This window comes from Saccharopolyspora shandongensis (genome assembly GCF_900106995.1).
In the GTDB taxonomy this organism is placed as follows: domain Bacteria; phylum Actinomycetota; class Actinomycetes; order Mycobacteriales; family Pseudonocardiaceae; genus Saccharopolyspora; species Saccharopolyspora shandongensis.
The window spans coordinates 57,672-114,799 of record NZ_FNOK01000027.1; the positions used below are offsets into that span (position 1 = coordinate 57,672).

A 57,128-nucleotide genomic window follows, 5' to 3' on the forward strand; every position below is an offset into this window, starting at 1 on the left:
ACCTGGGTGGTGTGGCAGGCGAGCACCCGACCGGTCGTCGAGCAGGTGGCGGAGTTGATCTCGGGCCGCGCGAGTCGCCGGGTGGAGTGATCGAGCTGTCCTACGCCGACAACGTGGAGGGCCTCAGCTGGGGGCCGCGCCTGACCTGGTTCACGACTTCAGGTGCTCGGCGAAGAAGTCCTCGATCCGCCGCCAGGCGTCGGCGGCGGATTCCGGGTGCGGGCCGGCTCCGGAGATCCGCAGGAGCGGACGCATGATCCGCGGCGCGTTCTCCGCGTCGTTGAGGAACGAATGGCCCGCCTCCGGGTATTCCTTGACGTCGTGCGGGATTCCGGCCCGTTCGAGGGCCGCGTCGAGCTTCGCCGCGGCGCCCTTCAGCATCCCGTCGCGGCCGCCGTAGCTGCCGACGACCGGGCAGGCCTCGGCGAGCGCGCGGTCGATGTCCTTGGGCAGCTGGCCGTAGTTCGCCGAGGCCGCGTCGTAGATGCCGCGGCCCGCGGCGACCAGCGCGAAGGAGCCGCCCATGCAGAAGCCGATGAGCCCGACCTTGCCGGTGCAGTCCGGCCGGTCGGCCAGCTCGGTGCGGGCCGCCTCCAGGTCGGCGTAGGCGCGGCCGCGACCGGACAGCGCCGCGCGCATGGTCGGGACCAGGCAGCGCCGGGTGCCGCCGTCGGTGAACAGGTCCGGCAGCAGCGCCAGGTAGCCCGCCTCGGCCATCCGCTCGGTCTGCCGCAGCATGACGTCGTCGACGCCGAACGCCTCGTGGACGACCACCACGCCGGGCCACGGGCCGGGCCCGGCCGGCTTCGCGAGGTGACCGGTCAGCTTCCGGGAGCCGCCGAGGGCGGTGCTGCGCGGGGTCAGGTCGATGACGGTGGGTGCGGGCACGGAGTCCTCCCGGAATCTGCGTTGCGCTGGCTGATCAACACGACGATACGGCGGATCCGGCCACGGGTGACGCGCGTCGCACTCCGATCTCCGGCGTCCCGGCACATCCGGTTGGCATGCTGATGTTGTCCCGAGATCCCCGACCGGAGGGAAACATGAGCACCGAACCCGACCGTCCCAGCAACGAGGCCGAGACGGGGAGGCACAGCCACGCCGCGCCGGAAGGCGCCGGGGTGCACCCGCTGATCGACCTGTCCCGCGATCCGCGCCCGGGCGTGCCCGACCACGCCAAGCCGGACGAGGACTGACCAACACACGAGGGGGGCACGCGATCGCGGCCGATCCCGCGGTCGCCGCCCTGGTCTCACCGCCCCCGGGCGGCCCGCGACCAGGCGTCGAGCAGCCGGCGTGCCGAGCCGCCGATCGGTCCGACCGCATCGGCCAGCACCGCCGGGTCCGGGAGTTCGGCACCGTCCACTGCGGACACACGTAGCCATGCCACCAAAACTGGCACCCGTGTCAACGAGCCGCACCACGCTTATCCCACCTGCCGGACCGGCGCGCGATCACCTTGCGGAGATCGGTCCATTGTGGTCGTCCGAATGCGCCTAGCGGCCCGGCCGCTAATCGGTAGGATCCGGATCATGCACAGCACTGGTCGGCTGCTCGCCGTGAGCGACTTGCACGTGGCGTTCCCGGACAACCGGGCGATCGTGGCGGAGCTCCGGCCGGAATCCCCGGACGACTGGCTGATCGTGGCCGGTGACGTCGGCGAGTTCGCCGCCGACATCGAGTGGGCGCTGCGGCTGCTCCGCGAGCGCTTCGCCACCGTGATCTGGGTGCCGGGCAACCACGACCTGTGGACCCACCCGAAGGACCCGCTGCAGCTGCGCGGCGAGCAGCGGTACCGGCACCTCGTCGAGCTGTGCCGCGGCCTGGGCGTGCTGACCCCGGAAGACCCGTACCCGGTATGGACCGGCGACGGCGGCCCGGCCCGGATCGTGCCGATGTTCCTGCTCTACGACTACTCGTTCCGGCCGCCCGGGGCGAAGAACAAGGCCGAGGGGCTCGAACAGGCCCACGCCAAGGGCGTCGTGTGCAGCGACGAATACCTGCTGCACCCGGACCCGCACCCGAGCCTGGACGCCTGGTGCCTGGCCAGGGTCGCTGAGACCGAGCGCCGGCTGGCCGAGCTGGACGACGGGCTGCCCACCGTCTTGGTCAACCACTACCCGCTGGTGCGGGAGCCGACGGACGTGCTGCACTACCCCGAGTTCGCGCAGTGGTGCGGCACCGAGCTCACCGCGGACTGGCACCGCCGCCACCGCGCGTCGTGCGTCGTCTACGGGCACCTGCACATCCCGCGGATCACCCGGCACGACGACGTGCCGTTCCACGAGGTCTCCATCGGCTACCCGCGGGAATGGCGCCGCCACGGCCACCCGCACGGCCTGCTCCGCCAGGTGCTCCCGGCGGAGGCGCGGTCTTGATCGGCGAGATCCTCCCGGGCGCGGCCCGCTTCGCGGAGGCCTTCGACGATCGCGTCGACGTCGAGCTGTTCCCCGAGGAAGCGGCCGTCATCAGCCGCGCCGTCGCCAAGCGCCGCACCGAGTTCGCCACGGTCCGGCACTGCGCGCGCGAGGCGCTCGCCGCGCTGGGGCATCCGCCGAGCCCGATCATCCCGGGCGAACGCGGCGCGCCGGGCTGGCCCGGCGGCGTGGTCGGCAGCATGACCCACTGCGCCGGATACCGGGCGGCCGTGGTGGCGCGCGCCGCGGACCTCGCGTCGATCGGCGTCGACGCGGAGCCTGACGAGCCGCTGCCGGACGGCGTTCTCGAAGCCATCGCCCGCCCCGAGGAACTGGAACTCCTGCGGCACTTGCCTTCGGGTCCGCACTGGGACAGGTTGCTGTTCAGCGCCAAGGAATCCGTGTACAAGACGTGGTTCCCGCTCACCCGGACCTGGCTGGACTTCACGGAGGCGTCCATCGAGCTGCACCCGGACGGCGGTACCTTCCGCGCCCGGCTGCTCGCCGAAAGCCCGGGCCCGCCGCTGCGGGAGTTCCACGGGCGCTGGCTGGCCGCCGGCGGCCTGGTCGTCACCGCGATCGCCCACACCGGGTGAGCGGCGGGATCTGCTCGTGCAGCGCCGCTGCGCGGCGGCTCGCTGGCGGCGTCGACATCAATCGTGGTCGGTGGCCTGCTTGGCGATCGCGCGGAGTCCGGTGACGAGGTCGTCGGGGGTCGGAGCGTTGTCCGGGTCCAGCAACCACTGGATCACCACACCGACCTGCATCGCGTAGTAGAGCGCCCCCACTGTCCTGGCCTGCTCCTCGTCAACGGTGTTCTCGTCGACCGCGTCGAACATGGCGACGTTACCGGTCCGCGCTGATCCCTTCGACCGTGCGCCGCCAGACGTCGGCGAAGCGTTCCAGGTAGGTCTGCTCCGGAGTGGCATCACCAAGAGCGCTCGATCGGTGGATCGAGGCATCGGCGTGCACGCACCAGAATGCGCAGCATGGAGTCCTACGACGTGGTCATCGTCGGCGCCGGGTTCAGCGGGCTGACCGCCGCACGCGAGCTGTCGCGGCGCGGCCGCTCGGTGGCGGTGCTCGAAGCGCGCGACCGCATCGGCGGTCGAACCTGGACCGACGACCGACTCGGCCGCCGCCTGGAAATGGGCGGCACCTGGGTGCACTGGCTGCAGCCGCACACGTGGAGCGAGATCACCCGCTACGGCCAGGCCGTCGAGCCGAGCCCGAGCTCGGAGGAGGTGTACTGGATCGCCGGCGGCGCGGTGCACCGGGGCAGTCCCGCGGAGTTCGACGCGCTGATCGAGCGTGGCATGGACCGGCTCGCTGCGGACAGCCGCACCTGGTTTCCGCTCCCCTACGAGCCGCTGCTGCGCGAGGACCTGGACCGCATCGACCACCGGTCGGTCGCCGACTACTTCGGCGGGCTCGACCTCCCGCCCGCCGAGCGCGAGGTGACCACCGGCGTCTGGGCGGAGCATTTCAACGGCCCCGCCGCGGTTTCCGGGCTCAGCCAGGCCATGCGGTGGTGCGCGGCGGCGTCGGGCGACTGGCGGCTGCTGCACGAGGCGACCTCGGGACACCGGCTCGTCGAGGGCACCGCCTCACTGGCGGCGGCGATGGCGGCCGACAGCGATGCCGACGTCCGGCTCGGCACGGTGGTCACCGCCATCGACCAGGACGACAGCGGCGCGACGATCACCACGACCGACGGCACCCGGCTCGCGGCCCGGCGGGTGATCTGCACGCTGCCGCTGAACGTGCTGGCCACCATCGACTTCCGGCCCGCGCTCGCGGCGGCCAAGCTGGCGGCGAGCGCCGAGCACACCGCGTCGCAGGGGCTGAAGACGTGGATCCGGGTGCGCGGCGAGGTCGCGCCGTTCACCGGCTACGCGCCGGACGACCACGACCTCACCTTCGTCCGCCCCGAGTACGCGGTCGACGGCGACACCGTCCTCGTCGCCTTCGGCACCCGCGCCCACGACCTCGACCCCACCGACAAGGCGGGCGTCGCCCGCGCGCTCGCCGCGTGGCGGCCGGACCTGGAGGTCGTCGACGTCGCCGGGCACAACTGGATGACCGACGAGTTCTCCCGGGAAACCTGGCCCATGCAACGCCCGGGCCAGCTCACGAAGTACCTGGCCGCCCTGCAACGGCCGCACGGCGCGATCCACTTCGCGGGCTCCGACCTCGCCACCGGCTGGGCGGGCTTCATCGACGGCGCGGTGGAATCCGGCATCCGGGCGGCCCGGCAGGTCACCGCCGCGCTGCGCGGCTCGTGAGTCACCGGTCAGGTCCGCGGCAGCGGGATGTGCGCGCGCTGGCGGCCTTGCGGGCCGTGCTCGACGAAGTCGGCGGCGAAGCGCATGCCCTCCTGGTACGCCTCGACCCGCGCGCGGCCGATCTCGGCCTCGATCTGCTCTGGATGCAGTTCGTCGGCCAGTGAACGCACCTCGGCGAGCCGCCGGCTGGTCTCGTCGTCCATACCAGTACCGCCCTTCCTCGTCGGGTCCCCCAGATCCTCTCGGCTTCCGGCGACTTCTGCACGATCGAGTGGCGGCGGGCGCCCGGATCGGCCGCGCACTATGGCCTCCGTCACGGCCCCGGCGGCGAATTCGGCAGTAACCGCGATGATCATCCGTCGTTGACCCGGTAGTGCAGGCGCGATCAACGTCGATCGCCCCGAACCCGGCGTTGGCGAGCTTTGCACGTGGAGAGGAACTTCATGAGCGCAGCGGAAGTCGAGCTTGTGGAGCAGGTGGTGGACACGGCGCGCTACCCGCTGTCGGACCCGGCGAGCGTCGCCTGGCGGGAAGCCGTCCACCGGGCCCGGCACGACCTGCGGGAAGACGGCTGCAGCGTGCTGCCCGATTTCATCCGCCCGTCGCGGCAGGAGGAGCTGCGGCGGGAAGGCGCGAGGATCGCGCCGCTGGCGCACTACGACGTCGAGGTCGTCAACGCCTACAACATCGACACGAACACCGAGCTGCCGGCGAATCACCCGGCCCGCACCACGATGACGCGCGGCAACGCGTTCGTGGCCCGCGACCAGATCCCACCGCACTCGATCATCCACCGGCTCTACACCAGCTCGCTGTTCAAGCGCTTCATCGCCGAGTGCGTCGAGCTGCCCGCCGTCCACGAGCTGGCCGATCCGCTGGCCGGGCTCTGCCTCAACGTGGTGCGGCCCGGCATGGACCACCCGTGGCACTTCGACACCAACGAGTTCGCGGTCAGCATGCTCACCCAGGAGCCGGAGGCGGGCGGGATCTTCGAGTACTGCGCGAACATCCGGTCCGCCATCTCGGAGAACTTCGCCGACGTCCGTGCGGTGCTGGCCGGGGACGGCGAGCAGCTGATCCAGCGGCTCGCGCTGCGCCCCGGCGATCTCCAGCTGTTCAAGGGCCGTTTCTCGCTGCACCGCGTGACCACCGTGCAAGGCCGCGAGCAGCGCCACTCCGCCATCTTCGCCTACAGCGAGCGGCCCGGCGTGATCGGCAGCGTCGCCCGGACCAAGCAGATCTTCGGCCGGGTCCTTCCGGCGCACCTGGCCGCCGAGGGCCGCGCGGTGCGGGGCGATCGGCTGCTGGACTGACGAGTCGACCCGTCGAGCCAGGAGGAGCACCGTCCGTGCAGTTCGATGCCACCGGCAAGGTTTCGCTCGAGCAGATCTACACCCGACCCGATCCGCGCGCCTACTTCACCACCTTGCGCGAACTCGATTACTGCATCCCGCAGCTGGCCAAGCCCTACTTCCTGAAGCTGGTGCAGGAATACCGCGAGGCGACCGGCATCGAGGTGCCGACCGTCCTGGATCTCGGCTGCTCCTACGGCGTCAATGCCGCCCTGCTGCGGTGCGACGCGACCATCGACGAGCTCTACGAGCACTACGGCAGCGACGAAGCCCGCGATGCCGACCGGGACCGGCTGCTGGCCCGCGACCGGGCATGGGTCCGCTCGCGCGGTCAGCTCGCCCGCACCCGGTTCGTCGGCCTGGACAGCTCGGAACCGGCGCTGTCGTACGCGCTCGCGGCCGGGTTCATCGACCACGCGGTGCACGCCGACCTGGAGGCCCACGACCCCACCGCCGCGCAACGCGAGCTGCTCGCCGAGGTGGACCTGGTCATCTCGACGGGGTGCGTCGGATACGTCGGCGAACGCACCCTCGGCCGGATCGCCGAGGCCGGAAGGCGGCCGTGGATGGCGCATTTCGTGCTGCGGATGTTCCCCTTCGACCCGATCGCGCGCCGACTGGCAGACTCGGGTTACGAAACCGTGCCGATGCCCGGCGTTTTCAAGCAGCGCCGGTTCATCTCCGAGCAGGAGCAGTCGTTGGTCCTGGACACGCTCTCGACCGCCGGGGTCGAGCCGCGCGGCATGGAGGCCGACGGCTGGTTCTACGCCGAGCTCCACCTCTCCCAGCCGCGAGAACACCGAGCGACCCAGCGAAGTCGAGGATGACATTGAACAGCAGTGAGACGTGGTCGACCAGCACCTTCGGCAACGAGGACCGGCTGCCCCGGGTGCCGCTGCCGACCCTGGCGGAAAGCTGCGAGCGATTCGTCGAGTGGTGCGCCCCGCTGCTCGGCGAGGACGAGCTGGCCGCCACCGAGGCAGCGGTGCGGGCGTTCCAGAGCCCGGGCAGCCCGGCCCACGCCCTGCAGGCGGCGCTCGAACGCTACGACGCCGAGGAAGGCGTGCGCAGCTGGCTCGACACCTTCTGGCCGTACCGGTACCTGGGCCGCCGCGACCGGATCGCGCTGAACGCGAACTTCTTCTTCCTGTTCCGGGAATCGGCGCAGGAGCAGGTCGAGCGGGCGGCCGGCCTCATCGCCGCGGCGGTCGACTACAAGCAGCTGCTCGACGCGGAGGCCATCCCGCCGGTCGTCCAACGTGGACAGCCGCATTCGATGGAGCAGCAGAAGTTCCTGTTCTCCACCACCCGGATCCCCGGCGAGGTGCAGGACTCGGTGCGCGCGCCGTACTCCGCGGAGTGGCCCGGACCGTCCGATGCCCGCCACATCGCGGTGTTCTACCGCGGCAACCTGTTCCGCATGCAGGTGCTGAGCGCGGAGGGCCGGCCGCACACGCCGGACGATCTCGCGGCGGGCCTGCACGAGATCATGAAGTCCGGCGCGGCGCGGGCCGAGACGGACACCTCCGTCGGTCACCTCACCACCAAGGCGCGAGCGGAATGGGCCGCCAGCCGGGAAGCGCTGCTGGCCGATCCGGGCAACGCCGCGGCGCTGGATGCGATCGAAACCGCGCTGTTCTGCCTGTGCCTCGAGGACTTCACGCCCGAGAACACGCTGGACGCCTGCGACCACCTGCTCCACGGCGACAGCGGCAACCGGTGGTTCGACAAGGCCGTGTCGCTGATCGTCTTCGCCGACGGCACCGCCGGCATCAACGTGGAGCACTGCGGCCTGGACGGCACCACGATCCTCGACTTCGTCGACACCCTGCTCCAGCACGAGCCGGAAGAGGGGCGCGCGGCACAGGGCCTCCCAGCAGTGGATCCGATCGAGTTCGTGCTCGACGCCGACCTGCGTGCCGACGTCCGGGCCGCGGCCGGGGCGTTCAAGGAGTACGCCGACAACACCGCGACCACCACGCTGTCGTTCGAGGACTTCGGGGCGAACCGGGCCAAGCAGCTGGGCATGTCGCCCGACGCGTTCGTGCAGATGGCCTACCAGCTGGCCCACAAGCGCTCCAAGGGCTTGACCGGTGCCACCTACGAGTCCATCGCCACCCGCCAGTTCCAGAACGGGCGCACCGAGGCCATGCGCGTCGTGACGCCCGAGGTGGTGCGGTTCGTCGCGACGATGGACGATCCCGACGCGGACGCGGAGACGCGCCAGGCGGCGTTCCGCGCCGCAGCGGAGAAGCACGTGGCGCGGGCGAAGGAGTGCCAGGCGGGACAGGCGCCCGAGCAACACCTGTGGGAGCTGCAGCTCATCCAGCGGCGACGCGGCGCGGAGCTGGGCGCGACCGAGCAGCTCGACCTGTACGAGACGCCGGGCTGGCTGAAGATGCGCGACGACTACCTGAGCACGAGCTCCGCACCGTCGACGAACATCCGGTACTTCGGTTTCGGTTCGACCAGCAGCCAGTGCATCGGCGTCGCGTACGTGCTGCTCCCGGATCGCTTCAACCTCTACCTGAGCACGCCGGAGCAGGTGGCCGACGAGATGCACTCCTTCGCCGAGCACCTCACCCGGGCGGTCCGCGAACTCCAGGAGCTCCTCGCCGCCTAGGCGAGCATCCCGGGCAGGACCAGAAAGGCGCAGGTGACAACCGGGCCCACCGGGCGACCTACGCCGAGAGTTGTTGGGCGATGCGGAAAGCCGTGTCGCGCACCTGCCGCCCGACGGTCGCGCAGCGGTTACGCCCGGCCGATGATCGTCGGGCGGCGCAACTCGTGCCCGGCGGGCTTGATCCACCCGGCCTCGTGCAGCGTGGCATGGACATGATCCACCTCTTGACGCGATGTCCGGCGCATCGTAGCGTCCAGATCCACCCGGTCCACATTACGGATCGACGGACCACATAGTGGACCGATTGAACCCGGAGGTCGCTCCATGACGCACGCGCCGCTGACCGGGATCCGAGTGACCACGCGATGAACAACCCCAACCCCGGCAAGCTCGATCTGCACACCGCCGAGCACATCGCCTGGATCACGATCGACAACCCGGGCAAGCGCAACGCGATGAACGCGAGTATGTGGCGGCAGGTCCCCGACCTGCTGGGCGAGATCGCGGGCGATCCGGCCGTCCGAGTCGTCGTGCTCACCGGCGTGGGCGACGCGTTCTGCGCCGGCGCGGACATCTCGGAACTGCACGAGATCGAGCGCCGGGAGGAGAGCATCACGGCGGCCGCGGAGCAGGCGCTGCTGACCTGCCCGCTGCCGACGATCGCGCTGATCAACGGGCTGTGCATCGGCGGCGGCTGCCAGCTCGCGGCGGCCTGCGACATCCGCATCGCGGGCACCGGTGCCACCTTCGGCATCACCCCGGCCAAGCTCGGCATCGTCTACCCGGCCTCCAGCATCGCCCGGCTCACCGAGCTCGTCGGGCCGGCGGCGGCGAAGCTCCTGCTGTTCTCGGCGGACTTCTTCGACGCCGCACGCGCGCTCCAGATGCGCCTCGTGGACGAGGTCACCGACGACGCCCGCGGCCGCGCGATCGCCCTCGCGACGACCATCGCCGGGCGCTCGCAACTGACGGTCCGGGCGTCCAAGGAGCTCGTCGACCTGGCCGCCCGGGGCGAGTCGGTGGCGGAACGCGCGCGGCACTGGCAGGACCGGTCCGCCGCGAGCGGCGAGGGCGCGGAAGGGATCGGCGCCTTCCTCCAGCGCCGCCCGCCGGACTTCCCGTACCGCGGTTGACCACAGTGGACACCAGCCGTTCCCGGACGGCGCGGGCGGGATCGCCGATGCGGCGGCCTGTAGGCTTCCCGCAGGTCGCCGCACGCGAAGGGAACGCACGATGCCCGTTGGTACGAACGCCGAGACAATCTCCACACTGGTCGAGACCGCCCGCCGCGACTACCGCGAGCTGGTGGACGCCGGACTGTCGTTCGACCTGACCCGCGGCAAGCCCTCGCCCGAGCAGCTCGACCTGGCGGCCGGCCTGCAGGAGCTGCCCGGCGCCGGCCGGCACACCGCCGCGAACGGCACCGACTGCCGCAACTACGGCGGCCTGCAGGGCCTGCCGGAGATGCGGGCGCTGTTCGCGGACTTCCTGCAGGTTCCGGTGGAGCAGCTGCTGGCCGCGGGCAACTCCAGCCTTGAGCTGATGCACGACTGCCTGGTGCACGCGCTGCTGAGCGTCCTGCCGGGCGCCGAGTCGCGCTGGGCCGACCAGGAGCGCATCGCCTTCCTCTGCCCGGTTCCCGGCTACGACCGGCATTTCGCCCTCTGCGCCCGCTTCGGCATCGAGATGATCCCGGTCCCGATGACCGCCGACGGGCCCGACATGTCCGAAGTGGAGCGACTGGTCGGCGAGGACCCGGCGATCAAGGGCATCTGGTGCGTGCCGAAGTACAGCAACCCGGACGGCACCTGCTACTCGGACGAGACGGTGCGGCGGCTGGCCGAGATGAGCACCGCCGCCCCGGACTTCCGGATCTTCTGGGACAACGCCTACGCGGTGCACCACCTCACCGACGAGCGGGTGGAGATCGCCGATCTCCTCGGGGCCTGCGCCGAAGCCGGAAACCCGGACCGCGCCTTCGTCTTCGGCTCGACCTCCAAGATCACCTGGGCCGGGGCCGGTGTCGCGTTCTTCGGCTCCTCGCCGGCCAACCTCGACTGGCTGCTGGCCAACAACTCGAAGCGCTCGATCGGCCCGGACAAGGTCAACCAGCTCCGGCACGCGCTCTTCCTCAAGGACGCCGACGGGGTGCGCGCCCACATGGACCGCCACCGCGCACTGCTGCAGCCCAAGTTCGAGGCGGTGCTGGGCATCTTCGACGAGGAGCTCGGCGGCACGGGCCTGGCCGAGTGGACGTCCCCGAAGGGCGGGTACTTCATCACGCTGCGGGTGCCCGACGGCTGCGCCAAGGAGGTCGTGCGCCTGGCAGGTGAAGCCGGGATCGCGCTGACCCCGGCCGGTGCCACCCACCCGCACGGCGTCGATCCGGACGACGCCGTCATCCGGATCGCCCCCAGCTTCCCCGGGCTTCAGGAGCTGGCGCAGGCGATCCGCGGCCTGACCACCTGCGTCCGCCTCGCCGGCTACGAGAAGCGCCTGGCCGGCTAACGACCGGTGACCGCGGCGAACGCCTTCCGCAGGGTCGCGGGATCCGCGCTTCCTGGTGCGCGCCAGGCGATGAAACCGTCTGGCCGCACCAGCAGGGCGCCGTCGTGGTCCACGTTCGCCGAGGACGCCCAGTCCCCGTCGAGTCGCACGGCCTTCAGCCCGATCTCGCGCGCCGCCGCGGCCCAGTGGGCGCCGCCGGGACCGGTCAGCACCGCGAAGCGGGATTCGACCAGGTCCAAGGTGGACACGCTCGTCCCGTCCACCCAGCTGTGCGGCAGCCGCGAGCCGGGCGCGCCGTCGAGGCTCGCGGCGACGTCCTCGGTGGACGGCACGTCGACCACCGGGTCGATCACGGCCGAGGAGTCGTACCGGTAGGCCATCGTCACCACCGGCGAGTTCCACATCCCGACCGCGGCGCGCTCGGCGACGGCCGCCGGATCCCAGTGCAGGCGCGGGTTCTCCCAGCGCAGCCCCGCCTGCCGGGTCACCAGCTCGGCGACCGCGTGCCGTTCCTCGTGGTAGCTGTCCAGCAACCGGTCGCCCGCCTGCCCGGCCAGCACCATGCCCAGCTTCCACGCGAGGTTGTGCGCGTCCGCCAGCCCGGTGTTCAGGCCCATCGCCCCGAGCGGCGTGATGGCCCGCGCGGCATCGCCGACCAGGAACGCCCGGCCGGACCGGAACTCGTCCGCCATCCGCACCGTCGGCCGCCACGGCAGCGCACTGATGATCTCCACCGGCACGTCCGCGCCCAGCGCGACGCGGACCGCCTCGGCGCACCGCTGCGCGGAGAGGTCGCCGACCGCATCCAAGCCGACGTGCCGCACCCAGCGCTTCTCGCCGACGGACAGCAGCATTCCCGGGGCGTCCGGGTGGCGGATCTCCACCATCGTCGGCATCGAGCCGAAATGACCCACGAGGTCGGCGTCGAACAGGATGTTCACGTTCGTCTCGCCGATCTCGCCCGGGCCCGTGGTGGTGATCCCCAGCGCGTCGCGCACCGAGCTCCTCGCGCCGTCCGCGCCAACCAGGTAGCCGGCGCCGATCACCCGCCCGTCGGACAGCGTCGCCGACACACCGTCGGCGTCCTGCTCGACGCCGGTCACGGCCACGCCGAACTCGACGGTCGCCCCGCGTTCGCGGGCCGCCGGGATGAGCGCCGAGTCGAGCCGATCCTGCGGGTAGTGCCCGTGCGGCATCTCCGGCGAGGCGTCGGAGGAGATCGGCGGTTTCGCGTATCGCCGAGCCTGGCTGCGGTCGATCTCGGCGACCGTGCGCGCGTCCGCCTTCCACATCTCGGTCGAGCGGACGGCGACCTCGTCGATCGCGTCGCGCAGCCCGACCTCGCGGAAGAACTCCAGCGTCCGCGGGCTGATGCCGAGCGCGCGGGGATGGTTGGACGGCGCGGAGCGGCGCTCGACGACCAATGACGGCACGCCGTGGTGGCCGAGGAACACGGCCAAGGCCAGGCCGACGGTGCCGCCGCCTGCGATGAGAACCGGTACCCGGGACATGGGGCCTCCTCAAGCTTGGGAACACTGTGCCCATTTTGGGAACACTGTACCCGACGCGTACACTGTGCCCATGCCCGCCCGATCACAACAGCCCGCGACCCTGGTCTGGATGCGCGACCGGGAGCGCGGCAGCCGCCCGGCGCTCAGCGAGGAGAAGATCGTCCGCGCCGCGATCCGGCTGGCCGACGCCGAAGGCATCGACGCGCTGTCCATGCGGCGGATCGCGACCGAGATGGGCTCCGGCACCACCTCGCTGTACCGCCACATCACCAGCAAGGACGAGCTGATCGAGCTGATGGTCGACGCGGTGTACGGCGAGATGCCGCCACCGGACCCGCCCGGCGAGGACTGGCTCGCCGACCTCACCGAAGTCGCGCGGACGTTCCGCGCCGCGCTGCTGGAACACCCCTGGCTGGCGCAGCAGGCGTCGCGGCGTCCCGCTCTCGGCCCGAACGTCATCAGGCAGTCCGACCACGCGCTCGCCGTGGTGGGCCGGGCGACCGACGACGCGACGCAGGCGGCCGTGGTCGTCGCCTCGGTCAACACCTTCGTGCTCGGCTCGGTGGCCTCGGAGCTGGCCGAGCTGGAGGCGCAGCGCACGACGGGCATGACCGAGGACGAATGGCAGAACTCGGTCGGCGCCTACGTTCGGCAGGTGGTCGACTCCGGACGGTTCCCGCACTTCAGCCGCCGGATCCTGGACGCCGACGAACTCGAACCCGACGACCGCTTCGAGTTCGGCCTCGGCTGCCTGCTCGTCGGCATCGCCGCCGCGCTCGGCTGCCGGTGAACAGCGAGTTATCCGGGTCAGCCGAGGTCGGCGACCTCCCACAGGCCCAGCGCCTTGTCCGCGTACCGCCCGTCGCCTTCGACGCAGCCCTCGACGACCAGTTCCAGCGGGGCCGGGAAGCCGAAGGGCGCCAGCTGGAAGTTCAGCGGGCGCCAGTCCCCGGTCTCCGCGTCGACGTTCACCGCCAGCTCCGGGAACGTCGTGGTCAGCAGGTACCGCGCCCCGCTGCGCCGGATGTTGCGCAGCGCGGCCCGGATCTGGTCGAAGGTGAGGTGCACCAGGCAGTCCCGGCACAGCACGAGGTCCGCCGCGGGCAGCGGATCCGCGGTGAGGTCGAGGATCTCGAACCGGCGTTGCGCGCCGCCGTAGCGATCCCGGTTGCGCGCAACGAGTTCCGGCACGATGTCGGCGCCGAAGTAGGTTTCGACGCCCAGGTCGGTGGTGCTGAGCCAACCGAAATCCCCGCAGGGGACGTCCGCGACGGTGCGCACGCCGCGCCTGCGCAGCAGAGCGGGGATCTCGGCCCGAATGTGCTCGGTCGCGGCGTTCTCCGAACCGTTCCCGGAAACGGATTCGTCGCTCCCCCACAGGTTGTGCCGGTAGATGTAGCGGAACACCTCGCCGGTCTCCTGCTGGAGCAGGTTCTCGCGGTGCTTCCGGTAGTTGACGTTCGGCAGCAGCTCCGGACGCCCCCAGCCCATCGCGGACTCGCTCATCCTCGTCGTCCCTTCCACAGCTCCACGGCCGCCGCCGCGACGGCCCGGCACCCCGACCTTGGCACAGATCGCGGAGCGCGTCAGCCGCCGTACACGTCCTCCACGTAGCGCCCTTCGGCGATGAGGCCCTGCAACCAGGAGTCGGCGGTTTCCGCGTCGCTACCGGGGATTCGCTCGCGGTACACCGCGCGGAACGCGTCGCGCACGCCCGGCGCCATGCGGTTGCCGTCGCCGCAGACGTAGACCTTCGCCCCGGCCTGCAACAGGTTCCAGACCTCGTCGGCTTCCGCCGCGATGCGGTGCTGCACGAACCGGTGCCCGCCGACCGGCGCTTCGCTGAACACCGGGCGGACGGCGACCGCACCGGCCGACTCGGCGGCGGCGAGTTCCGCCGCGTGGAGGTAGTCGGCATCCGCCGCGTCGCAGCCGAAGTAGCACAGCGCGGGGGCGAGCCGTGCGCCGCCTGCGACGAGGCCGCGCCGGTCCGCGATCGCGCCCCGGAACGGCGCCAGGCCGGTGCCCGCGGCGATCATGACCACCGGCACGTCCGTGCCGATGCGGAACGCTTCGCGGCACGGCTGGACGCGCGCCAGGACGGTGTCGCCCGGCCGCACCGCGTTCAAGTATCCCGAGCCGGTGCCCCGGAACTCCCCTCGCCCGGAGCGCGCCGGCCCCTGCAGGAGGGAGACCATCAGATCGGCGTGGCGCGGGTCGGCCGCCGGCGAGGAGGAGATCGAGTAGTGCCGTGGCCGCATCGGCGGCAGCAGGTCCAGGAGCACCGGCCAGGTGAGGACTTCCCGCAGCGCCGGGTGGTCCTCGATCACGTCCAGGAGCGTGCGCTGGTCCGCGGCGTCGTCGGCGAGCGCCCGGAGGGCGGCCTGCTCCGGCGGGCACGGGTTGAGGTCGGCGAGGACGCCGAGCTGTTCCGCGGTGGGGCGGTCCTGCAGTTCCACGTGCCGGGTCAGGAGATCGCGCACGGCGATCGGCCGGTCGATCGGCAGGGTGTCGCGGCCGGGGCGGCCCGGGGTGATGTTGAGGACCGCGTCCGGGTCGACGCCCAGCGCCTCGGCGGCGCGTGCGACCAGCGCCGGGTCGTTGGCCGGGAGAACCGTCAGGTGGTCGGCGGTCCGGTAGTCGCACCCCTCGGGCAGGGCCACCCGGACGAAGCGCTTGACCCGCGGGTACGCCGGATCGGTGAGGGTGCCGACCTCGGTCACCACCATCTCGGCCACGCCGTGCCGGGCGGCGAGCGCGTCGAGCGGACCGCCGGTGATTTCCGAGACCGCGTAACCGGTTTCGGCCTGCGGCGCCGCTCCGGCGGTCGCGGGATCACCGTGCCGTGCCAGCAGCGCGCTTCGCAGCGATGCGGTGAACGCCCGCACCGCGCCGGTCAGATCGCCCGCGGCGTCCGCCGCCGCGCGCTCCACGATGCGGAGGCCGCCGAGCTCCGTGAGCCGGGCATCGAAACGCGTCGGAACATGCTGGTAGGTGGCCGCCCAGTTGCGGTCGCCGACGCCCAGCACCGCGAAGGCCACGCCCTCGGCCGCGCCGGGTTCGGCCTCGTCCAGCCAGCGCGCGAACGACGCCGCGTCGTCGGTCGGGTGGCCGTTGTAGGAGGCGGCGACGATGACGACCGCCCGGTCGGTGGGCAGGCCGCCCGCGTAGGCGTCCAGCGGCGCGACCTCGACCTCGCAGCCGAGGTCGGCACCGGCGTCGGCGAGCCGGCCGGCGAAGTCGCGGCAGGTGCCGTAGTTCGAGCCGTGCAGGAGGAGCAGCTCGGTGCCTGGCAGCACGCGGCTGGGCAGCCCGGTGCCGGCCGCCGGTTCGTCGGCCGCTCCGGGAGTGCCGATTGGCAGCGCCGCGCGATTCGCCGCCCGGTCCGCGGCGGTGCGCGGCAGGAGGGTCAGCGTCAGCCCTTCCGGTTTGAGCGTCAGCGTTTCCTTCACGTCGAGCCGGTAGCCGGCATGATCGACCAGCCGGTACCGGTGCACCAGCATCGCGAGCAGCATGGTGGCCTCGTGCAGGGCGAACTGCCGCCCGATGCACGCGCGCTCGCCGGTGCCGAACGGCTTGAACGCGTGCGGCGACCGGGCCGCCTCGGCCTCGGGGGTGAACCGCGCCGGGTCGAAGAGCTCGGGGTTGTCGCCCCACACCGGGTCGCGGTGCAGCACCGGCGTCAGCACCGCCACGGGTTCCCCGGCGCGCAGCGGAATCCGCCCGCCCAGCAAGGTGTCCTCGCGCGCCACCCGCCCGAAGGACGGAGCCGACGGCCACAGCCGCAGCGCCTCGTTGAGCACCTGGCGGGTGGCGGTCAGGCGGCCGACGTCCTCGAACGTCGGGTCCGGTTCGGCGTCGCCCCACAGCTCGTCCACCTCGCGCTGCACCACGTGCAGTGCCGTCGGGTGCTTGGCGAGGAAGTGCAGCGCGAACGACAGCGTGCCGGAGGTCGTCTCGTGCCCGGCGATGAGGAAGGTGATGATCTGGTTGCGGATGTTGGCGAGGTCCAGCGTGGTGCCGTCGGCGGGATGCGCCGCGCCGAGCATGAGCCCCAGGAGGTCGTCGGCCGACGTTTCGCCCGCGGCCGTACGGGCGCCGATGACGTCGTCGACCACGGACGCCAGGTACGCGGCGTCGGCCCGGAACGCCGCGTCCCGCTCGGCGTGATCGGCGCCGGGCGGCGCGGCCAGCCGCGACATGCTCCAGTCGAGGCAGCGCACCATGGAGCCGACGAACGGGTGCGGCTCGTCGCGGTCGAACGAGCCGAAGTCGAAACCGAAGCCGGCCAGCCCCATGGGACAGGAGTGGCGGGGCGGACCGCCGGGGCGCGCGCACCGGGATGATGCGGTGGCGTGGCGCAACCGGGCGGTGATCCTGCTGGACCACCTGCCGATGCCGGTCGCGGTGTGCGACACCGGAGGCGCGATCCTGCTGGCCAATCCCCTGATGGCCGCGGAGTGGGGCGCGCTGCCCAGCCAGTTGCGCGGCCGCAACGCGCTCGACTTCTTCCGCCCGCGCTCCAGCGATCAGCTGCACCCGGTCGTCGAGGCGCTACGGCGGCGCCGCCGATCCCGCTACCCGGTCGAGGTGCGCTGGTCCGCGCCGGGCGGGTCGGAGCGGCACGGCGAGATGACCGTCGACGTGGTCAGCGAGGCCCCAGACGCCGAGACCGCGTTGCTGTTTTTACTGAACGTCCTCGGCGATGTCACCGAGCCCGCCGAACGACCCGACACCGCCCTGGTCAGCCCGGTGGAGGCGCGGATCCTGGCGCTCGCGGCCGGCGGAGTGACCACCGCGCAGATCGCCAAGTCGGTCGGCCTGACCGCGGACGGGGTCAACTACCACCTTCAGCGCATGTCGCGCCGCTGGCGCGTGCCGAACCGGACTGCACTGGTCGCCCGCGCCTACGTGCTGGGCGTGCTGAAACTCGCTGCCTGGCCGCCAGAACCCGCCTGACCATCCACTTCGGACACGAGCAGGTCCGGCGCCGTTTCGTCGTGAAGTGTTCACCGGTTCGGCACTGATCCGGTGCCGGACCCGCCCCTAGTGTCACGGTGCCCGCCGGCAGGTCCAGCAAGCGCGGGCGCCACTTCTCATCGGAGGAGCAAAGCCGTGGAACGTCGCACCTTCCTGCGTGCCGCCGTCGCCGGTGGCACCACCATCGCGTTCGGGTTCAGCGTGACGCGCGAGGCCATCGCCTACCCGGCGCAGACCGGTCCAAACCCCTACGGCCCCCTGCAGGCGGCCGATGCCAACGGCATCCAGCTGCCGGCGAACTTCACCAGCCGCGTGATCGCCCGATCCACCCAGAAGGTCGCCGGAACCGGCCACACCTGGCACGGCGCCCCGGACGGCGGCGCCTGCTTCGCCGACGGAGCCGGGTGGATCTACGTCTCGAACGCCGAACTCGGCTCCGGCGCGGGCGGGGTGAGCGCCGTGCGGTTCGACGGCAACGCGAACATCACCGCCGCGTACCCCATCCTGGCCGGCACGAGGCAGAACTGCTCCGGCGGCGCCACCCCGTGGAACACGTGGTTGTCGTGCGAGGAAACCGACCTCGGGTACGTCTTCGAGACCGACCCGTGGGGCGCGAAGCCCGCCGTCCGGCGGGACGCGATGGGTCGGTTCAAGCACGAGGCCGCGGCGGCCGACCCGGATCGCCGGGTCGTCTACCTGACCGAGGACGAACCCGACGGCAACTTCTACCGGTTCGTGCCCACCACCTGGGGCGACCTGTCCACGGGCACCCTGCAGGTGCTGGTCGACAACCGCGGCGCGCTGTCCTGGGTGGACGTTCCCGACCCGGACGGCAGCCCCACCCGCACCCGCAGGCAGGTCGCCGGGGCCAAGGTGTTCAACGGCGGCGAGGGCGCCTACTACCGCAACGGCACGTGCTTCTTCACCACCAAGGGCGACAACCGCGTGTGGGCCTACGACGCGGTCAACAACGCCCTGGCCATCGCCTACGACGACAACCTGACCGGCAACCCGCCGCTGACCGGCGTGGACAACATCACCGGCGCCCCGGCCGGCGACCTCTACGTCGCCGAGGACGGCGGCAACATGGAGATCTGCATCATCACCCCCGACGACGTCGTCGCCCCGTTCCTCCGGGTCAACGGGCAGTCCGCCTCTGAGCTGTGCGGGGTCGCGTTCAACCCCGCGGGCAACCGCCTGTACTTCTCCTCGCAGCGCGGCGCCTCGGGCTCCAACAGCGGCGGCATCACTTACGAGGTGACCGGCCCGTTCCGCGGCTGAGCGCTCGACTTCAGGCCCGCGATCCCCGCCGGGGCTCGCGGGCCTTCTAGTTCGCCGCCCCGTACCAGCCCACCGAGGTCTGATCCACCTTTTCCAGCAGTTCCAGCAGGGTTCGCCGCTGCTCCGCGGTGAGCGGGGCGAACAGTTCGCCGGCCGCGCGGGCGCGGAGCTCGGTCAACCGCTTGCACATCTTGCGGCCTTCCGGGGTCAGCTCCAGCAGGGTGGAGCGGCGGTTGCCGGGATCGACCTCGCGCCGCAGCAGGCCCGCCTCTTCGAGGGCGTCGACGATCGGCGTCACCGCCCGCGGCACCACGTGCAGCCGCTCGGCCAGCTCCGCCATGCGAGGCGGCGTCTCGCACCTGCCCAGCACGAACAACGCACGCGCTTGTGCGGGCGTCAGCCCGAGATCCCCGGCGCCGCGCCGCTGCAGGACGTGCGCGGACTTGGCGAGCCGCAGGAACAGCGCGCCGAGACGTTCTTCCTCACCACCGGCATCCACCCGCTCAGCTTAACAGAGTGACAGTAATAGTGAACCATGGTAAATATGAAGATGTCTCTGCATTCGATCGCACTGGAGCCGCCTATGTCATCGCCCGAGGAATCCACTCCCCCGCCCGCCCGGCTCCGCCGCATCGGCCGCCTCTTCCGCCCGCATCGAGGCACGCTGCTGGTCGTCGCGCTGCTGGTCGCCGCGTCGTCCCTGGTCTCCGTCGCGTCGCCGTTCCTGCTGCGCGAGGTCCTCGACGTCGCCATCCCGCAGCAACGGCTCGGCCTGCTGACCGCGCTGGTGCTCGGCATGATCGGCGTGGCCGTCGCGACCAGCGTGTTCAACGTCGCGCAGACGTACCTGTCCACCAAGGTCGGGCAGAACGTGATGCACGGTCTGCGCTCGGCGGTCTACGCCCGGCTGCAACGCATGTCGCTGGCGTTCTTCACCCGCACCCGGACCGGCGAGATCCAGTCCCGCATCGCCAACGACATCGGCGGCATGCAGGCCACCGTCACGTCCACCGCCACCTCACTGGTCTCCAACCTCACCACCGTGGTGGCCACCGTGGTCGCGATGGTCGCGCTGGACTGGCGGCTGACGATCGCGTCGGTGGCCCTGCTGCCGGTGTTCGTGTTGGTGAGCCGCCGGATCGGCCGGGAACGCAAGGAGATCACCGCGAAGCGGCAGCGCCAGTTGGCGTCGATGTCCGCCGGCGTGCAGGAATCCCTGTCCGTCAGCGGCATCCTGCTGGGCCGCACGATGGGCCGGGCGAGGTCGCTCACCGACGCCTTCGTCGACGAGTCCGCCGCGTTGGCCCGGCTCGAGGTCAGCTCCAGCATGGCCGGCCGGTGGCGGATGTCGAGCATCCAGATCGTGATGACCGCGCTGCCCGCGCTGATCTACTGGGCGGCCGGCGTCACCAGCACCTTCGGCGTCCCGCTGATCACCCTGGGCACCCTGGTCGCCTTCGTCACCTTGCAGCAGGCCCTGTTCCGGCCGACGCTGTCGCTGCTGTCCACCGGCGTGGACGTGCAGAGCTCGCTGGCGCTGTTCGGCCGCATCTTCGAATACCTCGACCTGCCGATCGACATCGACGAACCGGAGCGGCCGGAGCGGCCGTCGCGGATCGAGGGCGAGGTGCGGTTCGCGGACGTGTCGTTCGCCTACTCGCCCGAGGTCACCGACGGAACCCTCACCGGGATCGACGTGACCGTGCCCGCCGGCACCAGCCTCGCGGTGGTCGGCGAAACCGGGTCCGGGAAGACGACGCTCAGCTACCTGGTGCCGCGCCTCTACGACGTCACCGGCGGACAGGTGCGCATCGACGGCGTCGACGTGCGCGAGCTCGGCTTCGACACGCTCGCCGATGCGGTCGGCGTGGTCTCCCAGGAGCCCTACCTGCTGCACGCCTCGGTGGCCGAGAACCTGCGCTTCGCCAAGCCCGACGCCACCGACGAGGAACTGGTCGCGGCCGCGAAGGCGGCGCAGATCCACGATCACGTGGCGGCGCTGCCGGACGGCTACGAAACCTTGGTCGGCGAGCGCGGATACCGGTTCTCCGGCGGGGAGAAGCAGCGGCTCGCGATCGCCCGCACGATCCTGCGCGACCCGCCGATCCTGATCCTCGACGAGGCCACCAGTGCCTTGGACACCCAGACCGAACGCGCGGTGCAGCAGGCCCTCGACGCGCTGTCCTCGGGCCGGACCACGATCACGATCGCGCACCGGTTGTCGACCGTGCGCGACGCGGACCAGATCGTGGTGCTCGACGGCGGGCGGATCGCGGAGCGCGGCACGCACGACGAACTGCTGGCCGCCGAGGGCCGGTACGCGGCCCTGGTCCGACGCGACGACCAGCTCCCCTCCGCCGCGTGAGCTCCGGAATCGCGTGGGGCGTTCACCATCCATCCGGCTGGCCGTGAGCGCGGAACGGGATCGTGGTCCCGTTCCGCGCTCACGGCATTCGGCCCGCGGACCGTCAGGAGATGCCCTCCATCGGCAGCCGGAGCCCGAGGCGGCCGCCGATCTGCGCGTTCCGCGTCCGGACGGCCTCCAGCTCCGCCGGCGTCAGCGCGCGCCGGTAGACGCGCACCTCGTCAACGGCGCCGCGGAAGCGGTTGGCGCCGTCCACGCGCTGTCCGATGTGGATTCCATTGACCCCGAACTCCTTGCCCTCGGTGACAGAACCCGGCGGCAGGTCGGCAGATCCGACTTCCCGGCCGTCGATGCGCAGCACGAACCGGCCGTCTGCCCGCTGGAGCGCCGCGTGGTGCCACTGGTCGTCGTTGTACGCGCCGGCGGACTGCACGGTGATGTTGAAGCGGTCCACCATGATCAGCGCCAGGATCCGTTTCGAACCGGGTTCCGCGCGCAGCCACAGCTGCGGCGTGGTGCCGCTGCCGGTCCGGTAGGCCCACAGCAGCGCGTGCGAGCCGGTGGTGTCCGCGTAGCGGAACCACGTCGTCAGGGTGAAGTCGCCGCCGCCGAGGTCGATCGACTCGTCGAAGGGCACCTCGACGCGGTCGTCCGCGCCGTCCAGGGCCAACGCGTTCCCGAACCGCCCGGGCACCAGCGCCGCGCCGCCGCGGACGAAGGCGGGGTTGCCGCGGCCGGAGTCATCGGGCGTGGTCGGACCGGGTGCGGGCGGTCCCGGAACGCCCGGCGGTGTGCCGTTCGGCGTCGCCAGGTACGCCTCGTTGAAGCGCGCCCACCGGATCGACTCGTACGGCGTGGCGACGCCGGCTTCGTAGTACAGCCCGATCTCGTCGCCGTCGAGCTTCACCATGTCCGAGTACGCCGACGGCCCCCACCAGAAGACCTTGCCCTGCTCCCAGGGCTGCCAGCTCCTCCCCTCGTCGTAGGACGAACGCACCGACATCGCCTCGCGCGCCACCGGATGCGCCGGCGCGGACAGCAGGATCCGGTCCTCGGCGTCGCCCTGGTCCCGGGCGTGCAGGCGCAGCGTCGACGCCTGCACGTCGGGCATGGCCAGGTCGATGGCCCGGAACGGCTTGTCGAACGTCGCTCCCCCGTCGCTGCTGATCGCGGCCGACCGATGGCCCGGATCGGTGCCGCGATCCCTGGCCAGCGCGTAGATCCGCCCATCAGTGAGCTCGACGACGGTCACCTCCTGCGCGATGACCGTCCCGTCGTCGACGGCCGCGGACGCGCCGATGTTCCAGGTCTGGCCGCTGTCGTCGCTGTAGAGCAGGTGCGTGCCGTAGACGTGCGGGCCCACGCCGTCGTTGATCTCGTGGCTGGCGCCGACGACCAGTCGCCCCGCGTGCGGGCCGCGGGTGAGCTGGATGCCGTGCATCGGGCCGGTGGCGTACCAGAAGTTCCACTCCGGGCGCTTGCCCTCGGTCATCTCGCGCGGCGCCGACCACGTGGCCCCGTCGTCGTCGCTGACCTGGACGAACGGATCGCGATCGCAGCCGTTCGGGCAGGGATCGGGCCCGTTGTGGTTGCTGACCAGCACGACGCGGCCGGTGCGCTGGTCGACGATCGGCACCGGATTGCCGTGCGTCGACCCGTCGCCGTCGGAGACCACCTGCAGCGGACCCCAGGTGCGGCCACCGTCGGTGGAGCGCCGCAGCACGATGTCGATGTCGCCGTCGTCGCCGCAGTCCGCGACCCGGCCCTCGGCGAAGGCGAGGACGTCGCCGTTCCCGGCCCGGACGACGGCCGGGATGCGGAAGCACGCGTAACCGAAGTCCTGCTTCGCGAACAGGACCTGCTCGTCGACGAAAGGTGCTGCCTGGTCCGGTTCGGCGGCCGCGCCGGCCAGCGATCCCGGCAGCATCGCGACCGACAGCAGGGCGCTCAACGCCGCGGCTCTCCACCGCCGCCGCGGCGGCCCTCCAGGTGCTATGCGCATGTCATGCCCTTCCAGCAGAGCGTACGAGGGAGGACATACTACGTCCTACGTGGAACCTCCGGAAGACTCGGCGGAGGGCTCCGCGAAACCGGCCGGAAACCTCTCGATCAACTGTTCTTGACCGCCGAACGCAGCCGACCGTAGCCTGCACTCCCAGACTTGACGTAGGACGTCCCATGTCCCGTCGCTCAAACCCGCCAGGAGGCAACGTGAGCCCCCACGTTTCCCGTAACTTCGTCAGTCGCCGCGACTTTCTGCGCTACAGCGGGATCCTGAGCGCGGCGGCGGCCGTCTCCGCCACCGTCGGCGCCTGCGGCGGTCCCGCGTCGACCACCTCGACCGGCGGCGACGACAAGGGCCTGATCACCGCCGTGATCGGCTACGGCAACGACCAGACCTGGGACCCGACCATGACCGCGTCGGCGTTCGCGATGGCCGGCAACAACCACGTCTACGAAGGACTGATCGACACCGACCCGGTCACCCGCGACCCGTACCCCGCGCTGGCGGCGGCCGCGCCCGCCGACCCCAACGCCACCACCTGGCGCTTCGCACTGCGCCAAGGCGCGAAGTGGCACGACGGGCAGCCGGTCACCGCGGACGACGTGGTGTTCACCTTCGAGCGCGTCCTCAACCCGAGCACCCTGGCGTACTCGTTCTTCGCCGCGTGGCTGCAGGAGGTCCGCAAGGTCGACGACGGCACAGTGGAACTGGTGCTGAAGTTCCCGTTCCCGGATGGGATCCAGCGACTCACGATCGCGAAGATCATGCCGAAGCACGTCTACGGCGCCCCGGGCGGCTGGGATGCGGCCAAGAGCGGCAAGGCCATCGGCTCCGGCCCATACAAGCTGGTCGAGCACAACCCGAAGGCCAACACCAGGTTCGAGGCGTTCGCCGACTACAACGGCCCGCGCAAGCCCGCGGTGCAGAAGATGAACTGGCTGTCCATCGTGGACGCCTCCGCCCGGGTCGCGAAGATCTCCGGCGGCAGCGCCGAAGCGCAGGTCGCCGAGAACATCCCCTACGCCAACATCGACCAGCTGCGCCAGGGCGGGCTGCGGGTCGAAGGCGGCAAGGGCATGAACCACCTGTTCCTGATGTTCAACACCGGTCAGAAGCCGTTCGACGACAAGCGGGTCCGGCAGGCCCTGTTCCACGCCATCGACACCCGCAAGATGATCGACGTCGCGCTCAAGGGCCACGGCACCCCGGCCACCAGCTTCCTCAACGAGCAGAACCCGGGCTACGCCAAGGCGAAGACCGTCTACGACTACGACCCCGACCGGGCGCGGGCGCTGCTCGCCGAGGCCGGGGTGAGCGGGCTGACCATCACGCTGATGGCGGTGAACGTCAGCTGGCTCGCCGACTGCCTGCCCACCATCGCCAACTCCTGGGAGGCGATCGGCGTCAAGACCGAGCTGCAGCCGCAGGACACCAGCGCGCTGTTCACCAAGATGGACCAGTCGCAGTCCTACCAGGTCGTCGCGGCGGCGTCGAACCCGAACCAGTTCGGCCTCGACCCGGACCTGATCCTGCGCTACAACTACACGGCCGGCGGCACCTGGATGAAGTACACCAAGTGGGACTCCAGCCCCGAGGCCAAGGCGCTGTTCGCGGCGATGGACCAGGCGATCCGGGAACCCGACCCGGCCCGGCGGCAGCAACTCGTCCACGACTACCTCGACATGGTGGCCGACCAGGCGGTCCTCTACCCGGTGGTGCACAACGAGCTCGTGACGGCCTGGAACCCGCAGAAGCTCGAAGGCGTCCAGCCGCAGCCCTACCCCGGCATGAACCTGTTGCAAGCAAAGCGAATCTGAGCGGAGTTCCACGTGGTCGTGATCGCGAGGATGCTGCTGCGGCGCATCCTCATCCTGATCCCGCTGCTGCTGGGCGTGATCCTGTTCGTCTTCATCATCATGCGCTTCTCCAACAACAAGCCGGAGTACGCGTACTTCCAGGGCGCCAACCCGACGCCCGAGCAGATCCACCAGTTCCAGCTGGAGAACGGCCTGCTCGACCCGCTGCCCGTGCGCTACGTGCGGTTCGTCGCCGACCTGGCGCAGGGCGATATGGGCACCAGCGTGCTGACCAAGGCGCCGGTGCTCGAGCAGGTGGCCACCGCGCTGCCGCTGACGATGCAGCTGACGTTCCTGGGGCTGCTCATCGCGATCGTGCTGGCGCTGGTGTTCGGCGTCGTCGCCGCGCTGTTCCGGGACCGCTGGCCCGACCAGCTGATCCGGATCGTGTCGCTGGTCGGCGTCGCGGCCCCGGCTTTCTGGATCGCGCTGCTGTCGATCCAGTGGCTCGCCGTCGACCGCGGCTGGTTCCCGACCGGCGGCTACGTCAACCCGGGCGACTTCTTCACCGGCTGGCTGTTGTCCATGACGCTGCCGGCGATCTCGCTGTCGCTGCCGGTGGCCGCGCAGCTGACCCGGATCATCCGCACCGCCGTGGTGGAGGAGCTGGACAAGGACTACGTCCGCACCGCGATCGGCAACGGCCTGCCGCCGATCGTCGTGGTCGGCCGCAACGTCCTGCGCAACGCGCTGATCAACCCGCTGACCGTGCTCGGCCTGCGGGTCGGCTACCTGCTCGGCGGCGCGGTGGTCATCGAGACCATCTACTCGCTGCCCGGCATGGGCCAGCTGATGATCAACGCCGTGCTCAACGGCGATCCCGCCGTCGTGCAAGGCGCGGTGCTCACCATCGCGGTCGGCTTCGTCGTGGTGAACCTCGTCGTGGACGTGCTGTACCTGCTGGTCAACCCCCGACTCAGGAGCGCCGCGTGATGCGCACCGGACTTGCCAACCGACTCGCCCGGCCGGGTATCCGGTTCCGGCGGCTCAACGCGATCTCCTGGATCGCCGTCGGCCTGCTCGTCGTCATCTGCCTGGCCGCGATCTTCGCGCCGGTGCTGGCCCCGCATTCGCCGTACGCGCAGGAAGCCGCCGCGGGCGGCCCCAGCGCGACGAACTGGATGGGCCTGGACAGCGCGAACCGCGACATCTTCACGCGCGTGCTCTACGGGGCGCGCTGGTCGCTGCTGATCGGGCTGGGCGCCACCGGTTGCGCGCTGCTCGCGGGCGCCGTGGTCGGCGCGGTCGCCGCCACCTCCCGCGACGCTATCGGCGAGACGATCATGCGGGTGCTGGACGTGATCATGGCGTTCCCGGGCATCGCGCTGGCCGCCGTGCTCGTGGCGGTCTTCGGCGGCAGCATCCCGGTGCTGGTGCTCGCGATCGCCTTCGTCAACGTCCCGCCGATCGCCCGCGTGGTGCGGGCCAACGTTCTCGCCCAGTACGGCGAGGACTACGTGGCGGCGGAACGCGTCATCGGCGCCCGCACCCCGCACATCCTCGTCCGGCACGTCGCGATCAACTGCGCGGCGCCCGTCCTGGTCTTCTGCACGGTGATGGTCGCCGACGCGATCGTCTTCGAGGCGTCGCTGTCGTTCATCGGCGCGGGCGTGCGCCCGCCCGACCCGTCGTGGGGCAGCGTCATCGCCGACGGCCGCAACATGGTCCTGACCGGCGGCTGGTGGGCGACGGTCTTCCCCGGGCTGGTCATCCTGCTGACGGTGCTCGCGCTCAACGTGCTCGCCGAAGGGGTTTCGGACGCCTGGGCGGCGCCGGCCACCCGGCAGGCCACCTCGGAACCCAGGCGGCGCACGCGGGCGGCCACCGGTGAGCGCACCGAGCTGCCCGGCCTCGCCGAGGCGGCGCAGCGGCTCGCGGGGCGGGCGCGCCCGCTGCCCGAGGGCGAGCCGATCCTGCAGGTCCGCAACCTCGCCATCGGCTTCGACGGCCGCCACGACGGCGTGGACATCGTCGACGGCATCTCCTTCGACGTCCGCCCCGGCGAAGTCCTAGGCCTGGTCGGGGAATCCGGCTGCGGCAAGACGATCACCGCGCTGACGGTGATGGGCCTGCAACCGCGGGAAGCCCGCATCGGCGGCGAAGTCCTCTTCCGCCGCGAGGGCGACGTCACCGACCTGCTCACCCTCCCCCGCCAGTCCCGGCGCCGCCTGCTCGGCCACGAGATGGCGATGGTCTACCAGGACGCGCTGTCCTCGCTGAACCCCGCCATGACCATCCGGGCCCAGCTCAAGCAGCTGGTCCGCCGCGGCGGCCGGCACACGCCGGCGGAGCTGCTGGAGATGGTCGGGCTCGATCCCGCGCGCACCCTCACCGCGTACCCGCACGAGCTCTCCGGCGGCCAGCGGCAGCGCGTGCTGATCGCGATGGCGCTCTCCCGCGATCCGAAGCTGATCGTCGCCGACGAGCCGACCACCGCGCTGGACGTCACCGTGCAGGCGCAGGTGATCCAGCTGCTGCTGCGGCTGCGGGAAGAACTCGGCTTCGCCCTGATTCTGGTCTCCCACGACCTGGCCCTGGTCTCCGACGTCACCGACCGCATCGTGGTGATGTACGGCGGGCAGATCGTGGAATCCGGGGTGACCTCGGCGCTGGTCGAGGAGCCCGCGCACCACTACGCCCGCGGGCTGTTCGGCGCGGTGCTGTCGCTGGAGTCCGGCGCCGATCAGCTGACCCAGATCCCCGGCGTGGTGCCGTCCCCGTCCGAATTCGCGGCCGGCTGCCGGTTCGCCGACCGCTGCCCGATGGCCACCGCGCTGTGCGAGGAGCGGACACCGGTGCTCAGCGGTCAGGGCAGATTCCACTCGGTGGCCTGCCACCACCCGGCGATCGATCTCACCACCGAGCGGGACCACGCCGCGGCGGCAGCACAGGAGCGACCATGACTTCCCCAGAACCCGAAACCCTCGTCGAGCTCGCGGACGTCCATGTCGTCCACAAGGCGCGCTCCGGCGGGCTGTTCCGCCGCGACCGGGTGCACGCCGTCACCGGCGTCGACCTGGCGGTGGCGGCCGGCGAAACCGTCGGCATCGTCGGCGAATCCGGCTGCGGCAAGTCCACCCTGGCCAAGGTCGTGGTGGGCCTGCAGCGGCCGACCAGCGGCACGATCTCCTTCCGCGGCAAGGACATCTGGTCGCTGCCCGCCGCCGGGCGCCGGGCCGCGATCGGCGCCGAGGTCGGCATGGTCTTCCAGGACCCGGCCACGGCGCTCAACCGGCGCCTGCCGATCCGCCAGGTCCTGCGCGACCCGCTGGACGTGCACGGGCGCGGGAGCCGCCAGGAACGCGAGGAGCGGGTGCGCGAGCTGCTGCACCTCGTCGGCCTGCCGGCCAGCGTGGCGAACCTGCTGCCGGGCCAGATCTCCGGCGGCCAGCGGCAGCGCGTCGCCATCGCCCGGGCCCTCGCGCTGCATCCCCGGTTGCTCGTGGCCGACGAACCCACCAGCGCCCTCGACGTCTCGGTGCGCTCGCAGATCCTCAACCTGCTGCTCGAACTGAAGAAACAGCTGGGCCTGGCGCTGGTGTTCGTCTCGCACGACATCCAGACCGTGCGACGGATGAGCGACCGGGTGGTGACGATGTACCTCGGGCGGACCGTCGAGCAGATCCCGGCCGAGGCGATGTCCGGCGCCCGCCACCCCTACACCCGGGCCCTGTTCTCGGCGACGCCCGGCCTGCTGTCGCCGATCGAGCCGATCCCGCTCACCGGACCGGTTCCCTCGGCGACCAGGCCGCCGAGCGGCTGCCCCTTCCGCACCCGGTGCTGGCGCGCCGACGAGACCTGCGCGGCAACGATGCCGGACCCGCAACTCGACGCACCGGGCCACGCGTTCCGCTGCCACCACCCGGTCCCGGCGGGCACCACCGACCTCGAACTCGCCGCTGAAGCCCTGTCCTGATCCGGCACGGAGGATCGGGATCCGGCCCCCGAGCGGGATGCGGCATGATCGAATGCGAAATGGCAGGCTGAGCAACAGTTCTGGGCATCCCCACCCGTGGTCACTCGGTCGGACAACGCGGCGGCGTAGCTCGGCGGACCTGCCGCTCCGGCGGGCCGTGCGGTTGGCACGGCCCACCGGGCTACCGGTTCACGCCGTCGCGGCCGCGTGCACGGCCTTGAGCAGGCGGTCGTTCTCCGGGGCCGCGCCGCCCGGGAAGGCGAAGCGGCGCCGGTTGTAGCCGTAGGCGAGGCCGCTGCGCGGGTCGGCGATGGCCTGCGAACCCGCCGCTCCGCCGTGCCCGAACGACCCCTGGCCGAGGAACGGGTAGGTGTCGACCGACGCGGAGAAGCCGAGCCCGTAGGCCTTGTGCTGGCGGGAAACGAGGTCGTAGCCGATCGAGTGGATCTGCGCGAAGGCCGCGGCCGTGTCCGGCTTCAGCAGCGGCGCCTTCCCGCCGATGCCGCTGATCGCGGCCGCGTACATCCCGGCGAGCCCGCGCGCGGAAGCGACGCCGCCGGCCGACGCCTGCCCCTTCGCCCGCACCACCCGGTGGTTCGGCATCTCCCACAGTTCCACCGCGTCCGGGTGGTTGCGGTTCATCGCGATGCCGTTCAGGCTCTCCGGGCCGGTCGCCCACGTCGCCAGCGCGTCCTGCTGCTCCGCGGTGGGCGCCATCGGCAGGGTGGTCAGGAAGCGCGGCTCCTGCTCCGCCGGCAGTCCCAGGTAGAAGTCCAGGTCGTGCGGGGCGCGGACGCGCGCCTCGAAGTGCTGCTGCAGCGTCTCGCCGGTGGCCCGGCGGACCACCTCGCCGACGAGCGCGCCGATGACCAGCGCGTGGTACCCGAACGCGGTGCCCGGGCGCCAGTAGGGCCGCTGCGCGGCGAGCCGCTCCGCGATGACCCGGTCGTCGGCGACCTCCTCCAGCGACAGCCCCGTGTCCGCGCCCACGATCCCCACGCTGTGCGACAGCAGATCGCGCAGGACGACGTCCTGCTTGCCCTCGGCGCCGAACTCCGGCCAGTAGTGGCTCACCTTCTGGTCCAGGTCGAGCACGCCGTCCTGCACCAACAGCGCCGCGACCAGGTACGCCGCACCCTTCGTGGAGGAGAACACGCCGGTCAACGACTCCCCGGTGATCTCGGGGCCGACCCACAGGTCGACGACCCGCTCACCCGCGAGGTGGGCCACCAGCTGGGCCGCGTAGTCACCGCCCTCGGCCGCCGCCACGGCGGCGAACTCCTCCCGCACGGACTCGAATCCCGCGACAACGGTGCCCTGTGGCGTGCTCTCCTGCGACATCGGCGCTCCATTCGCTCGATCTGGTCCTGATCGGATCAAGTCGCCGCATCGCGCGGAAAATTCCCGGCAGATCAGACCGTTTCGCGGGCGGCGCCACCGGTGCGGCGCCGCCCGCGGGCCCGGCGTCAGCGCAGTTCGGCCGCCGCCGCCACGAGGTTCTTCAATGCCGCCTCGACCTCGGCGTAACCGCGGGTCTTCAGCCCGCAGTCTGGGTTGACCCACAACCGCTCCGCCGGCACCGCCGCCAGCGCGGCCCGCAGCAGGTCGACGACCTCGGCGGTGTCCGGCACGCGCGGCGAGTGGATGTCGTACACCCCGGGCCCGACGCCGTGGCCGAAGCCGACCGCGTTGAGGTCGTCGAGCACCTCCATGCGCGAGCGGGCGGCCTCGATGCTGGTGACGTCGGCGCCCAGCGCCACGATCGCGTTGATCACGTCGCCGAACTCCGAGTAGCACAGGTGGGTGTGGATCTGGGTCGAATCGGCGACGCCGCAGGTGGCGAGCCGGAAGGACGTCACCGCCCAGTCCAGGTACGCCTCGTGCTCCGCCCGGCGCAGCGGGAGCAGTTCGCGCAGGGCGGGTTCGTCGACCTGGATGACCCGGATGCCGACCGCCTCCAGGTCGGCGACCTCGTCCCGGATGGCCAGCGCGACCTGCTTCGCGGTGTCGCCCAGCGGCTGGTCGTCGCGGACGAACGACCATGCCAGGATCGTCACCGGGCCGGTGAGCATGCCCTTGACCGGCTTCTCGGTCAGCCGCTGCGCGTAGCTCGCCCACTCGACGGTGATCGGCGCCGGGCGGGAGACGTCGCCGTAGAGGATCGGCGGGCGCACGCACCGCGACCCGTAGGACTGCACCCATGCGTTGTCGGTGCTGGCGAAGCCGTCCAGGTGCTCGGCGAAGTACTGCACCATGTCGTTGCGCTCGGGCTCGCCGTGCACCAGCACGTCGAGCCCGAGTCCTTCCTGCAGGCGGATGACGCGCTCGATCTCGTCCTGCATCCGCCGCCGGTACGTCGCCTGGTCGATGCGGCCGGCGCGCACCGCGGCGCGGGCCTTGCGGACGTCCGTGGTCTGCGGGAACGATCCGATCGTCGTGGTCGGCAACGGCGGCAGGTTCAGCTCCTTCTGCTGAGCCGCGCGCCGCGCGTCGTACTCGCCGCGCTGCGTGTACTCCGGCCGCAATGCCTGCAATCGAGCGCGCACGCGATTGTTCCGGACCCGGTCCGCGGCGGCGCGGTCGGCGATCGCGGCGCGCGCCTCGGCCAGCTCGTCGGCCACCGCGTCGCGGCCCTCGCGCAACGCGCGGCCCAGCACGACCACCTCGCGGACCTTCTGCGCGGCGTACGCCAGCCAGGACTTCACCTGCGGGTCGATGCCGGTTTCCGCTTCGACGTCGTAGGGCACGTGCAGCAGGGAGCACGATGTGCCGACCGCGACCTCGTTCGCCGAGCCGAGCAGCGTAGCGGCGGTCGCGAGCGCCTTGTCGAGATCGGTGCGCCAGACATTGCGCCCGTCGACGAGCCCGGCCACCAGGATCTTGCCGCTGAGCCCGCGAACCGACGACAGGACGTCCACTGTGGACTTACCGGCGACGAGGTCGACGCCGATCGCTTCGACCGGGCTGGACGCCAGCACCTCCAGCGCCTCGCCAAGATCGCCGAAGTACCCCGCGACCAGCAGCTTCGGCCGCTCCACCAGATCGCCGAGCCGCTGGTAGGCGGCGCGCAGCGCGGCGAGTTCCGCCGGCGATCGGTCGGCGGCGAAGGCCGGCTCGTCCAGCTGCACCCACTCCACGCCGGCGCGGTGCAGCTCGCCGAGCAGCTCCGCGTAGGCGTCCAGCAGCGCGTCCAGCCGGTCCAGCGGCCGGAACGACTGCGGCGCGCCGTCCGCGGACTTGGCCAGCAGCAGGAACGTGAGCGGGCCGACCAGCACCGGGCGGGTGGTCACGCCCAGCTCGACGGCCTCCCGGTACTGCTCCACGGGAGTCCGGTCGGCCAGCGAGAACCGCGTTCCCGGGCCGATCTCGGGCACCAGGTAGTGGTAGTTCGTGTCGAACCACTTCGTCATCTCCAGCGGCGGCTCGGCCGCCACACCGCGCGCCATCGCGAAATAGGTGTCCAGCGGGCCCAGCCCGAGCTTCGCGAAGCGCGGCGAGATCGCGCCGAAGGTGACCGCGGTGTCCAGCACCTGGTCGTAGAACGAGAACGTGTTGCCCGGCACCGAATCCAGGCCGACGTCCCACAGCGACCGCCAGGTCTGGGCGCGGAGTTCGCGCGCCACCGCGCGCAGCTCCGCCTCGCCGATGCGGGACGACCAGTAGCGCTCCAGCGCGCGCTTGAGTTCCCGGTTCGGTCCGATCCGGGGGTATCCGAGTACGGTAGATCCGATCTTGCTGGTCAACGCCCTCTCCTCGCGAGCTCGACGGCAGATGCCCCGAGGCCTGGGAAGGCACAGGCGGACCAGCGCGCACCGCGAGCCGGTCGTCCGCCAGGTCCTCCCGCGAGACCTCGGACCGCGCGCACCATCCGGTGCGCGCACCGGTGGCAGGTCTTCGGACTCGCGGGCGCGTCCCGGCCGGAGCCGGGATTCCTAGTGGCCGTCGCTTCCCAGGCACGCGTGCCCAGTGCTGTGCCCGGTCTGGGACCGGGGACGGCGGTCGTTCCCACTCACCGCTGCGGGGCAGTCCCGGATTCGCACCGGGTTCCCTCTTGCCTCGTCCACCCCGCTTCGGGGCGGACGAACCACCAGCACAACGGAGGCTACCGATCGGGGGGCCGTTGGCAAGGGCCGGTGCTGCGCCCGGTCCGCGCCGGGCCGCCCTCGCGACCGGGCGCGGACCGGGCCGAACATGATCTTCCGCCGCACCGCCGCACCGCCGCACCGCCGGTGAGACGCTCGTCACGCGGCACCACCGCCCCGGCCCGGTCCCGAAACGCGGGACGGCCACGTGCGGGTGACGATCGGGAAAACGGGCCGATCCGCATCTCACGTTTCCGCGGCGCGGGGCGTCTACGGGGAGTGAAAGTGAGACCGTTCGAGCAGATCGTTGACGAGTACGGCCCGATGGTGCTGCGAGTGTGCCGGGCCGTCCTCGGGCCGGCCGACGCCGAGGACGCGTGGTCCGAGACGTTCCTGGCCGCGCTGCGCGTCTACCCGGAACTGGCCGAGGACACCAACGTGGAGGCGTGGCTGGTCACGATCGCCCACCGCAAGGCGGTCGACGTCACCAGGGCGACGGCCCGCCGCCCGGTGGTGGTCGAGCGCCTGCCCGAGCGAGCCAGCACGACCGGCCGCCCGGAGGACTGGAACGGCGACCTGTGGGCCGCGCTGAGCGCGCTGCCGACCAAGCAGCGCATGGCGGTGGCCTACCACTACCTGGCCGGCCTGCCCTACGCCGAGATCGCCACGATTCTCGGCGGCAGCACCGAAGCCGCCCGACGGGCCGCCGCGGACGGCATCAAGACCCTGCGCACGACCTATCGACCCACCACGACCGTGGGGAGGGAAGCGTGATGATGACGATCCACGAATCCGACGACAGACACCTGTTCGACGCGCTCCCGGCGATCGACTTCAACACCAGCGAGCGGCTGCACATCGAGCTGGTGAGCGCGGCCCGGCGGGAGGGGCTGCTCGACGTCGCCTACCGAACCGTCGACACCCCGGTCGGCGGGCTGCTGCTGGCCGCCACCGAGCGCGGCCTGGTTCGGGTCGCCTTCGACCGTCAGGGGCACAGCTCGGTCCTGGAATCGCTGGCCGAGCTGATCAGCCCGCGCATCCTGCGGGCGCCGGACCGGCTCGACGAGGCGGCCCGCCAGATCGACGAGTACTTCGCCGGGCGGCGGCGGACTTTCGACCTGCCGCTGGACTGGCGGCTCTCGCGCGGGTTCCGGCTCAACGTGCTGGAGCACCTGCCCGACATCGCCTACGGCCGCACCGCCAGCTACGCCGAGGTCGCCGCCGCGGCGGGCAGCCCGCGGGCGGTTCGCGCGGTGGGCACCGCGTGCGCGACCAACCCGCTGCCGGTGGTGGTGCCGTGCCACCGGGTCGTGCGCTCGGACGGCACCTCGGGCGGGTACGTCGGCGGCGCTGAAGCCAAGGAAACCCTGCTGCACCTGGAGGCGGCATGAGCACGTCGAAGACGGACCGGTACGCGAAACGGGTCGCGGCGGCGGACTGGGAGGGGGTCGCCGCCGAGGTCAACGACCACGGTTGCGCGCTGCTGCCGCAGTTGCTGAACCCCGCCGAGTGCGAGCGGATCGCGGCCCTGTGGGACGAGCCGGAGCACTTCCGGGCCACGATCAACCTGCGCCGCCACCGCTTCGGGGACAACGGCGACTACCACTACTTCGCCGCGCCTTTCCCGGAACCGGTGGAGAAGCTGCGGCAGGCCCTCTACCCGCGGCTGCTGCCGATCGCCCAGGACTGGGCCGAGAAACTCGGCCGGGAAGCGGAATGGCCGGACACCCTCGACGAGTGGCTGGACATCTGTCACCGGGCCGGGCAGGCCCGTCCCACGCCGATCCTGCTGCGCTACGAGCCGGGCGGCTGGAACGCGCTGCACCGGGACCTGTACGGCGACAAGGTGTTCCCGCTGCAGGTGGTGATCAACCTCAACGACCCGGGGACCGATCACACCGGGGGCGAGTTCCTGCTGGTGGAGCAGCGCCCACGCGCCCAATCCCGGGGCACCGCAACGCTGATCCCGCAGGGGCACGGCCTGGTGTTCACCACGCGCGACCGGCCGGTGCGCTCGGCTCGCGGCTGGTCCGCTTCCCCAGTGCGGCACGGGGTTTCGCCGGTGCGTACCGGACGACGCCACACGCTGGGGCTGGTCTTCCACGACGCGGCATGACGCACCCAAGGGGCGCTTCGATGACGCGACGAACGCACTCACCGCTTGCACGCGGAACCTGCACGGAGGCCGGGATTCCGCTGCCGCACGGCGAAATCGAGCTGGCGACGGTGGTGGGTCTGCTCGCCGGGCTGCGGCCGCGGGTGACCTCGATCGTCATCGGCTGCTCGCGTGACGCCCCGTCCCGGGAGACCGCAGATGCCGTCGAGCGGGCGTGGCGCGAGCAGGGCGGGTACGTGCTCGACGTCGTCGACTGGCCGGAGCGCGCCGCGTCGTGGCTGCGGCAGGCGCGGCGCTTCACCGAGCCGGGCCCGGACGCGTGGGTGGTGACGGGGCAGGTGACCGGCTGGGTGCAGATGGGGCGTCGGCTTCTGTACTCCACCGACTGGGACCCGGCCCGTACGATCGGGACCGCAGCACTCGCCAGCGACGAGCTGATCGCCATGGGCGGCGTGGGAACCTTCGACGGGCTGCGCGGCGCGGCCCGCGACGGCGGCACCTGGGAAGTGGTCCGCACCATCCTCGTGCACCGCTCCGCATGACGACCGAGAACGCCGAGAAGCCGAGAAACCGAGGAGAACGAGACAGTGAGTCCCGCAGCGGCAGACACCACGACGACCGACACCGGGGTCGTGATCGGCGAGGACGGGTTGGCGCGGCCGCCGTGGGCTGCCCGCGATCCCCTGCTGCGCGAGTACTACGACAACGAGTGGGGCATGCCCGTGCACGGCGAGCAGGCGCTGTTCGAGCGGATCAGCCTGGAGGGCTTCCAGGCGGGGCTCTCCTGGGCGACGATCCTGCGCAAGCGCCCGGCCTTCCGCGAGGCGTTCGACGACTTCGATCCGGACTCCGTCGCGGCCTACACCGAAGATGACGAGGCGCGGCTGCTCGGCAACGCGGGGATCGTGCGCAACAAGGCCAAGATCCGCGCGGCCATCACCAACGCCCGCGCGACCATCGAACTCCGCGCCGAGGACGGGCTGGAAGCGTTCGTCTGGTCGTTCAAGCCGGAGACCACGCCGCGCCCGCGGACGATGGCCGAGATCCCCACGACGTCGCCGGAATCCGTGGCCCTGTCGAAGGCGCTGCGCCGCAAGGGTTTCGCGTTCGTCGGCCCGACGACGATGTTCGCGCTGATGGAAGCGATCGGCATCGTCGACACGCACCTCGTCGACAGCCACCGCCGCGGCACGTCCGGCATCTGGCCGCACCCGGACGGTGATGCCGCGGCGAGCTGACAGGTCCTCCGGGAGTGCGCCGGCGGCCGAGGTGTCACATCGGCCGGGTCCGGCGGGTCACTCCTACGACACGACGTGACGGAGGAATGCGGCCGATGGACGACAAGGACTTTCTGGCGGATCGCTTCGAGGCCCACCGCAGGCACCTGCGGGCGGTGGCCTACCGGATGCTGGGCTCGCTGAGCGAGGCCGACGATGCGGTCCAGGAGGCCTGGCTGCGGCTCAGCCGCTCCGACTCCGCGGAGATCGAGAACCTCGGCGGCTGGCTGACGACGGTCGTCGGCCGGGTGTGTCTGAACATGCTCCGCACGCGGACGGCGCGCCGCGAGGAGCCGCTGGACGTGCACGTACCCGATCCGATCATCAGCAGCCCGGACGCCATCACCCCGGAGCACGAGGCGCTGCTGGCCGACTCCGTCGGTCTCGCGCTGCTGGTGGTCCTCGAAACGCTCACGCCCGCCGAACGGCTCGCTTTCGTGCTGCACGACCTGTTCGCGGTGCCGTTCGACGAGATCGCGCCCATCGTCGGGCGCACCTCCACGGCGGCCCGCAAGCTCGCCAGCCGGGCCCGGAGCCGGGTGCAGGGCGCGGCCCCGGCTCCCGACGCGGATCTGGCCCAGCAGCGCGAAGTCGTCGACGCCTTCCTCGCGGCCGCGCGCGCCGGGGACTTCGACGCGCTACTCGCGGTCCTCGACCCGGATGTCGTGGTGCGCACCGACGGGGGCGCGCTGCGCCCGAGCGTCATGCGGCGCGGCGCGAAGGAGGTGGCGGGAGGCGCGGTCATCTTCGCGCAGCTCGCCGAGGCGACCCGGCCCGCGCTCGTCAACGGCGTGCCGGGGGCGGTGGCGATCTCCGACGGCCGGCCGATCTCGCTCGCGGCGTTCACAGTCGCCCGCGGCAAGGTCGTGGAGCTCAACATCCTCGCCGACCCGGATCGCCTCCGCCGCCTCGACCTCGCGTTCCTCGAGGACTGACCGGGAACGGGCCCCGGGCTCAGTGCGCGAACGCCGGGCCGGCGGCCGGGGCCCGGTCGACCTCCGGCCGGTACACCATCAGCACCGATGCGACGCCGATCCACAGCGCGAACACGAGACCGGTCACCAGGCCGGCGACTGAGACGAAAGCGCTGGGCATGTAGAAGGAGGTGACGCCGGCGATCAGCCCGATCAGGCCCACGCCGAAGCCGAACCAGCCCAGCCACGGCGCCAGGAGTTCGCCGCGCAGCACGGCCGCCCCGGCGGCGCCCGCGAACAGGGCGACCAGCAGGCCGATCCCCCCGAGCGACAGCCGGTGCAGTTCGGCGAGCACGAACACCATCGCCTGGCTCGCGGTCTCCACGTTGCGGCTCAGCGAAACCAGCGTGGTGGCCGGCAGCGCGCTCAGCATCGCCATCGTCGCGAGGCTGACTCCGGCGCCGAACACCACCGGCGAGAACGCCTCCGCGCCGCCTTCAGCGCGCTGCAACAGGTGGCGCAGGTGCCCCACGAACCACAGGAAGACCACCGCGGCCACGGTCGACAGCAAGGCGGCCAGCAGCACGGTAGGGCGGTTGGCGGTCACGTAGAAGAAGGTGCGCACCGGCTCGTCGCTGGGCGGTGACAAGGGGTTGAGCAGTAGGCTGACCAGCAACAACACAGCGGTGACCAGGCCGCTGGCCGCTCCCACCCGCTCCCATGAGCGCTCGTTCATCACAGCCCCCTCTGCAGTAGCTGCACCGGAAGCACCGGTCCATACGCCCTGAGTACCCAGAGTCAGGCCAGATCGAGCAGCCGCGATCCGCTCCACTGTGGACGCGGCCGCCGGGGTTCAGCCGAGGCCGAAGCGGCGTGCCCAGGCGGCGACGTCGGCGGTCGTGGCGTTCCCGCCGCACAGCACCAGCCCGAGCCTGGCGCCTGGGCCGACCCGGTCGAGCACCTGGCGCGCGGCGGGCAGGAGGCATCCCGCGGCGGGCTCGGCCCAGACCTTCGCGTGGTCGGCCAGGTCCAGGACTCCCCGCACCGCCTCGGCGTCGGGCACCACGAGGACCTCGGTGACCAATGTGGACACGTGATCGTAGGTCAGCTGGGAGACCGCCGGGGCGCTGAGCGTGGACACGATCGAAGACAGTTCGACGGGCACCGGCCCGCCTGCCGCCAGCGCCTCGGACATCGCCTGCGCTCCCCCGGTCTCCACTCCCCAGATCCGCACATCGGGGCGTCGCGCGCGCAGCGCCGCGGCGATGCCGGCGATCAGCCCGCCGCCGCCGATGCTGACCAGCACGTCGGTGAGCTCGTCGGCATCGTCGGCGAACTCCAGGCCGACCGTGCCCTGACCTGCGATGACGACCGGATCGTCGAACGGGTGCACCAGGGTGAGCCCGCTCGCCCGCAGCTCGGCCGTCAGCGCGAACGCGCCGGCCATGTCGTCAGTGATGCGAACGACGGCCCCGGCCGCCTCCGCGATCTCGACGGCGCGAGCGGGCGCCGAGCTCGGCATGACGACGGTCGCTTTGACGTCCAGCGCGCCGGCCATGACGGCGAGGGCGATCCCGTGGTTCCCGCCGCTCACCGCGACGACACCGGCGGCCCGCTCCGCCTCGCTCAGCGACAGCAGCTTCGCCGTCGCCCCGCGCACCTTGAAGGAACCGGTGCGCTGCAACAGTTCCAGCTTCGCGGTGACCGGCGCCCCGAGCAGTTCGGTGAGCCCCGGGCTGGGCACCGTCGGCGTTCGCACGACGTGCCCGGCGATGCTGCCGGCTGCGGCCTCGACGTCCTCGATGCTGATCAAGCCGCTCGGCTCCGTAGCAGTCACATCTGCACGTTAACCGACGCCCCGCAGGCACCGGCTCAGGCGGTGCGGGAAAATCGCTCGTTCTCCGGCCCGTTGGTGATTTACGGTCGCACGCATGGAATCCGACCCCAGGCGCGTGGTGGAGAAGGGGTACGACCGCATCGCGCACCGCTACGCGGAGTGGATCGAGGAGATCCACGGCGATCCGCGGCTGCGCTTCCTCACCGAACTCACGAACCGGTTGCCCGCGGCTGCCTCTGTTGTGGACCTCGGCTGCGGTTCGGGCAAGCCCTGCACAGCCATTCTCGCCGAGCACCACGACGTCCTCGGCGTCGACATCTCGATAGCGCAACTCGAGCTGGCGCGGCAGAACGTGCCGCGTGCACGGTTCACGCGCGAGGACGTCACGCGACTCCGGCTCGATCCCGGCAGCGTGGACGCGGTCACCGCCTTCTACTCCATCACGCACCTGCCCCGCGATGAGCACGCCGCGCTCTTCGCCCGCATCGCGCGGTGGCTTCGGCCGGGAGGCCACTTCCTCGCGACGCTGGGCTGCGGCGAGACGGACGGCACCGTCGACGACTGGCTCGGCGTGCCGATGTTCTTCAGCAGCTTCGACGCGCAGCGGAACCGCGAGCTGCTCGAAGAGGCCGATTTCACCCTGCTGATCGACGAGATCGTCACCATGCGGGAGCCCGAAGGCCCGGCCACCTTCCAGTGGGTGCTGGCCCGGGCGGATCCGGAGCCCGAAAACGATTATCACACATGTGATAGTTTTACCTCGTGACAGCCCGTGATGCCGCGACCGCAGCCGCCAAGAACCGCATCGTTGACGCCGTTTTCCGGCTCGTCGCGCGCGGCGGGGTCGGCGCGGCCTCGCTGCGGAAGGTCGCCGACGAGTCGGGCATCAACATCGGTTCCGTGCGGCACCACTTCGGCAGCCACGAGGGGCTGATGGTCGCCGCCGCCGAAGAGGTGGGCGCCCGCATGGCGCGGAGGCTCGAACGGGCGATGCCGCCGACGGGTTCCCCGCTCGACGTGCCGGGCCGCCGCGCGCTGGTCGAGGCGGTGTGCCATGCCGTGCTGCCCGTCGCGGACGACGACCGGGCCGAGCTGATCGTGCTGGCCGAGCTGATCACCGCCGCGCGGCTGCGGCCGGAGTTCCGGCCGCTGGCGACCCGGATGGGCACCGATCTTCGCGCCGTCTTCCGGGAAGCGCTGCAGGCGGCGGGCGTCCGCGACGCCGAGCTGGAGGCGGAACGGCTGACCGCGGTCGTCGGGGGCTTGACCTTCGAGCTGGTCTACCCGCACGGCTCGACCGATGCCTCGCTGGTCGCCGAGGTGCTGCGCCGCCACGTCGCGGACCTGATCCCGGCGTAGCACTCGCCGAATCCGGCGGTGCGGCAACGAAAAATTCTGAGCACTTTAAGGAGCCAACAACCGTGGGGCATGTCGAGTTGCAGAAAGCGCACTACGTCCTGCCGGACGGCCGGGTGCTGCTCGATGACGTGTCGTTCCGCGTCGGAGACGGCGTCAAGGCCGCGCTGGTGGGCCCGAACGGTGCCGGGAAGACGACGCTGCTCCGGTTGATCGCGGGCGATCTCGCACCGCACGAGGGCAGCGTGACCCGTTCCGGCGGGCTCGGGGTGATGCGCCAGTTCATCGGCCACACCCGCGACGACTCGACGGTGCGGGACCTGCTGATCTCGCTGGCCCCGCCCCGGCTGCGCGCCGCGGCGAAAGCGCTCGACCTGGCCGAGGACCGGCTGATCGAGCACGACGACGATGCCGCGCAGATCGCTTACGCCGAGGCGATTTCCGAGTACACCGATGCCGGCGGGTACGACGCCGAGGTGCACTGGGACCGGTGCTGCACGGCCGCGATCGGCCGACCGTTCGACCGGATCCGGTACCGGGAGCTGCGCAAGCTCTCGGGCGGCCAGCAGAAGCGGCTCGCCCTCGAATCGCTGTTGCAAGGGCCGGACGAGGTGCTGTTGCTCGACGAGCCGGACAACTACCTCGACGTGCCCGGCAAGCAGTGGCTGGAGGAGCAGATCCGGGAGACGCCGAAGTCCGTCCTGTTCGTCACGCACGACCGGGAGCTGCTGCACCGCACCGCCAACCGCATCGTGACGGTGGAGCTCGGCGTGGCGGGCAACCGCATCTGGGTGCACGGCGGCGGGTTCGCCGGCTACGACGAGGCACGCGAGGAGCGGATGTCCCGGCTGGACGAGCTCCGTCGGAGGTGGGACGAGGACCGGGCCAAGCTCGTGCGGCTGGTGAACGACCTCAAGCAGAAGGCGAGCTACAACGACGGCATGGCGACGCGCTACCAGGCGGCGCAGACGCGGCTGCGCAAGTTCGAGGAGGCCGGGCCGCCGGAGGCGGTGCCGCGCGAGCAGCGGGTGCAGGTGCGCTTGCCCGGTGGGCGCACCGGCAAGCGCGCGGTCGTCTGCGAAGACCTCGCCCTGGACGGGCTCACCAAGCCGTTCAACGCGGAGTTCCGCTACGGCGAGCGGATCGCGGTGCTGGGCGCGAACGGGAGCGGGAAGTCGCACTTTCTGCGGCTGCTCGCCCGAGGCGGCAGCGACGACCACGTGTCCGACCTGGACCAGGAGGCGCTGACCCCGGTCCGGCACACCGGCCTCGCGCGCCTGGGCGCGCGGGTGGTGCCCGGGATGTTCGCGCAGACGCACGAACATCCCGAGTTCGCCGGGCGGACGCTGCTGGAGTTGCTCATGGGCGGCGGCAAGCGCCGGTCGGGCATGACGCGCGAGGAAGCCAGCCGCGCGTTGGCGCGCTACGACATCGTGCAGGCCGCGCAGCGGCCGTTCGACACGCTTTCCGGTGGGCAGCAGGCGAGGTTCCAGATCCTGCTGCTGGAGCTGGAAGGCGCCAACCTGCTGCTGCTCGACGAGCCCACGGACAACCTGGACCTGGTCTCGGCGGACGCGCTGCAGTCCGGTTTGGACGACTTCGAGGGCACGGTCGTCGCGGTCACCCACGACCGCTGGTTCGCGAGGTCCTTCGACCGCTTCCTGGTGTTCCGGTCCGACGGGCAGGTCCGCGAGTCACCGCACCCGGTCTGGAACGAGTCCCGCTAGCGGCAGCCGTCCGGCGGCAAGCTCCCAGCGCCGCCGAGTTGCATCGGGAACGCGGCGGCGCACCCTGGAGCTGTCCGGACGCACCGCAGACCAGATCGGGGAAGGTGATCGGACATGGCGAACGAACTGCGCGGCCGCCGGGTGGCGATCCTCGCTGCGGACGGTGTCGAGCAGGTCGAGCTCGAACAGCCCCGCCAGGCCGTGGAGCAGGCCGGGGCCGAGACGGAGCTGGTTTCGGTGCACGCCGGTCAGATCCAGGCGATGAACCACGACATCGACCCGGGCGACCGGTTCACGGTGGACCGCGAGATCTCCGATGCGTCGGCCGACGACTACGACGCGTTGATCCTGCCCGGCGGCACGATCAACCCGGACAACCTCCGGCGCGACGCGCGTGCGGTGGAGTTCGTCCGGAGCTTCGTGGACTCGGGCAAGCCGGTCGGGGCGATCTGCCACGGGCCTTGGACGCTCGTGGAGGCGGACGTGGTGCGGGACCGCAAGCTGACCTCGTTCCACAGCATCCGCACCGACATCCGCAACGCCGGCGGTGAGGTCGTCGACGAGGAAGTGGTGGTCGACCGCGGGCTGGTCACCAGCCGCAGCCCCCGCGATCTGCCCGCGTTCAATGCCAAGATCGTCGAGGCGTTCGCCTCGGGCTAGCCGGGAGCTCCGGGGTGCGGTGGCCCCCCGGAGCTCCCGGTCCGCGGATCAGTCGTACACGATCACGCCGCGGATGTTCTTGCCGTCGCGCAGGTCCTGGTAGCCCTGGTTGACCTCCTCCAGGCTGTAGCGCGTCGTCACCAGCTCGTCTAGCTTGAGCTTGCCCGCGTCGTAGAGGCGCAGCAGCCGCACGATGTCGTACTGCGGGTTGGACGAGCCGAACAGCGTGCCCTTGATGGTCTTCTCGTTCAGCGTCAGGTCCGCGCCGGAGACATGCACGGTGAGCTTCGCCGGATCGGCGAGCCCTGTGATCACCACGGTGCCGCCCTTGCCGATCGCCGCGGTCGCCTTGGACACCACGGTCTCGTCGACGGTCCCGACCAGGATCAGCGCGGCGTCCGCGCCCTGGCCCCAGGTCAGCTCGGTGACCTTCGCCTGGGCCTCGTCGGCGTCGGCGAAGGCGTGCGTGGCACCGAACTTCAGCGCCGTTTGCCGCTTGAACTCGAGCGGATCGACGACGACCACGTACTTGGCGCCCGCTTGCAGCGCGCCCTGCACGGCGTTGATGCCGAGGCCGCCGATGCCGTAGATGATCACGGTGTCACCGGCCCGGACGTTGCCGGCGTTGACCGCCGTGCCCCACCCGCTGGGCACCCCGCAGCCGACGACGACCGCGGTCTCCAGGGGCAGCCAGTCGTCCACCTTGACCACCGAGTGCTGCGAGATCGTCGCCCGCTCGGAGAAGGTGCCCAGCATGCACATGGCGCCGAAGTCCTGGCCCTCGCCGTGGAACCGGAACGTCCCGTCGGGCATGGAGCCGGCCAGGATGGTGGCGCCCATGTCGCACAGGTTCTGCCTGCCGGTCGAGCAGTAGCGGCAGGTCCCGCAGTTGGGGATGAAGCTGCACACCACGTGGTCGCCGGGCTTGACCTTGGTGACCCCGGGCCCGACCTCCTCGATGATCCCGGCGCCCTCGTGCCCGCCGACGATCGGGAAGCGCGGCGGCAGGTCGCCGTCGGTGAGGTGCAGGTCCGAGTGGCACAGCCCGGCCGCGGCGTACTTGATCAGGACTTCTCCCGGGCCCGGGCCGTCCAGGTCCAGTTCGACGATCTCGAACGGCTTGCCCACTTCACGCAGAACTGCTGCCTTGGTCTTCACGTGCGGCTACCTCCGAATCACAGGGCGACGTTGACTGCCTTGGTCTGGGTGTAGAGATCGATCGCGTCCGCGCCCAGTTCCCGTCCCCAGCCCGACTGCTTGTAACCGCCGAAGGGAAGCGCGGTGTCGAAGCCGTTGTACTGGTTGATCCACACCGAACCGGCCTTGAGCTGCTTGGCGACCCGGTGAGCCTTGGAGATGTCGCGGGTCCACACGCCCGCGGCGAGCCCGTACACGCTGTCGTTGGCGGCCGGCGCCACGCCCTGCTCGGCGTTGAACGGAAGCGCGGCCACCACGGGGCCGAAGATCTCCTCGCGCACCACGCTGAACTCCGGCTGCACGTCCACCAGCACGGTCGGCTCCACGAAGAATCCGCTTTCGCCCCAACGCTTTCCGCCGGTCAGCGCCCGCGCGCCGGCCGAGAGGCCCGCTTCGACGTAGCCGGTGACGCGGTCGAACTGCTCCTGGGAGACCAGCGGCCCGAGCTGGGTGGCGGGGTCCAGGCCCGGCCCGATCTTGACCTGGCTCGCGGCCTCGGCGACCGCGGCGGTGAACTCGTCGAAGATGGCGTCCTCGACGAATAGCCGGGTGCCCGCGACGCAGCACTGCCCGTGGTTGAACAGCCAGGCGTTCAGCGAGCCGGGCACCGCCGTCTCGAAGTCGGCGTCGGCGAACACCACGTTCGGGCTCTTGCCGCCGAGTTCCAGCGACACCTTCTTGAGGTTGCCCTGCGCCGCGGCGACGATCTTCTTGCCCACCTCGGTGGATCCGGTGAACGCGACCTTGTCCACGTCGTCGTGCGCGGCGATCGCCGCACCGGCGTCGCCGTAGCCGGTGATGATGTTGACCACGCCGGGCGGGAATCCGGCTTCCTGGAAGACCTCGCCGAGCAGCAGCGCGGTCAGCGGCGTCTGCTCAGCGGGCTTGAGCACCACGGTGTTGCCGGCCGCGAGCGCGGGCGCCAGCTTCCAGGTCGCCATCAGCAGCGGGAAGTTCCACGGGATGATCTGGCCGCAGACGCCGACCGGCTCGCGCAGCGTGTAGGCGTGGAACTCGCCGCCGGGCACGAACGGCATCGATACGTTCACCGTGCTGCCGTGGATCTTCGTCGCCCACCCGGCGTAGTAGCGGAACACGTCGGCCGCCCAGCCGGTGTCCACCGCCTGCGCGATCGCCGCGGACTTGCCGTTGTCGAGCGCTTCGAGCTGGCCGAATTCCGCGGCCCGCTCGCTGAGGACGTCGCCGACGCGCCAGATCAGCCGCTCGCGCTCGTTGGGCTTCATGCGCGCCCACGGGCCGTCCTCGAACGCGCGACGCGCGGCGGCGACCGCCCGGTCCACGTCCTCGGCCTGCCCGTGCGCCACCTCTGTCAGCCGCTCGCCGGTCGCCGGGTCGTGCGTGGCGAAGGTGCGGCCCGACGCCGCGTCCACCCATTCACCGCCGATCAGCAGTTTCTTCGGACCGGACAGGAAATCCCGGACCGTCGTCAGCACCGGGAACTCATCCACCGCAGTCACCTGGCCTCCTCACGTCGTTGTGACGGGGACCATGTTCGCGGCCGCGTGCGGGCGGTAACTGTTCAAGAACTGAACACCTCAACGGGACACCCCGAGCGCACGCATCCTGCTGTACAGCGTGGTGCGGCTGATGCCCAGGCGCTGCGCCGCCTGCACCTTGTTGCCGCCGGTGTCGCGCAAGGCCTCGGTGATGGCGTCGCGTTCGGCCCGATCCCGCCTGCTCAGCCTGGCGGTGCGGCCTGCATCGCGATAGCCGGCCGGGAGGTCCGCGACGGTGATGTCACCGGCCGTCCGCCGCTCGGTGATGCCGCGGAGCACCCCGGCCAGTTCCCGGAGGTTCCCGGGCCACTGCTGGGCGATCAGCGCCTCCAAGGCGCTCGGCGCGATGCGCAGGTCGGCCCGGAGCTCGGCGAGCATGGTGCGCGCGATCGGCGCGAACTCGTCGGTCCGGTTGCGCAGCGGGGGCAGTTCCACGCGGGACGGGCAGGTCGCCGCGAGGCTCAGCACCCGCGGCGGCAGCTCGGATCGCGGCGCCGAGGTGAGCACGACGCGCACACCTGGATCGTCCGCGAGCATGCGCGCCAGCCCGGCGCACAGCGCGTCGGACAGCAGCTCGATTCCTTCGACGACGAGGACTTCCGCGCCCGGTTTCGGCGAGCGGAGGCGCTTGGCCCACTCCTGTTCGCCGACGACGACCACGTCCGCGGCGTCGAGCACCTGCACGGTCCGCGATGCGGCGATGGCGCGCGCCGCGGAGGTGCGTCCGGAGCCGGGTTCTCCGGCGATGAGCACCGGCCCCGCTCCCCTGCTCAGCTCGGCTAGCTGCTGGTCCAGCCCGGGACGCCGGTTCTCGGCCACCCGGCCACGCGGCACCGGGAGCCGCGTGCGGGCGCGGGGCGTCAGCTCGACCAGGAAGCCGTCGGCCGTGCCGGTGATCTTCTCGGCCCGCAGGTGCACGGCCGCACCCGAACCCAGCACCAGGTCGCGGGCGACGGATCCGGTCACGCCGGAGACGAGGTCGCGCAGCACCGCGTGATCCGGGGGTTCCAGCAGGTCGAGCGCGGCCCGGTTGGTCAGGACGAACTCGCCGCCGATCGCCACCACGGCCCGGCACGGGCTGCGGGAGGCGTGCTGGAAGGCCCGCAGCAGGCGCTTCTCCGATAGCCGCGCGCCTTCCCACAGCCGCTGCTCGATGTCTTCGACGGCGCGCTGCAGCAGCGGCGCGAACAGCGGATTGGCGTCGCGCGTGAGCCCGGTGATGTCCAGGACGCCTTCGATCCGGCGCGTCACCGGATGGCGGATCGGGTGGCCGTAGCAGCTGAACGCCTTGAGCGCCTCGACGAAGTGCTCCGCTCCGTGCACCGCGACCCCGCGCATGACCTCGAACGGCGTGCCGAGCGCGTTGGTGCCCGCGTGTTCCTCGGTGAACTGCGCGCCGGGCACGGCGCTGATCCGGTTCAGCGCGAGCTCGGTGCGCTGGTCGGTGAAGCGGCGGTCCACGATCCGGCAGGAGCTGTCGGCGAGCGCGATGCAGAAGGTGGTGTCCAACAGGCGCGTGGCGAGTTCGTCCAGCACCGGTCCGGCGGCGCGCATGAGCCGGCTGGCGGTGTCGAACTCGGCGATGTGCAAGCCGTCCAGCGCCGACTCCGGGCGGAGCCCGCTCATGCTGGTGCGCCGCCAGGACGAGGCGATCTCGGGACGCATCACCTGGTTCCCGCTCGGATTCACCGCTGCCTCCCGGCCCCGCCCGGTCATGCGTCCGGCGCTGCGTTAACGAAAGTTAACGTCGGATTATCTGTGACCCCCGCCACCGAAGCAAGCAGCCGTGCGGGTGCAATGCCGCCGAATGCACGCACCGCCAGTAGTACGAGGTGGTCAACGGGCCGCGGGCCGGCGGAACAACGCGGCCAGCAGGAAGGGGACGCCGAAGTGCGGCGCGTCCGGCGGCTGCTCCACCATGGGCCGCAGCTCGATCTCGGTGTAGTCCGAGAAGATCCAGCGCAGCGAGTCCGGCTCGAAGGCCATCCCGCCGCCCAGGTCGCCCTGGCGGTAGAACTCCTCGTCGGAGAGCTCCGATCCCATCGCTCCGGCGGCGAAGCAGGTCAGGCCGAGATGACCGCCGGGGACCAGCACCCGGTCGAGCAGGTCCAGGTAGCCGACCCGGCGGTGCGGCGGCAGGTGGTGCAGGCAGCCGGAGTCGTAGACCAGGTCGTAGCGACCCAGCCGCAGGTCCGCGGAGAACATGTCGGCGCAGTGGAAGCGCACGTCGACGCCGGCCTCGCGGGCGCGCTCCCGGCCCCAGGACACGGCCTCCGGCGAGAGGTCGATGGCGTCGACCTCGAAGCCCAGCGACGCGAGGTGCACCGCGTTGCGCCCCGGGCCGCACCCCAGGTCCAGCGCGCGCCCGGGAGCGAGCACGCCGCGCTCCAGGCAGGACACCAGGTTCTCGTCCGGTTTGGCGGCGAAGAAGGGAATCGGCTTGGCGCGGTTCGAGTAGAACCGGTCCCACCAGTCCGGGGTGTTGCGCGCATCCGCCGCGAGCATCCGGTCGAGCATGCGCATTACGTCGTCCATCGTCCGGACGTCCCTCTCCACCAACGACCTCCCCGATCGCGAAAGTGGTCAACCCGATCGATTTTACCTGCTCCGCAAAGAGATTCGGGGGTTTTCGAACCGCCGGTGGGCGGTCGTGCCGCCCACCGGCGGTGCGCCTACTCGGTCGCGTCGGCGCCTGCCCTGATGGCCTCCCGGATTCGCTGGTAGGTGCCGCACCGGCAGACGTTGCGGATCTTGTCGAGGTCTTCGTCGCCGATCTCGCGGCCCTCCTCGCGGACCTTGCGGACCGTGGCGACCGCCGTCATGATCTGGCCCGGCTGGCAGTAGCCGCACTGCGCGACGTCCCGGTCCAGCCAGGCCTGCTGCATCGGGTGCAGGTCCTTGCCGACGGTCGCCGGCAAGCCCTCGATCGTGGTGATCTCGTCGTCGGGCCCGATCTCGGAGATGGGGACGGAGCACGGGTTGAAGGCCTTGCCGTTGATGTGGCAGGTGCAGGCCTGGCAGACCCCGATCCCGCAGCCGTACTTCGGTCCCCGTACGCCGAGGACGTCGCGCAGCACCCACAGCAGCCGCACCTCGCCGGGAACCTCGACGGTGACCTGTTCGCCGTTGAGCTTGAAAGTGTGCTTTGGCATGAGGGCTCCTCAGAACGCCTTGTCCAGGCCGTCGGTGGGCGACTGCGGGATGGACGGTTCGCGCGGCAGCGGCTCGAAGCGCAGCGGGTCGTGGTGGTTGATCGGGAAGGTGGTGGGCATCGTGCCGGTCGCCCTGGCGTACGCGCAGGCGACCGCGGCCATCGTGGGCGCAACCGCCAGTTCGCCCGCGCCGCCGGGATCGGCGCCGGAATCGGGCATGATGATGACCTCGACCTCGGGCGGGACGTTCCACTGCCGCGTGTAGAAACCGTTGTCCCAGCTGCCTTCCAGCGGCAGGCCGCGGTCGATGTGCAGACCGAAGGTCAGGGCGGTGGCGATGCCGTCGTTGATCCCGCCGAGCATCTGCGCTTCGAGGCCGCGCGGGTTGATGCACAGGCCCGGGTCGACCACGAACGTCACCCTGGTGACGCGCGGCCCGGTCACGCCCTCGTGCACCGGCACCTCCCGGCCGACCGTTTCCGGCCGCGCGTCGATCTCGACGAGCGCGCCGGCGACCGCCTTGTACTCGTGCGCGAGCGCCACGCCCTGCGCCACACCGGCGGGCAGGGACCGGCCCCACCTGCCCTTCTCCGCCAGGACGTCCAGCACCTTCCGGTAGCGCTCCTCCCTGGCGAATTGCCGGCGGAACGCCAACGGGTCCTTGCCCATCTTGGCGGCGAGCTGGTCGACGACGAGTTCCTGCGCGCACCGCACGTTGGGCGAGTAGACGTTGCGCATGCTGCCGGTGTGGAACTCCAGCGGAACCTCGTTGAGCAGCTGCGTGGTGACGCCGAAGGCGTACGGGCTGTGCTGGGACAGCAGGAAGATGGTCTGCGCGACCGAGTAGTTGCCGAGTTCGGGTTCCGTGACGGTGCCGGTGATGAGCTCGCCGAAACCGTGCCCGAAATCGGTTTTCACGCTGGTGTGGTACTGCTCGAAGGTCAGCACCTCACCGGCGGCGCAGGTCGCCCGGATCCGCGAGAAGCACATCGGGTGCGCCCGGCCGTGCCGGAAGTCGTCGGTGCGGTGCCACATCAGCCGGACCGGTTTGCCGAACGCCCGGGACGCCTCGGCGGCCTCCATCGCCGCGTCGTGGAAGAGGTGGCGGCCGAACGATCCGCCGCCTTCCACCACGTGCACGGTGACCGCGGTCTCCAGCAGCCCGAGGCGCTGGGCGATCTGCTGCTTGGCGATGATCGGGACCTTGAGGCTGGACCAGATCTCCGCCCGGTCCTTCCGCACGTCGGCGACCGCGCAGTTGGTCTCCAGCGGCGTGTTGCTGGCGAAGGCGAAGGTGAACTCGGCGTCGACCGCGGTCGTCAGCGGCAGCGCCGGCTTGACCGGCGGCGTCGCGGCCTTGAGCTTGCGCAGCAACGTCTCGTCGGATTCACCGTCCACAGTGCCCGGTGACCAGGTCACGTCGAGGGCGCGGACGGCGTCGATGCACTGGCCGAAGGTCTCGCCGCGCACCGCGACGCCGGTGGAGATGATCGCGACGTCGGTGATGCCCGGCATGGTCAGCACCTGGTCGGCGTTGCGGATCGAGCGCGCGGTGCCGTTGATCGTCGGCGCCCGGCGGACCATGGTGGGCTTGGCGCCCGGCACGTCGAGGTCCATCGCGAACTGCTTGCGGCCGGTGACGGCGGCGAGCGCGTCGATGCGGTTGTGCGGCCTGCCGATGATCGTGAACTCGGCGGCGGGCTTGAGCTGCGGGGTGAACTCCCGGGTCGTCGGGCTGGCCGCGGTCTTCGCCAGCGAGCCGTAGGTCGCCCGCTTCCCAGACCGGTGTGCGATGACACCGCCGGCGAGATCGAGTTCGGCGACCGGGACGTGCCACTGCTGCGCGGCGGTGAGCTTCATCCGCTCGCGCGCGACCGCCGCCGCGAGGCGCACCGGGGTGTAGATCGCGTGGATGGTGTTGGATCCGCCGGTGAGCTGGTTGAACACCAGCTCGGAGCGCGCGTCGGCGAGCGTGATGCGGACCTTCTCCAGCGGTAGCGACATCTCCTCGGCGATGAGCATCGCGACCGCGGTCGTGATGCCCTGCCCGACTTCGGCGCGGTGCAGCGCGAAGGACACCGTGCCGTCGGGGTTCACCGCCACCGTGATCAGGTTCGAGGTGGGCAGGGCGGCGTGGGTCAGCGCGTCGGACAGGTCGTAGGCGTCGGTGAGTCCCGGGCTGGGCACGGCCGCGTCGGCGGCCGGCGGGGCCGCCAGCCTGGCCGCGGCGACCAGCGTGGGTGCGGCCAGCAGGTAGCCGAGGAAGCGCCGGCGCCCGGTGAGCCCGGGTTCGTCCGGTGGCCGCGTGGTGCGCGGTGCGAAGTCATCGTCGTCCTCTCGACACCGGATGTGGCGACGATCACCTTAAGATCGGCGGGCCCGCGCAACTGTTCAGAAACTGAACACCGGCCGCACGACGCGAGCCGCCCGGGACCGGCGGTTCTCGCGGGTCCTGGGCGGCGCCGGCGGTCAGAGGACGACGACTTGGCGGACGGCGGTGCCGTCGGCCAGGCGGTCGAACCCCTCGTTGATCTCGTCGAGGGTGAGCCGGTGGGACAGCAGTGCGTCGACGGGCAGCGCGCCCGACCGGTACAGCTCGATGAAGCGCGGCACGTCCCGCCTCGGCACGCACGATCCGAGGTAGCTGCCCCGCAGCGTCTTCTCCTCCGCGACCAGGCTCAGTGCGGGCAGGGAGAGCTGCGCCTCGGGGTCCGGCAGGCCGACGGTGACCGTGGTGCCGCCGCTGCGGGTCGCGTCGTAGGCCTGCCGCAGGACGGGCGCGACGCCGGTCGTGTCGATCACCTTCTCGGCGCCACCGCCGGTGATCTCGCGGATCCGCTCGACGGCCTCCGGCCCGCCCGCCACGGTGTGGGTCGCGCCGAGCCGGGCGGCCAGCTCCCGCTTGTGCTCGACGACGTCGACGGCGACCAATGTGGACGCTCCGGCCGCCTTCGCCATCAGCAGCGCCGCGAGGCCGACGCCGCCGAGGCCCAGCACCGCGACGCTCTCCCCCGCCTGGATCCGCGCCGAGTGCAGCGCCGCGCCCGCACCGGTCAGGACGGCGCAGCCGAACAGCGCGGCGATCTCGAAGGGGAGGTCGGCGTCGACCTTCACGGCCGAACGGGCCGACACCACGATGTGCTCGGCGAACGCCGACACGCCGAGGTGGTGGTACGGCCGCGAGCCGTCGTCGGCCCGCCACCGCATGCCGCCGCCGAGCAGGGCGCCCTGCCCGTTCGCCGCGGCTCCCGGGCCGCACAGCGCCGGGCGGCCGGCCACGCAGCGCTCGCAGTCGCCGCAGGACGGCACGAAGGCGAGCACCACGTGGTCGCCGGGCTCGAAACCGCTACCCGCGCCGGCCTCGACGACCTCGCCGGCCGCCTCGTGCCCGAGCGCCATCGGCAGCGGCCTGCGCCGCGAGCCGTTGATCACCGACAGGTCGGAGTGGCACAGCCCGGCGGCCCGGACCCGCACCAGCAGTTCGCCGGGCCCGGGCGGGTCGAGCTCCAGCGTCGTGACGTCGATCGGCCGCGACGCCGCATAGGGCGCTTCGCGACCGGATTCCCGCAGGACTGCCGCGCGGACCCGCATCACGCGTCCGCCCCGGCGACCGGCACGCAGCGGGTGACCACGCGCTCGGCCAGCAGCGGCACGACCTGGCCGAGCACGATCCGCTTGAAGTGCTCGGATTCGCAGTGCGCGGTGAAGTCCGCCTCGGTGTCGTACTCCTCGACGATGGCGACGACGCCGTCGTCGGAGCCGGCGTGCAGGCCGTAGCGGCGGCAACCCGGCTCGGCCAGCGACGCCGCCACCATCGGCGCCAGCAGGTCCAGCACCTCGTCCCGCTTGCCGGGGTTGGTGACGTACCTTGCGATCACGACGAAACTCATGGCTCTCCGTTGTCGAAAGTGTTGTGCGCGGGTCATTTCCCGGCCCGCAGCCGATCTCGGGTCAGCGACCAGAGCCCGGGGTCCGAGGTGGCCGCCGCGACCGCGCCCATCGCCAGCGAGTGCGCCACCCCGGCCACGTCGGTGACGAAGCCCGCCGCGACGAACGGCGACAGCACGCAGCGGGCCTCCTCGGGCATCCACGGGATGATCGGGGCGGGCATCACCTCGACCAGGTCCGGGTTGCTCCGGCCGACGCCCTCCAGACTCCGGTTCAGGTTCGACCGGTCGGTGACGAAGACCTTCTGCATCGTCAGCATGTCCAGCGCCCCGGCCCGGTCGATCAGCGCGGCCCGGGTGCTGACCACGCCCTGCGCGCCGATCTCCGTCAGGAAGTCGATCGCGCCGCGGTCCTGGGCGAGCCCGGGGCACGCGTCGATGTTGACGAACACGGTCTTCTTCAGGTGCACCAGCACCCGGACGACCTTCGGCAGCTCGCCCACCGGGATCGACGCCAGGACGCCGACCGCGGTCGGTGCGGCGGCGAAGTCCTTGACCCGCGCCGCACCGACCACCGAAGCGCACACCGGGACGTCCGCGAAAGCCGCCTCGATCAGCGGGTTCAGCGGTCGGCGCGGACGCGTGGAAGGTTCACTCATGCCCGTTACTCTTACCCGCCCGGTGGTTCAGTCGAGCGGCCCGGTGCCGAACGACGTGGGCAGGCCCAGCTTGCCCGGGTTGAGCACGCCGCGCGGGTCGAGCGCGTCCTTGACCGCCTCGAACGCCGGGAACCCGGAGCCGAGCGCGTCGGCCAGGTACGGGCCGCGCAGCAACCCGGACCCGTGGTGGTGGCTCAGCGCCGCGCCGTGCCGGATCAGCACCGCGTTGGCCGCGTCCCACGCCGCGCGGTACCACTGCCGCCGCTGCTCCGGCTCGACCTCGCCGCGCAGCGAGAAGTACAGGCAGGCGCCGTCGGTGTAGGCGTGCGACTGGTGCGCCGAGGACGCCAGCGTGCCGGGCACCGCGCAGATCGCGGCCACCACCTCGTCGTAGATGGCGGGCAGCTTCGCCCACGGCCCGGCCATCTCGAGGGTGTCGGCGACGAACCCTGGGCCGGGGGTGAAGCCGTCCGCGGACTTGCCGACCAGCATCCGCTCGTCCAGCCAGCGCTCGAACACCGCCTGGCCGTCGAGCTCGATCCCCTGCTCCGCGCACACCTCGGCGCTGACCGCGATGCTGGCGTCCACGATCACCGGGTCGCCTTCGTCGGCGATCAGCAGCAGGTTCGTGTCGGGGTGCCCGAAGTGGGTGCCGCTCTCCAGCTTGTCGTAGAGGCGCATCGCGGCCGGGGTCGCGCCGCGCTGCATGATCAGCCGGCAGGCCTCCAGCCCCTCGGCGAAGGTGTCAAAGCCGTAGGCGATGGCCTTGGCGTACTCGGGCAGCGGGTGGGTGCGCAGCCGGACCGAGGTGATGATGCCCAGGGTGCCTTCCGAGCCGACGAACAGCTGCCGCAGGTCGGGGCCGGTCGCGGCGCGCGGGTAGTCGCCGAAGGTCGCCAGCGTGCCGTCGGCGAGGACCACGTCGAGCCCGACGACCATGTCCTCGATCTTGCCGTAGCGGGTGGACAGCTGACCGGCGCCGCGGCAGGCGACCCAGCCGCCGACGGTGGAGATCGCGAACGCCGACGGCCAGTGGCCGGTGGTGGCGCCGTGGACCTCCTGCAGCTCCTTCTCGAAGACGTCGCCGAACATGCCGGCGCGGACCTCGACGACCTGCGATTCCGCGTCGAAGGAGACGATGCCGGTGAGGCCGCAGACGTCGAGCACGACGCCGCCGAAGACCGGCAGGGCCGCGCCGGTGACGTTGCTGCGGCCGGCGGAGACGGTCAGCGGCAGGGTGTGCTCGTTGCACAGCCGGGTCACGGCCTGGATCTGCTCGACGGTGCTGACCTCGACGATCACTGCGTCCGGGGTGGCCGGGCTGTCGGCGGTCTCGCCGATCATCGAACCCGCCCACCAGTCGCGGGTGCGCAGCACGACCTCGTCGCGGTCGGTGTGGACGGCGTCGGCGATGCCGCGCAGCGATTCCACGACCTCGCCCGGGACCTCGACCGCGGTGGTCTGCAGCGACGCCGCGCCCTTGCCGACCGGGGTGCCCGCGCCGTAGCGGGGCGGGGTCGGGGCACCGACGACGTACTTGCCGCGGTTGAACGGGTGGGTGATGGTCTGGCGGCTGATCATGCCTTGTCTCCCAACAGGATCGACTTCTCGCGGGCGATGTCCGCCCGGTAGCTGCTGACTTGTCCGGCGATGGTGTCGGCGCTGAGCCCGAGCTCGGTGCCGAGGAGTTCGCCGACGACCGGCGCGGCTGCCGCGGAGGCGTCGCGGGCGAACAGGCGCAGGCGGGTGCGGCGGGAGAGCACGTCGTCGACCGAGCGCGCCATCTCGCACCGCGCCGCGTAGACGACCTCGGCCTTCAGGTGCGGCTGGCCGTCGATCAGCGGCTCGGCGAGCGCGGGGTCCTCGGCGATCAGCTCGCTCACGAAGCGCGACTCGGTGCCGTAACGCCCGCCGAGGTGGGCGGCCGTGCCGCCGGAGGCGGCGACCGCCTCGGGGTCGTAGCCGGCGCCGCCGAGCAGCGGGAGCTTCGCGGTGCGGCTGCGGGTCTTCCGCTCGAGCAGCCTGGCGACCTTGTCCACCACGAGCTCGCCCATGTGACGGCTGGTGGTGAGCTTGCCGCCGGTCACCGTGACCATGCCGCCGCCGCCCACGCTGATGTGGTGGTCGCGCCGCATGTCGAGGGTGGCGCCCTCCTTGCCGCCGACCAGCGGGCGCAGCCCGCCGTAGCTGCCGAGCACGTCGTCGGCGGTGATGCCGCTGTTGAAGGCGACGTTGGCGCCGTCGAGGAGGAACTCCATCTCCTCGCGCGTGCAGTTCACGTCGTCGACGGAGCCGTCGTAGTCGGTGTCGGTGGTACCGAGCACGACGACGTCGCCCCAGCGGGTGCAGGTCGCGCGGCGGGCGCGGCCCGGGATCGGCACCGTGATCGTGCAGTCGTTGCGGATCTTCGACCAGGGCACCACGATGTGGACGCCCTTGGCCGGGCGGACCTGCGGACGGTGCGCGTCGTCGGCCATCACGTCGAGTTCGTCGGTCCACACGCCGGTCGCGTTCACCACGACGCGGGCGCGCACGTCGATGTCCTCGCCGTCGGCCCGGACCACGGCGCCGCGCACCCGGCCGCCGGTCTTGAGCAGCCGCTCGACCTTCGCGCCGTTGGCGACGACCGCGCCGAGGTGGGCCGCGGTGCGCACGACGGTGAGGGTGAGGCGGGCGTCGTCGGTGCGGCTGTCGTAGTACATGAAGCCACCCTTGAGGTGGTCCGCGCGCAGCGTCGGCGCGTGGGAGAGCACCTCGGTGGGGGTGAGCCGCTGGTGCAGGCGCCCGATCCGCCAGCCGCCGACCAGGTCGTAGGTCCACAGCAGACCCTCGAAGGCCTTCGCGATGCGGGCGTCGAAAACGCCTTCCTGCTCCAGGATCGGGAACAGGAACGGCAGGCGCTGCACCAGGTGCGGCGCGTTGCGGCGGAACCGGTGCCGCTCCAGCAGCGAGTGCCGGACCAGGTTCACGTTGCCCTGCTCGATGTAGCGCAGACCGCCGTGCACCATCTTCGACGACTTCGACGACGTGCCGGAGGCGAAGTCGTCGCGTTCCACCAGCGCCACGGAGAATCCGCGGGAGACCGCGTCGAGCGCGGTGTAGGCGCCGGTGATCCCGCCGCCGATCACCAGCACGTCGAATTCCGCGTCGGCGAGTCGCCGCAGCGCCCGCCGGCGGTCCAGGATCACCGGAGCGCCGGGGGTGGCCTTCGCCGCGGCCGAGTTGGGCCGTCGGGACGGCAGTTTCATCATGATGTTCCTTCTTCGTTCAGGGCAGTGACTTCCGGAGCTCCCGCTGCCATTCGGCGCGCAGCTCCTGCCGTTCGTGGTCGGTGGTCGCGGGTTCGAAGGTGCGGCCGACGGGGCGCGCACCGACGACCTCGTCGAGCGATCCCCACAGGCCGAGCCGGACACCGGCGAGGTAGGCGACGCCGCGCAGGCTGGCGGTGGCGGAGTCGGCCACCCGCTCGATGGGGATGCCGGAGAGGTCGGCCTGGCTCTGCATCAGCGCGTCGCTGGCCGCCAGCCCGCCGCCGACGCGCAGCCGGGTCAGCGGTCCGTCCATCGTGGACCGGAGTCCGTCGGCGGTGTCGCACACGGAGTGCGCGATGCCTTCCAGGACGGCGCGGGCGATGCCGGCTCGGGTGGT

Annotated in this window: 53 protein-coding genes and 1 riboswitch (2 of these 54 cut by a window edge); of the genes, 28 read left to right on the forward strand and 25 right to left on the reverse strand. The window is 71.5% G+C overall.

Annotated elements, in window-relative coordinates; translation table 11 throughout:
• Positions 1-90, forward strand: the 3' end of a protein-coding gene (locus tag BLW84_RS25870; RefSeq protein WP_093270015.1) for a LysR family transcriptional regulator. Its footprint begins 795 nt before the window's first position; the window shows 90 of its 885 coding nt (coding positions 796-885); the start codon falls outside the window, past its left edge; its stop codon occupies positions 88-90.
• A 60-nt stretch (positions 91-150) separates the two neighbouring features.
• Here BLW84_RS25870 and BLW84_RS25875 read toward each other — a convergent pair whose 3' ends face one another.
• Positions 151-888, reverse strand: a complete 738-nt coding sequence (locus BLW84_RS25875) for a dienelactone hydrolase family protein (RefSeq protein WP_093270018.1) — start codon at positions 886-888, stop codon at positions 151-153.
• Between the two features lie 155 nt (positions 889-1,043).
• On the opposite strand from BLW84_RS25875, the gene BLW84_RS47670 reads away from it, so the two are divergent.
• On the forward strand, positions 1,044-1,196 hold the full coding sequence (locus BLW84_RS47670) for a hypothetical protein (RefSeq protein ID WP_093270020.1): 153 nt from the start codon (positions 1,044-1,046) through the stop codon (positions 1,194-1,196).
• 56 nt (positions 1,197-1,252) lie between these two features.
• Here BLW84_RS47670 and BLW84_RS49965 read toward each other — a convergent pair whose 3' ends face one another.
• Positions 1,253-1,375, reverse strand: a complete 123-nt coding sequence (locus BLW84_RS49965) for a hypothetical protein (protein WP_281247443.1) — start codon at positions 1,373-1,375, stop codon at positions 1,253-1,255.
• Between the two features lie 157 nt (positions 1,376-1,532).
• Here BLW84_RS49965 and BLW84_RS25885 point away from each other — a divergent pair, with 157 nt between their 5' ends.
• Positions 1,533-2,378 carry a metallophosphoesterase family protein gene (locus tag BLW84_RS25885; protein WP_093270023.1) on the forward strand — a complete coding sequence of 282 codons (846 nt, stop codon included), beginning with the start codon at positions 1,533-1,535 and terminating at the stop codon, positions 2,376-2,378.
• Complete coding sequence (locus BLW84_RS25890; RefSeq protein WP_281247444.1) at positions 2,375-3,013, forward strand: 4'-phosphopantetheinyl transferase family protein; 639 nt, start codon at positions 2,375-2,377, stop codon at positions 3,011-3,013. The genes BLW84_RS25885 and BLW84_RS25890 overlap by 4 nt, the downstream gene beginning before the upstream one ends.
• Positions 3,014-3,070: 57 nt before the next feature.
• Here the strand turns inward: BLW84_RS25890 and BLW84_RS25895 are convergent, their stop codons facing one another.
• Positions 3,071-3,256, reverse strand: a complete 186-nt coding sequence (locus tag BLW84_RS25895; protein ID WP_093270028.1) for a hypothetical protein — start codon at positions 3,254-3,256, stop codon at positions 3,071-3,073.
• A 141-nt stretch (positions 3,257-3,397) separates the two neighbouring features.
• On the opposite strand from BLW84_RS25895, the gene BLW84_RS25900 reads away from it, so the two are divergent.
• Positions 3,398-4,702: a flavin monoamine oxidase family protein gene (locus tag BLW84_RS25900; RefSeq protein ID WP_093270031.1), complete on the forward strand. Its 1,305-nt coding sequence runs from the start codon at positions 3,398-3,400 to the stop codon at positions 4,700-4,702.
• An 8-nt stretch (positions 4,703-4,710) separates the two neighbouring features.
• Here BLW84_RS25900 and BLW84_RS25905 read toward each other — a convergent pair whose 3' ends face one another.
• Complete coding sequence (locus BLW84_RS25905) at positions 4,711-4,905, reverse strand: hypothetical protein (RefSeq protein WP_093270033.1); 195 nt, start codon at positions 4,903-4,905, stop codon at positions 4,711-4,713.
• Positions 4,906-5,145: 240 nt separating this feature from the next.
• Here BLW84_RS25905 and BLW84_RS25910 point away from each other — a divergent pair, with 240 nt between their 5' ends.
• The 5 genes from BLW84_RS25910 (at position 5,146) to BLW84_RS25930 (ending at position 11,185) form a co-directional block, all read left to right on the forward strand.
• Positions 5,146-6,015: a HalD/BesD family halogenase gene (locus BLW84_RS25910; RefSeq protein ID WP_093270036.1), complete on the forward strand. Its 870-nt coding sequence runs from the start codon at positions 5,146-5,148 to the stop codon at positions 6,013-6,015.
• 35 nt (positions 6,016-6,050) lie between these two features.
• Complete coding sequence (locus tag BLW84_RS25915) at positions 6,051-6,881, forward strand: class I SAM-dependent methyltransferase (RefSeq protein ID WP_143061105.1); 831 nt, start codon at positions 6,051-6,053, stop codon at positions 6,879-6,881.
• A complete protein-coding gene (locus BLW84_RS25920) occupies positions 6,878-8,677 on the forward strand; it encodes a choline/carnitine O-acyltransferase (protein ID WP_093270038.1) in 1,800 nt (599 codons plus the stop codon). Before BLW84_RS25915 ends, BLW84_RS25920 begins: the two co-directional genes overlap by 4 nt.
• 365 nt (positions 8,678-9,042) lie before the next feature.
• On the forward strand, positions 9,043-9,810 hold the full coding sequence (locus BLW84_RS25925; protein WP_093270041.1) for an enoyl-CoA hydratase/isomerase family protein: 768 nt from the start codon (positions 9,043-9,045) through the stop codon (positions 9,808-9,810).
• Between the two features lie 100 nt (positions 9,811-9,910).
• Positions 9,911-11,185 carry an aspartate aminotransferase type Ic gene (locus tag BLW84_RS25930; RefSeq protein ID WP_093270045.1) on the forward strand — a complete coding sequence of 425 codons (1,275 nt, stop codon included), beginning with the start codon at positions 9,911-9,913 and terminating at the stop codon, positions 11,183-11,185.
• On the opposite strand, the gene BLW84_RS25935 is transcribed toward BLW84_RS25930, so the two are convergent.
• Positions 11,182-12,696, reverse strand: a complete 1,515-nt coding sequence (locus BLW84_RS25935) for an FAD-dependent monooxygenase (RefSeq protein ID WP_093270047.1) — start codon at positions 12,694-12,696, stop codon at positions 11,182-11,184. The genes BLW84_RS25930 and BLW84_RS25935 overlap by 4 nt on opposite strands.
• Before the next feature lie 70 nt (positions 12,697-12,766).
• On the opposite strand from BLW84_RS25935, the gene BLW84_RS25940 reads away from it, so the two are divergent.
• Positions 12,767-13,486 (forward strand): TetR/AcrR family transcriptional regulator, encoded by a 720-nt coding sequence (locus tag BLW84_RS25940; protein ID WP_093270050.1) that lies wholly within the window; start codon positions 12,767-12,769, stop codon positions 13,484-13,486.
• A 17-nt stretch (positions 13,487-13,503) separates the two neighbouring features.
• Here BLW84_RS25940 and BLW84_RS25945 read toward each other — a convergent pair whose 3' ends face one another.
• A complete protein-coding gene (locus BLW84_RS25945) occupies positions 13,504-14,202 on the reverse strand; it encodes a class I SAM-dependent methyltransferase (RefSeq protein WP_093270052.1) in 699 nt (232 codons plus the stop codon).
• An 80-nt stretch (positions 14,203-14,282) separates the two neighbouring features.
• Positions 14,283-16,994 (reverse strand): cytochrome P450, encoded by a 2,712-nt coding sequence (locus BLW84_RS25950; RefSeq protein ID WP_093270055.1) that lies wholly within the window; start codon positions 16,992-16,994, stop codon positions 14,283-14,285.
• Between the two features lie 52 nt (positions 16,995-17,046).
• Between BLW84_RS25950 and BLW84_RS25955 the strand changes: the two genes are divergently transcribed.
• Positions 17,047-17,655 carry a helix-turn-helix transcriptional regulator gene (locus BLW84_RS25955; protein ID WP_245761378.1) on the forward strand — a complete coding sequence of 203 codons (609 nt, stop codon included), beginning with the start codon at positions 17,047-17,049 and terminating at the stop codon, positions 17,653-17,655.
• 156 nt (positions 17,656-17,811) lie between these two features.
• A complete protein-coding gene (locus BLW84_RS25960) occupies positions 17,812-18,957 on the forward strand; it encodes an alkaline phosphatase PhoX (RefSeq protein WP_093270059.1) in 1,146 nt (381 codons plus the stop codon).
• 46 nt (positions 18,958-19,003) lie between these two features.
• Here the strand turns inward: BLW84_RS25960 and BLW84_RS25965 are convergent, their stop codons facing one another.
• Positions 19,004-19,456 carry a MarR family winged helix-turn-helix transcriptional regulator gene (locus tag BLW84_RS25965; protein ID WP_093270062.1) on the reverse strand — a complete coding sequence of 151 codons (453 nt, stop codon included), beginning with the start codon at positions 19,454-19,456 and terminating at the stop codon, positions 19,004-19,006.
• A gap of 84 nt (positions 19,457-19,540) precedes the next feature.
• Between BLW84_RS25965 and BLW84_RS25970 the strand changes: the two genes are divergently transcribed.
• Positions 19,541-21,322, forward strand: coding sequence for an ABC transporter ATP-binding protein (locus BLW84_RS25970; RefSeq protein ID WP_093270065.1), 1,782 nt, complete (start codon positions 19,541-19,543; stop codon positions 21,320-21,322).
• A gap of 103 nt (positions 21,323-21,425) precedes the next feature.
• Here the strand turns inward: BLW84_RS25970 and BLW84_RS25975 are convergent, their stop codons facing one another.
• Entirely contained in the window at positions 21,426-23,273 is a 1,848-nt protein-coding gene (locus BLW84_RS25975; RefSeq protein WP_245761379.1) for a sialidase family protein, read from the reverse strand.
• 260 nt (positions 23,274-23,533) lie between these two features.
• Here BLW84_RS25975 and BLW84_RS25980 point away from each other — a divergent pair, with 260 nt between their 5' ends.
• Genes BLW84_RS25980 through BLW84_RS25995 form a run of 4 tightly spaced genes read left to right on the forward strand, consistent with a single transcriptional unit; the run spans position 23,534 to position 29,099 of the window.
• On the forward strand, positions 23,534-25,144 hold the full coding sequence (locus BLW84_RS25980; protein WP_245761380.1) for an ABC transporter substrate-binding protein: 1,611 nt from the start codon (positions 23,534-23,536) through the stop codon (positions 25,142-25,144).
• A 12-nt stretch (positions 25,145-25,156) separates the two neighbouring features.
• A complete protein-coding gene (locus BLW84_RS25985) occupies positions 25,157-26,116 on the forward strand; it encodes an ABC transporter permease (protein WP_093270071.1) in 960 nt (319 codons plus the stop codon).
• A gap of 38 nt (positions 26,117-26,154) precedes the next feature.
• The gene (locus BLW84_RS25990; protein ID WP_425441756.1) at positions 26,155-28,086 is read left to right on the forward strand and encodes a dipeptide/oligopeptide/nickel ABC transporter permease/ATP-binding protein; all 1,932 of its coding nucleotides are present in this window, start codon (positions 26,155-26,157) and stop codon (positions 28,084-28,086) included.
• Complete coding sequence (locus BLW84_RS25995; protein ID WP_093270074.1) at positions 28,083-29,099, forward strand: oligopeptide/dipeptide ABC transporter ATP-binding protein; 1,017 nt, start codon at positions 28,083-28,085, stop codon at positions 29,097-29,099. Before BLW84_RS25990 ends, BLW84_RS25995 begins: the two co-directional genes overlap by 4 nt.
• Before the next feature lie 189 nt (positions 29,100-29,288).
• Here the strand turns inward: BLW84_RS25995 and BLW84_RS26000 are convergent, their stop codons facing one another.
• Together BLW84_RS26000 and metE are read right to left on the reverse strand one after the other, a co-directional pair.
• Entirely contained in the window at positions 29,289-30,440 is a 1,152-nt protein-coding gene (locus BLW84_RS26000) for a serine hydrolase domain-containing protein (protein WP_093270076.1), read from the reverse strand.
• Positions 30,441-30,565: 125 nt separating this feature from the next.
• A complete protein-coding gene (gene metE, locus BLW84_RS26005; RefSeq protein ID WP_093270079.1) occupies positions 30,566-32,842 on the reverse strand; it encodes a 5-methyltetrahydropteroyltriglutamate--homocysteine S-methyltransferase in 2,277 nt (758 codons plus the stop codon).
• A 125-nt stretch (positions 32,843-32,967) separates the two neighbouring features.
• A riboswitch (cobalamin riboswitch) is annotated at positions 32,968-33,203 on the reverse strand.
• Between the two features lie 257 nt (positions 33,204-33,460).
• Here metE and BLW84_RS26010 point away from each other — a divergent pair.
• From BLW84_RS26010 to BLW84_RS26035, 6 genes are all read left to right on the forward strand, one after another.
• Positions 33,461-33,955: an RNA polymerase sigma factor gene (locus BLW84_RS26010; protein ID WP_093270082.1), complete on the forward strand. Its 495-nt coding sequence runs from the start codon at positions 33,461-33,463 to the stop codon at positions 33,953-33,955.
• Positions 33,955-34,572 carry a methylated-DNA--[protein]-cysteine S-methyltransferase gene (locus BLW84_RS26015; RefSeq protein WP_093270085.1) on the forward strand — a complete coding sequence of 206 codons (618 nt, stop codon included), beginning with the start codon at positions 33,955-33,957 and terminating at the stop codon, positions 34,570-34,572. The genes BLW84_RS26010 and BLW84_RS26015 overlap by 1 nt, the downstream gene beginning before the upstream one ends.
• Positions 34,569-35,297, forward strand: coding sequence for a 2OG-Fe(II) oxygenase (locus BLW84_RS26020; protein ID WP_093270088.1), 729 nt, complete (start codon positions 34,569-34,571; stop codon positions 35,295-35,297). The genes BLW84_RS26015 and BLW84_RS26020 overlap by 4 nt, the downstream gene beginning before the upstream one ends.
• A 20-nt stretch (positions 35,298-35,317) precedes the next feature.
• The gene (locus tag BLW84_RS26025; protein ID WP_093270091.1) at positions 35,318-35,839 is read left to right on the forward strand and encodes a type 1 periplasmic-binding domain-containing protein; all 522 of its coding nucleotides are present in this window, start codon (positions 35,318-35,320) and stop codon (positions 35,837-35,839) included.
• A 45-nt stretch (positions 35,840-35,884) separates the two neighbouring features.
• Complete coding sequence (locus BLW84_RS26030) at positions 35,885-36,535, forward strand: DNA-3-methyladenine glycosylase I (RefSeq protein WP_093270095.1); 651 nt, start codon at positions 35,885-35,887, stop codon at positions 36,533-36,535.
• 95 nt (positions 36,536-36,630) lie between these two features.
• The gene (locus BLW84_RS26035; protein ID WP_093270097.1) at positions 36,631-37,509 is read left to right on the forward strand and encodes a sigma-70 family RNA polymerase sigma factor; all 879 of its coding nucleotides are present in this window, start codon (positions 36,631-36,633) and stop codon (positions 37,507-37,509) included.
• Between the two features lie 19 nt (positions 37,510-37,528).
• Here BLW84_RS26035 and BLW84_RS26040 read toward each other — a convergent pair whose 3' ends face one another.
• Positions 37,529-38,224, reverse strand: a complete 696-nt coding sequence (locus tag BLW84_RS26040; RefSeq protein ID WP_143061106.1) for a hypothetical protein — start codon at positions 38,222-38,224, stop codon at positions 37,529-37,531.
• A gap of 117 nt (positions 38,225-38,341) precedes the next feature.
• On the reverse strand, positions 38,342-39,325 hold the full coding sequence (locus BLW84_RS26045; protein WP_245761381.1) for a pyridoxal-phosphate dependent enzyme: 984 nt from the start codon (positions 39,323-39,325) through the stop codon (positions 38,342-38,344).
• 94 nt (positions 39,326-39,419) lie between these two features.
• Here BLW84_RS26045 and BLW84_RS26050 point away from each other — a divergent pair, with 94 nt between their 5' ends.
• From BLW84_RS26050 to BLW84_RS26065, 4 genes are all read left to right on the forward strand, one after another.
• Positions 39,420-40,091 (forward strand): class I SAM-dependent methyltransferase, encoded by a 672-nt coding sequence (locus tag BLW84_RS26050; protein ID WP_093270103.1) that lies wholly within the window; start codon positions 39,420-39,422, stop codon positions 40,089-40,091.
• Positions 40,088-40,684, forward strand: coding sequence for a TetR/AcrR family transcriptional regulator (locus BLW84_RS26055; RefSeq protein WP_093270106.1), 597 nt, complete (start codon positions 40,088-40,090; stop codon positions 40,682-40,684). Before BLW84_RS26050 ends, BLW84_RS26055 begins: the two co-directional genes overlap by 4 nt.
• A 62-nt stretch (positions 40,685-40,746) precedes the next feature.
• A complete protein-coding gene (locus tag BLW84_RS26060) occupies positions 40,747-42,408 on the forward strand; it encodes an ABC-F family ATP-binding cassette domain-containing protein (RefSeq protein ID WP_093270109.1) in 1,662 nt (553 codons plus the stop codon).
• 114 nt (positions 42,409-42,522) lie between these two features.
• A complete protein-coding gene (locus BLW84_RS26065) occupies positions 42,523-43,068 on the forward strand; it encodes a type 1 glutamine amidotransferase domain-containing protein (RefSeq protein WP_093270112.1) in 546 nt (181 codons plus the stop codon).
• Between the two features lie 48 nt (positions 43,069-43,116).
• On the opposite strand, the gene BLW84_RS26070 is transcribed toward BLW84_RS26065, so the two are convergent.
• The 12 genes from BLW84_RS26070 to BLW84_RS26125 form a co-directional block, all read right to left on the reverse strand.
• Positions 43,117-44,226, reverse strand: a complete 1,110-nt coding sequence (locus BLW84_RS26070; RefSeq protein ID WP_093270115.1) for an NDMA-dependent alcohol dehydrogenase — start codon at positions 44,224-44,226, stop codon at positions 43,117-43,119.
• Between the two features lie 17 nt (positions 44,227-44,243).
• A complete protein-coding gene (locus tag BLW84_RS26075; RefSeq protein ID WP_093270117.1) occupies positions 44,244-45,743 on the reverse strand; it encodes an aldehyde dehydrogenase family protein in 1,500 nt (499 codons plus the stop codon).
• A gap of 78 nt (positions 45,744-45,821) precedes the next feature.
• A complete protein-coding gene (locus BLW84_RS26080; protein WP_218157466.1) occupies positions 45,822-47,471 on the reverse strand; it encodes a sigma-54-dependent Fis family transcriptional regulator in 1,650 nt (549 codons plus the stop codon).
• A gap of 147 nt (positions 47,472-47,618) precedes the next feature.
• Positions 47,619-48,338: a class I SAM-dependent methyltransferase gene (locus tag BLW84_RS26085; RefSeq protein ID WP_093270120.1), complete on the reverse strand. Its 720-nt coding sequence runs from the start codon at positions 48,336-48,338 to the stop codon at positions 47,619-47,621.
• A gap of 116 nt (positions 48,339-48,454) precedes the next feature.
• Positions 48,455-48,934 carry a (2Fe-2S)-binding protein gene (locus tag BLW84_RS26090; protein WP_093270123.1) on the reverse strand — a complete coding sequence of 160 codons (480 nt, stop codon included), beginning with the start codon at positions 48,932-48,934 and terminating at the stop codon, positions 48,455-48,457.
• Between the two features lie 9 nt (positions 48,935-48,943).
• A complete protein-coding gene (locus BLW84_RS26095; protein WP_245761386.1) occupies positions 48,944-51,187 on the reverse strand; it encodes a molybdopterin cofactor-binding domain-containing protein in 2,244 nt (747 codons plus the stop codon).
• A gap of 216 nt (positions 51,188-51,403) precedes the next feature.
• A complete protein-coding gene (locus BLW84_RS26100; protein WP_093270130.1) occupies positions 51,404-52,525 on the reverse strand; it encodes a zinc-dependent alcohol dehydrogenase family protein in 1,122 nt (373 codons plus the stop codon).
• Positions 52,525-52,824 (reverse strand): putative quinol monooxygenase, encoded by a 300-nt coding sequence (locus BLW84_RS26105; protein WP_093270133.1) that lies wholly within the window; start codon positions 52,822-52,824, stop codon positions 52,525-52,527. Before BLW84_RS26105 ends, BLW84_RS26100 begins: the two co-directional genes overlap by 1 nt.
• A 32-nt stretch (positions 52,825-52,856) precedes the next feature.
• A complete protein-coding gene (locus BLW84_RS26110; RefSeq protein WP_093270136.1) occupies positions 52,857-53,480 on the reverse strand; it encodes a glycerol-3-phosphate responsive antiterminator in 624 nt (207 codons plus the stop codon).
• A gap of 27 nt (positions 53,481-53,507) precedes the next feature.
• Positions 53,508-55,061 (reverse strand): FAD-binding oxidoreductase, encoded by a 1,554-nt coding sequence (locus BLW84_RS26115; protein WP_093270139.1) that lies wholly within the window; start codon positions 55,059-55,061, stop codon positions 53,508-53,510.
• The gene (locus BLW84_RS26120) at positions 55,058-56,731 is read right to left on the reverse strand and encodes a glycerol-3-phosphate dehydrogenase/oxidase (protein WP_093270141.1); all 1,674 of its coding nucleotides are present in this window, start codon (positions 56,729-56,731) and stop codon (positions 55,058-55,060) included. Before BLW84_RS26120 ends, BLW84_RS26115 begins: the two co-directional genes overlap by 4 nt.
• Before the next feature lie 16 nt (positions 56,732-56,747).
• Positions 56,748-57,128, reverse strand: the end of a protein-coding gene (locus BLW84_RS26125) for an FGGY family carbohydrate kinase (protein ID WP_093270144.1). Its footprint extends 1,119 nt past the window's final position; the window shows 381 of its 1,500 coding nt (coding positions 1,120-1,500); the start codon falls outside the window, past its right edge — the gene reads right to left on this strand; the stop codon is at positions 56,748-56,750.

What these genes read in the sequence shown, in the direction of transcription:
- BLW84_RS26100 (WP_093270130.1), bottom strand. Translation starts at nt 52,525, where the DNA reads ATGCGGGTCCGCGCGGCAGTCCTGCGGGAATCCGGTCGCGAAGCGCCC.
- BLW84_RS26020 (WP_093270088.1), top strand. Translation starts at nt 34,569, where the DNA reads ATGAGCACGTCGAAGACGGACCGGTACGCGAAACGGGTCGCGGCGGCG.
- BLW84_RS26105 (WP_093270133.1), bottom strand. Translation starts at nt 52,824, where the DNA reads ATGAGTTTCGTCGTGATCGCAAGGTACGTCACCAACCCCGGCAAGCGG.
- BLW84_RS25905 (WP_093270033.1), bottom strand. Translation starts at nt 4,905, where the DNA reads ATGGACGACGAGACCAGCCGGCGGCTCGCCGAGGTGCGTTCACTGGCC.
- BLW84_RS25950 (WP_093270055.1), bottom strand. Translation starts at nt 16,994, where the DNA reads ATGGGGCTGGCCGGCTTCGGTTTCGACTTCGGCTCGTTCGACCGCGAC.
- BLW84_RS26120 (WP_093270141.1), bottom strand. Translation starts at nt 56,731, where the DNA reads ATGATGAAACTGCCGTCCCGACGGCCCAACTCGGCCGCGGCGAAGGCC.
- BLW84_RS26050 (WP_093270103.1), top strand. Translation starts at nt 39,420, where the DNA reads ATGGAATCCGACCCCAGGCGCGTGGTGGAGAAGGGGTACGACCGCATC.
- BLW84_RS25895 (WP_093270028.1), bottom strand. Translation starts at nt 3,256, where the DNA reads ATGTTCGACGCGGTCGACGAGAACACCGTTGACGAGGAGCAGGCCAGG.
- BLW84_RS47670 (WP_093270020.1), top strand. Translation starts at nt 1,044, where the DNA reads ATGAGCACCGAACCCGACCGTCCCAGCAACGAGGCCGAGACGGGGAGG.
- BLW84_RS25995 (WP_093270074.1), top strand. Translation starts at nt 28,083, where the DNA reads ATGACTTCCCCAGAACCCGAAACCCTCGTCGAGCTCGCGGACGTCCAT.
- BLW84_RS26040 (WP_143061106.1), bottom strand. Translation starts at nt 38,224, where the DNA reads ATGAACGAGCGCTCATGGGAGCGGGTGGGAGCGGCCAGCGGCCTGGTC.
- BLW84_RS26035 (WP_093270097.1), top strand. Translation starts at nt 36,631, where the DNA reads ATGGACGACAAGGACTTTCTGGCGGATCGCTTCGAGGCCCACCGCAGG.
- BLW84_RS25910 (WP_093270036.1), top strand. Translation starts at nt 5,146, where the DNA reads ATGAGCGCAGCGGAAGTCGAGCTTGTGGAGCAGGTGGTGGACACGGCG.
- BLW84_RS25970 (WP_093270065.1), top strand. Translation starts at nt 19,541, where the DNA reads ATGTCATCGCCCGAGGAATCCACTCCCCCGCCCGCCCGGCTCCGCCGC.
- BLW84_RS25920 (WP_093270038.1), top strand. Translation starts at nt 6,878, where the DNA reads ATGACATTGAACAGCAGTGAGACGTGGTCGACCAGCACCTTCGGCAAC.
- BLW84_RS25885 (WP_093270023.1), top strand. Translation starts at nt 1,533, where the DNA reads ATGCACAGCACTGGTCGGCTGCTCGCCGTGAGCGACTTGCACGTGGCG.
- BLW84_RS26065 (WP_093270112.1), top strand. Translation starts at nt 42,523, where the DNA reads ATGGCGAACGAACTGCGCGGCCGCCGGGTGGCGATCCTCGCTGCGGAC.
- BLW84_RS26015 (WP_093270085.1), top strand. Translation starts at nt 33,955, where the DNA reads ATGATGACGATCCACGAATCCGACGACAGACACCTGTTCGACGCGCTC.
- BLW84_RS26025 (WP_093270091.1), top strand. Translation starts at nt 35,318, where the DNA reads ATGACGCGACGAACGCACTCACCGCTTGCACGCGGAACCTGCACGGAG.
- BLW84_RS25900 (WP_093270031.1), top strand. Translation starts at nt 3,398, where the DNA reads ATGCGCAGCATGGAGTCCTACGACGTGGTCATCGTCGGCGCCGGGTTC.
- BLW84_RS26115 (WP_093270139.1), bottom strand. Translation starts at nt 55,061, where the DNA reads ATGATCAGCCGCCAGACCATCACCCACCCGTTCAACCGCGGCAAGTAC.
- BLW84_RS25930 (WP_093270045.1), top strand. Translation starts at nt 9,911, where the DNA reads ATGCCCGTTGGTACGAACGCCGAGACAATCTCCACACTGGTCGAGACC.
- BLW84_RS25935 (WP_093270047.1), bottom strand. Translation starts at nt 12,696, where the DNA reads ATGTCCCGGGTACCGGTTCTCATCGCAGGCGGCGGCACCGTCGGCCTG.
- BLW84_RS26090 (WP_093270123.1), bottom strand. Translation starts at nt 48,934, where the DNA reads ATGCCAAAGCACACTTTCAAGCTCAACGGCGAACAGGTCACCGTCGAG.
- BLW84_RS26000 (WP_093270076.1), bottom strand. Translation starts at nt 30,440, where the DNA reads ATGTCGCAGGAGAGCACGCCACAGGGCACCGTTGTCGCGGGATTCGAG.
- BLW84_RS25925 (WP_093270041.1), top strand. Translation starts at nt 9,043, where the DNA reads ATGAACAACCCCAACCCCGGCAAGCTCGATCTGCACACCGCCGAGCAC.
- BLW84_RS26110 (WP_093270136.1), bottom strand. Translation starts at nt 53,480, where the DNA reads ATGAGTGAACCTTCCACGCGTCCGCGCCGACCGCTGAACCCGCTGATC.
- BLW84_RS25940 (WP_093270050.1), top strand. Translation starts at nt 12,767, where the DNA reads ATGCCCGCCCGATCACAACAGCCCGCGACCCTGGTCTGGATGCGCGAC.
- BLW84_RS25945 (WP_093270052.1), bottom strand. Translation starts at nt 14,202, where the DNA reads ATGAGCGAGTCCGCGATGGGCTGGGGGCGTCCGGAGCTGCTGCCGAAC.